This window comes from Candidatus Thiodiazotropha sp. AKAK3 (assembly GCF_058244645.1).
On sequence record NZ_JBSYOQ010000070.1, the window covers coordinates 1 to 57,671 of the forward strand.

Annotated in this window: 50 protein-coding genes and 1 pseudogene; 16 read left to right on the forward strand and 35 right to left on the reverse strand. The window is 48.5% G+C overall.

The window, feature by feature from the left end; translation table 11 throughout:
• The 15 genes and pseudogenes from AC4IE7_RS18270 to pyrH form a co-directional block, all read right to left on the reverse strand.
• Positions 1–371 (reverse strand): annotated as a pseudogene (locus AC4IE7_RS18270) (alpha-amylase family glycosyl hydrolase); the annotation flags it as partial.
• Positions 372–637: 266 nt separating this feature from the next.
• The gene (gene rnhB / locus AC4IE7_RS18275; RefSeq protein WP_490778303.1) at positions 638–1,228 is read right to left on the reverse strand and encodes a ribonuclease HII; all 591 of its coding nucleotides are present in this window, start codon (positions 1,226–1,228) and stop codon (positions 638–640) included.
• A 35-nt stretch (positions 1,229–1,263) separates the two neighbouring features.
• The gene (locus AC4IE7_RS18280) at positions 1,264–2,889 is read right to left on the reverse strand and encodes an acyl-CoA ligase (AMP-forming), exosortase A system-associated (RefSeq protein ID WP_490778304.1); all 1,626 of its coding nucleotides are present in this window, start codon (positions 2,887–2,889) and stop codon (positions 1,264–1,266) included.
• A gap of 104 nt (positions 2,890–2,993) precedes the next feature.
• Positions 2,994–4,163 (reverse strand): lipid-A-disaccharide synthase, encoded by a 1,170-nt coding sequence (lpxB, locus tag AC4IE7_RS18285; RefSeq protein ID WP_490778305.1) that lies wholly within the window; start codon positions 4,161–4,163, stop codon positions 2,994–2,996.
• Positions 4,164–4,198: 35 nt separating this feature from the next.
• A complete protein-coding gene (gene lpxA, locus AC4IE7_RS18290; protein ID WP_490778306.1) occupies positions 4,199–4,993 on the reverse strand; it encodes an acyl-ACP--UDP-N-acetylglucosamine O-acyltransferase in 795 nt (264 codons plus the stop codon).
• The gene (fabZ, locus tag AC4IE7_RS18295; protein WP_490778372.1) at positions 4,966–5,406 is read right to left on the reverse strand and encodes a 3-hydroxyacyl-ACP dehydratase FabZ; all 441 of its coding nucleotides are present in this window, start codon (positions 5,404–5,406) and stop codon (positions 4,966–4,968) included. Before fabZ ends, lpxA begins: the two co-directional genes overlap by 28 nt.
• Before the next feature lie 34 nt (positions 5,407–5,440).
• Complete coding sequence (gene lpxD / locus AC4IE7_RS18300) at positions 5,441–6,478, reverse strand: UDP-3-O-(3-hydroxymyristoyl)glucosamine N-acyltransferase (protein ID WP_490778307.1); 1,038 nt, start codon at positions 6,476–6,478, stop codon at positions 5,441–5,443.
• Between the two features lie 16 nt (positions 6,479–6,494).
• Positions 6,495–7,010, reverse strand: a complete 516-nt coding sequence (locus AC4IE7_RS18305) for an OmpH/Skp family outer membrane protein (protein ID WP_490778308.1) — start codon at positions 7,008–7,010, stop codon at positions 6,495–6,497.
• 22 nt (positions 7,011–7,032) lie between these two features.
• Positions 7,033–9,324, reverse strand: coding sequence for an outer membrane protein assembly factor BamA (gene bamA / locus AC4IE7_RS18310; protein WP_490778309.1), 2,292 nt, complete (start codon positions 9,322–9,324; stop codon positions 7,033–7,035).
• Positions 9,325–9,472: 148 nt separating this feature from the next.
• Complete coding sequence (gene rseP / locus AC4IE7_RS18315) at positions 9,473–10,843, reverse strand: RIP metalloprotease RseP (protein ID WP_490778310.1); 1,371 nt, start codon at positions 10,841–10,843, stop codon at positions 9,473–9,475.
• 9 nt (positions 10,844–10,852) lie between these two features.
• A complete protein-coding gene (gene ispC / locus AC4IE7_RS18320) occupies positions 10,853–12,049 on the reverse strand; it encodes a 1-deoxy-D-xylulose-5-phosphate reductoisomerase (protein WP_490778373.1) in 1,197 nt (398 codons plus the stop codon).
• On the reverse strand, positions 12,049–12,867 hold the full coding sequence (locus tag AC4IE7_RS18325; protein WP_490778311.1) for a phosphatidate cytidylyltransferase: 819 nt from the start codon (positions 12,865–12,867) through the stop codon (positions 12,049–12,051). The genes ispC and AC4IE7_RS18325 overlap by 1 nt, the downstream gene beginning before the upstream one ends.
• A 10-nt stretch (positions 12,868–12,877) precedes the next feature.
• On the reverse strand, positions 12,878–13,651 hold the full coding sequence (gene uppS, locus AC4IE7_RS18330; protein WP_490778312.1) for an undecaprenyl pyrophosphate synthase: 774 nt from the start codon (positions 13,649–13,651) through the stop codon (positions 12,878–12,880).
• 10 nt (positions 13,652–13,661) lie between these two features.
• Positions 13,662–14,219: a ribosome recycling factor gene (frr, locus tag AC4IE7_RS18335; protein ID WP_490778313.1), complete on the reverse strand. Its 558-nt coding sequence runs from the start codon at positions 14,217–14,219 to the stop codon at positions 13,662–13,664.
• 2 nt (positions 14,220–14,221) lie between these two features.
• The gene (gene pyrH, locus AC4IE7_RS18340; protein WP_490778314.1) at positions 14,222–14,944 is read right to left on the reverse strand and encodes a UMP kinase; all 723 of its coding nucleotides are present in this window, start codon (positions 14,942–14,944) and stop codon (positions 14,222–14,224) included.
• An 81-nt stretch (positions 14,945–15,025) separates the two neighbouring features.
• Here pyrH and AC4IE7_RS18345 point away from each other — a divergent pair, with 81 nt between their 5' ends.
• Positions 15,026–15,193: a hypothetical protein gene (locus tag AC4IE7_RS18345; protein ID WP_490778315.1), complete on the forward strand. Its 168-nt coding sequence runs from the start codon at positions 15,026–15,028 to the stop codon at positions 15,191–15,193.
• Here the strand turns inward: AC4IE7_RS18345 and tsf are convergent.
• On the reverse strand, positions 15,190–16,077 hold the full coding sequence (gene tsf / locus AC4IE7_RS18350; RefSeq protein WP_490778316.1) for a translation elongation factor Ts: 888 nt from the start codon (positions 16,075–16,077) through the stop codon (positions 15,190–15,192). The two genes, AC4IE7_RS18345 and tsf, sit on opposite strands and share 4 nt — an antisense overlap.
• 88 nt (positions 16,078–16,165) lie before the next feature.
• A complete protein-coding gene (rpsB, locus tag AC4IE7_RS18355) occupies positions 16,166–16,900 on the reverse strand; it encodes a 30S ribosomal protein S2 (protein ID WP_490778374.1) in 735 nt (244 codons plus the stop codon).
• 306 nt (positions 16,901–17,206) lie between these two features.
• Between rpsB and map the strand changes: the two genes are divergently transcribed.
• The 3 genes from map to AC4IE7_RS18370 all read left to right on the forward strand — a co-directional run bounded on the left by map (position 17,207) and on the right by AC4IE7_RS18370 (position 21,463).
• Entirely contained in the window at positions 17,207–17,983 is a 777-nt protein-coding gene (map, locus tag AC4IE7_RS18360) for a type I methionyl aminopeptidase (protein ID WP_490778317.1), read from the forward strand.
• 53 nt (positions 17,984–18,036) lie between these two features.
• On the forward strand, positions 18,037–20,688 hold the full coding sequence (gene glnD, locus AC4IE7_RS18365) for a [protein-PII] uridylyltransferase (RefSeq protein ID WP_490778318.1): 2,652 nt from the start codon (positions 18,037–18,039) through the stop codon (positions 20,686–20,688).
• Positions 20,689–21,070: 382 nt separating this feature from the next.
• Entirely contained in the window at positions 21,071–21,463 is a 393-nt protein-coding gene (locus AC4IE7_RS18370) for a hypothetical protein (RefSeq protein WP_490778319.1), read from the forward strand.
• 34 nt (positions 21,464–21,497) lie between these two features.
• Here the strand turns inward: AC4IE7_RS18370 and AC4IE7_RS18375 are convergent, their stop codons facing one another.
• Entirely contained in the window at positions 21,498–22,349 is an 852-nt protein-coding gene (locus tag AC4IE7_RS18375; RefSeq protein WP_490778320.1) for a hypothetical protein, read from the reverse strand.
• Between the two features lie 549 nt (positions 22,350–22,898).
• On the opposite strand from AC4IE7_RS18375, the gene cysZ reads away from it, so the two are divergent.
• A complete protein-coding gene (gene cysZ, locus AC4IE7_RS18380) occupies positions 22,899–23,639 on the forward strand; it encodes a sulfate transporter CysZ (RefSeq protein WP_490778321.1) in 741 nt (246 codons plus the stop codon).
• A 28-nt stretch (positions 23,640–23,667) separates the two neighbouring features.
• Here cysZ and AC4IE7_RS18385 read toward each other — a convergent pair whose 3' ends face one another.
• Both AC4IE7_RS18385 and AC4IE7_RS18390 read right to left on the reverse strand, forming a co-directional pair.
• Positions 23,668–24,825 (reverse strand): pyridoxal phosphate-dependent aminotransferase, encoded by a 1,158-nt coding sequence (locus AC4IE7_RS18385; protein ID WP_490778322.1) that lies wholly within the window; start codon positions 24,823–24,825, stop codon positions 23,668–23,670.
• On the reverse strand, positions 24,822–25,595 hold the full coding sequence (locus tag AC4IE7_RS18390) for an HAD family hydrolase (protein WP_490778323.1): 774 nt from the start codon (positions 25,593–25,595) through the stop codon (positions 24,822–24,824). The genes AC4IE7_RS18385 and AC4IE7_RS18390 overlap by 4 nt, the downstream gene beginning before the upstream one ends.
• Positions 25,596–25,901: 306 nt before the next feature.
• Here AC4IE7_RS18390 and dksA point away from each other — a divergent pair, with 306 nt between their 5' ends.
• Both dksA and gluQRS read left to right on the forward strand, forming a co-directional pair.
• Positions 25,902–26,342 carry an RNA polymerase-binding protein DksA gene (dksA, locus tag AC4IE7_RS18395; RefSeq protein ID WP_490778324.1) on the forward strand — a complete coding sequence of 147 codons (441 nt, stop codon included), beginning with the start codon at positions 25,902–25,904 and terminating at the stop codon, positions 26,340–26,342.
• A gap of 178 nt (positions 26,343–26,520) precedes the next feature.
• Positions 26,521–27,405, forward strand: coding sequence for a tRNA glutamyl-Q(34) synthetase GluQRS (gene gluQRS, locus AC4IE7_RS18400; RefSeq protein WP_490778325.1), 885 nt, complete (start codon positions 26,521–26,523; stop codon positions 27,403–27,405).
• Positions 27,406–27,460: 55 nt separating this feature from the next.
• Here gluQRS and yjgA read toward each other — a convergent pair whose 3' ends face one another.
• Positions 27,461–28,021, reverse strand: a complete 561-nt coding sequence (gene yjgA / locus AC4IE7_RS18405) for a ribosome biogenesis factor YjgA (RefSeq protein ID WP_490778375.1) — start codon at positions 28,019–28,021, stop codon at positions 27,461–27,463.
• Positions 27,952–29,685, reverse strand: coding sequence for a single-stranded-DNA-specific exonuclease RecJ (recJ, locus tag AC4IE7_RS18410; protein ID WP_490778326.1), 1,734 nt, complete (start codon positions 29,683–29,685; stop codon positions 27,952–27,954). The genes yjgA and recJ overlap by 70 nt, the downstream gene beginning before the upstream one ends.
• Before the next feature lie 280 nt (positions 29,686–29,965).
• Between recJ and AC4IE7_RS18415 the strand changes: the two genes are divergently transcribed.
• Complete coding sequence (locus tag AC4IE7_RS18415) at positions 29,966–31,717, forward strand: BatD family protein (protein WP_490778327.1); 1,752 nt, start codon at positions 29,966–29,968, stop codon at positions 31,715–31,717.
• A gap of 44 nt (positions 31,718–31,761) precedes the next feature.
• Here the strand turns inward: AC4IE7_RS18415 and AC4IE7_RS18420 are convergent, their stop codons facing one another.
• Both AC4IE7_RS18420 and AC4IE7_RS18425 read right to left on the reverse strand, forming a co-directional pair.
• Positions 31,762–32,094, reverse strand: a complete 333-nt coding sequence (locus AC4IE7_RS18420) for an SET domain-containing protein (protein ID WP_490778328.1) — start codon at positions 32,092–32,094, stop codon at positions 31,762–31,764.
• Positions 32,066–32,326, reverse strand: coding sequence for a hypothetical protein (locus AC4IE7_RS18425; RefSeq protein WP_490778329.1), 261 nt, complete (start codon positions 32,324–32,326; stop codon positions 32,066–32,068). The genes AC4IE7_RS18420 and AC4IE7_RS18425 overlap by 29 nt, the downstream gene beginning before the upstream one ends.
• 144 nt (positions 32,327–32,470) lie before the next feature.
• On the opposite strand from AC4IE7_RS18425, the gene AC4IE7_RS18430 reads away from it, so the two are divergent.
• Complete coding sequence (locus tag AC4IE7_RS18430) at positions 32,471–33,100, forward strand: thiol:disulfide interchange protein DsbA/DsbL (protein WP_490778330.1); 630 nt, start codon at positions 32,471–32,473, stop codon at positions 33,098–33,100.
• 735 nt (positions 33,101–33,835) lie between these two features.
• Here the strand turns inward: AC4IE7_RS18430 and AC4IE7_RS18435 are convergent.
• The 4 genes from AC4IE7_RS18435 to AC4IE7_RS18450 form a co-directional block, all read right to left on the reverse strand.
• On the reverse strand, positions 33,836–36,430 hold the full coding sequence (locus AC4IE7_RS18435) for an autotransporter domain-containing protein (protein ID WP_490778331.1): 2,595 nt from the start codon (positions 36,428–36,430) through the stop codon (positions 33,836–33,838).
• Between the two features lie 254 nt (positions 36,431–36,684).
• On the reverse strand, positions 36,685–38,136 hold the full coding sequence (locus AC4IE7_RS18440) for a protein adenylyltransferase SelO (RefSeq protein ID WP_490778332.1): 1,452 nt from the start codon (positions 38,134–38,136) through the stop codon (positions 36,685–36,687).
• Between the two features lie 149 nt (positions 38,137–38,285).
• Positions 38,286–38,948, reverse strand: a complete 663-nt coding sequence (locus AC4IE7_RS18445) for a glutathione S-transferase family protein (RefSeq protein ID WP_490778333.1) — start codon at positions 38,946–38,948, stop codon at positions 38,286–38,288.
• Positions 38,945–39,067, reverse strand: coding sequence for a hypothetical protein (locus AC4IE7_RS18450; protein ID WP_490778334.1), 123 nt, complete (start codon positions 39,065–39,067; stop codon positions 38,945–38,947). The genes AC4IE7_RS18445 and AC4IE7_RS18450 overlap by 4 nt, the downstream gene beginning before the upstream one ends.
• A 669-nt stretch (positions 39,068–39,736) precedes the next feature.
• Between AC4IE7_RS18450 and AC4IE7_RS18455 the strand changes: the two genes are divergently transcribed.
• Positions 39,737–41,572 (forward strand): cyclic-di-GMP receptor FimW-related protein, encoded by a 1,836-nt coding sequence (locus AC4IE7_RS18455; RefSeq protein WP_490778335.1) that lies wholly within the window; start codon positions 39,737–39,739, stop codon positions 41,570–41,572.
• A gap of 50 nt (positions 41,573–41,622) precedes the next feature.
• Here the strand turns inward: AC4IE7_RS18455 and AC4IE7_RS18460 are convergent, their stop codons facing one another.
• Together AC4IE7_RS18460 and AC4IE7_RS18465 are read right to left on the reverse strand one after the other, a co-directional pair.
• On the reverse strand, positions 41,623–42,057 hold the full coding sequence (locus AC4IE7_RS18460; RefSeq protein ID WP_490778336.1) for a tetratricopeptide repeat protein: 435 nt from the start codon (positions 42,055–42,057) through the stop codon (positions 41,623–41,625).
• Positions 42,058–42,249: 192 nt separating this feature from the next.
• Positions 42,250–42,696 (reverse strand): PaaI family thioesterase, encoded by a 447-nt coding sequence (locus AC4IE7_RS18465; protein WP_490778337.1) that lies wholly within the window; start codon positions 42,694–42,696, stop codon positions 42,250–42,252.
• A gap of 141 nt (positions 42,697–42,837) precedes the next feature.
• On the opposite strand from AC4IE7_RS18465, the gene glcF reads away from it, so the two are divergent.
• Together glcF and AC4IE7_RS18475 are read left to right on the forward strand one after the other, a co-directional pair.
• Complete coding sequence (gene glcF, locus AC4IE7_RS18470; protein WP_490778338.1) at positions 42,838–44,094, forward strand: glycolate oxidase subunit GlcF; 1,257 nt, start codon at positions 42,838–42,840, stop codon at positions 44,092–44,094.
• A gap of 307 nt (positions 44,095–44,401) precedes the next feature.
• Entirely contained in the window at positions 44,402–46,372 is a 1,971-nt protein-coding gene (locus AC4IE7_RS18475) for a transglycosylase SLT domain-containing protein (protein ID WP_490778339.1), read from the forward strand.
• On the opposite strand, the gene AC4IE7_RS18480 is transcribed toward AC4IE7_RS18475, so the two are convergent.
• Complete coding sequence (locus tag AC4IE7_RS18480; RefSeq protein ID WP_490778340.1) at positions 46,361–48,793, reverse strand: nucleotidyl cyclase domain-containing protein; 2,433 nt, start codon at positions 48,791–48,793, stop codon at positions 46,361–46,363. The genes AC4IE7_RS18475 and AC4IE7_RS18480 overlap by 12 nt on opposite strands.
• A gap of 677 nt (positions 48,794–49,470) precedes the next feature.
• Positions 49,471–49,920, reverse strand: a complete 450-nt coding sequence (locus AC4IE7_RS18485) for an Rsd/AlgQ family anti-sigma factor (protein WP_490778341.1) — start codon at positions 49,918–49,920, stop codon at positions 49,471–49,473.
• Between the two features lie 627 nt (positions 49,921–50,547).
• Here AC4IE7_RS18485 and AC4IE7_RS18490 point away from each other — a divergent pair.
• The 4 genes from AC4IE7_RS18490 (at position 50,548) to AC4IE7_RS18505 (ending at position 53,635) form a co-directional block, all read left to right on the forward strand.
• The gene (locus AC4IE7_RS18490; protein WP_490778342.1) at positions 50,548–51,054 is read left to right on the forward strand and encodes a hypothetical protein; all 507 of its coding nucleotides are present in this window, start codon (positions 50,548–50,550) and stop codon (positions 51,052–51,054) included.
• Positions 51,055–51,419: 365 nt separating this feature from the next.
• Entirely contained in the window at positions 51,420–52,385 is a 966-nt protein-coding gene (locus AC4IE7_RS18495) for a complex I NDUFA9 subunit family protein (protein ID WP_490778343.1), read from the forward strand.
• A gap of 311 nt (positions 52,386–52,696) precedes the next feature.
• On the forward strand, positions 52,697–53,101 hold the full coding sequence (locus AC4IE7_RS18500; protein ID WP_490778344.1) for a thioredoxin family protein: 405 nt from the start codon (positions 52,697–52,699) through the stop codon (positions 53,099–53,101).
• Between the two features lie 45 nt (positions 53,102–53,146).
• The gene (locus tag AC4IE7_RS18505; protein ID WP_490778345.1) at positions 53,147–53,635 is read left to right on the forward strand and encodes a thioredoxin family protein; all 489 of its coding nucleotides are present in this window, start codon (positions 53,147–53,149) and stop codon (positions 53,633–53,635) included.
• 274 nt (positions 53,636–53,909) lie between these two features.
• On the opposite strand, the gene AC4IE7_RS18510 is transcribed toward AC4IE7_RS18505, so the two are convergent.
• The 3 genes from AC4IE7_RS18510 to AC4IE7_RS18520 form a co-directional block, all read right to left on the reverse strand.
• On the reverse strand, positions 53,910–54,548 hold the full coding sequence (locus AC4IE7_RS18510; protein ID WP_490778346.1) for a hypothetical protein: 639 nt from the start codon (positions 54,546–54,548) through the stop codon (positions 53,910–53,912).
• Positions 54,545–55,093: a sigma-70 family RNA polymerase sigma factor gene (locus AC4IE7_RS18515; RefSeq protein WP_490778347.1), complete on the reverse strand. Its 549-nt coding sequence runs from the start codon at positions 55,091–55,093 to the stop codon at positions 54,545–54,547. Before AC4IE7_RS18515 ends, AC4IE7_RS18510 begins: the two co-directional genes overlap by 4 nt.
• 163 nt (positions 55,094–55,256) lie before the next feature.
• Complete coding sequence (locus AC4IE7_RS18520) at positions 55,257–56,990, reverse strand: vWA domain-containing protein (RefSeq protein ID WP_490778348.1); 1,734 nt, start codon at positions 56,988–56,990, stop codon at positions 55,257–55,259.
• Positions 56,991–57,671: the final 681 nt, after the last annotated feature.

Sequence of the window (57,671 nt, forward strand, 5' to 3'; positions counted from 1 at the left end):
TCTGCAACCACATCCAATTCAGCTTTGGTCAGCTTTACCCCATTCAGGTAGCGGTCAACGATTGGGCTTGGCTTGTAAAGCTTGGTCCACCGGGATATGACTTCGTCATCACACCAGTTCAAAGCTGATTCTCGGTCGACCTTCAAGACAGTGTGAGTGTGGTTATGCATTACTGCATAGGCGCAGATAGAGATTGAGAACACTCCATCGAGCTGCTTGAGCTTTTCTACGATCCACTCTCTACGGTGTTCGTAGCTACGGCCGGTTAACTCATCCTCTCCGCACAGGAAGGCGCGACGTACACAGCGGGATATGCAGTGGTAATAGGGGGTTTCATCAAGACAGATCTGTTGCTTGCGCGATATCGTCATCGCCTGCTCCTTGGCTTATATACATTCCATGTACTCCCATGACTTTAACGCACTTGAATGCTCTTTTCAAATGGTGGCTGTCCCTATACCCCGGTCTCAAATGGTGGCTGTCCCTATACCCCGGAGTCGAATCGAGAACGGATTGGCCTGCTAGAGATATGCACTTGTGCTGTTTCGAGGTGACTCACGCTAGGGAAGCTTTCGACTCCGACCCCTCCCGCTTAAGATAACGGCAAGGCAGCAGAGGCCTCAAGATCTTGACTTGTTCAGCCCAACAGACGCTTTACCGGCCCAAAAGAGCGGCGGTGAATCGGTGTTACCCCATGATCATCAAGACCAGCCAGATGTTGCTTGGTTGGGTAGCCTTTGTGCTTTGCCAATCCATAACCTGGATATTGTGCATCCAACTCTACCATCTCCCTGTCCCTGGCAACTTTGGCGATGATCGAGGCAGCACTGATCTCTGCAACACTACTGTCGCCTCCGATAACGGCCTCTGCAGGACACGCTAAGATGGGTAGATGTTTACCATCAACTAGTGCCTGATGTGGTACAACTGATAAACCTTCTACAGCCCGTTTCATTGCCAACAGACTCGCTTGTAGAATATTGATCTTATCTATCTCTTCTACCTCGGCACGCCCCAGGGACCAACAGTAGGCCTCTTCTCGAATTACAATATCGAGTGCTTCCCGTCGTTTTTCGCTCAGCTTTTTTGAGTCTGCAAGGCCCTGAATTGGCCTGTCAGGATGCAATATAACCGCAGCTGCAACCACTGGTCCGGCTAATGGCCCCCTGCCTACTTCATCAACACCTGCCACCAACTGAATTATCTGTTTGCTCTGTTTTGAACTCATGATTTACTTTGATTATCACTCATAGTCAGACAAGATTATTGGTTGGCATCCGGCTGCCAACTCTCTCTCTTCAGAATATCCTCAGAGAGGGTAGCCACAAGCTCCTTGGCCAATAATTTACGATCAATTTTTCCATTTGGATTGGTAGGAACAGTCGAGCGGAATATCACCAGGCTGGGAATCATATAGCTGGTTAATCTCTTTTTACAGGCATTTATCAACTCATCCTCAGAAACTTTTATCCCTTTGTGTGGCACCACGATCAAGGCAATGGAGTGTCCGAGTTTGGGATGTGGAAGCCCCAAGGCCACAACCTCATTCACCAGCCCGGTTGCATGAAAAATCGCTTCAATCTCATTCGGACTGACACGATATCCCGAGGTTTTAATCTGATCATCCTCTCGGCCGATAAAATAGAGATAACCTTCACTATCTTGCTTGACGATATCCCCAGACCAAACCGCCAACTCCCGATCAGCAGAGTCATCTCTCCCATTGGGAACAGGCCTAAATCGTTGAGCTGCTTCATCTTGATCGTTCCAATATCCGAGGGATACCAATGGGCCGCGATGAACCAACTCTCCTGGCTCATCTGTACCACAGGGAGTGCCATCAGGTTTCAACACCATCACTTCAGCATTTGGAATCGCAATACCCATTGAAGTCGGACGAGCCGCCACCTGATCGGGAGGCAGGTAGGTTGAACGAAAGGCCTCGGTCAGTCCATACATCAGATAGATATCTGTATCAGGAAGGTTTCGTTGCAACTGCTCAGTGGTCTCTACAGGTACAACACCACCTGAGCTGGTGACATATCTTAGATACTTAGCAATCTCTGGAGGCCAGCTCTGCTCTACCAGAGAATTCCAAAGTGGGGGGACTGCAGCAAGGCCGGTAATCTTCTCTTTTACCAAGGTGTTCAACACTTCCATTGGTAGTAGATAGTTAATCAATACTGCAGTAGCACCAACCAGAAAGGCGGTGGTCAGTTGGCTGACGCCGTAGTCGAAACTGAGGGGAAGTACGACCAAAATCCGGTCAGAAGCGCAATTGTTCAGGTATTGCGCAACACTCTTCGCCCCTGTCACCATGTTTTGGTGGCTGAGAACTACCCCCTTGGGCTGTCCGGTACTACCAGAGGTATAAAGAAGTGCTGCTATATCAGATTCATTGATTCGAGGCAGTGCGTTGAGCTGCCCCAATTGCAGAAAAGTATGCCAGGAATAGAGTCTCTGCACATCTGTGCTACTCCTTCGACTCTTGCAATCATCGATCAACACCAAATTACTGAGTTGAACCGGCTTTCCAAGATCGCCGTTCAATGCTCTATATTTGCCGCAAGTGGTTATCAATAATTTTGCATCACAATCCTGCAGTATATGAGCCACCTGATGGGGTTTCAGTACCGGGTTGACTGGTACAAAAATCGCCCCGGCGGCTACTGTGCCAAAAATCGAAACCACATTCTCAAGACATTTTGGCAGGTAGATTGCCACCCGATCTGATTTTTCGATGCCGATAGTCATCAGGGAGCTGGCAAACAGCTCGACCTCTCTGGCCAATTCACTATAAATGTGTGAGCACTCTTTGTATTGAAGGGCGCACTGATCCGGCGAGCGATTGGCAGACTCGAATATCAGTTCATGTAGTAGCGCAGCCATTGAATAAAGTATGTTTCCTTACATTCTATATTTTAAAATACTCATCTTGCATCAGAGCAAAAAAAATGGAGCCTGTCTAATTGCATAGGTATTTGAAATTTTTTTCATTGTCCAGACTCAATCAGTTGAAGGATCATTTCAGCGGCTCTTGAGGCAGCATCCTGTTTCAGATGCTGATGGATCTTATGGTAACTCAGTGCGATATCTTCTCGCTGCTGAGGGTCATTAAGCAGATCAATCAAAGCTTGCCCCATGGTCTCAGCCTGGCACGCCTCCTGAAGAAATTCTGGTGCCAGCATACGTTCACTCAACAGATTAGCGATCGCCACATAAGGCGTCTTCAGAAGCTTGAATCGCCGTATCAACCAAGCTGTTAGTGGCGACACACGATAAGCTACAACCATCGGTTTTTTTAACAGTAGAGTCTCGAGTGTAGCAGTACCAGACGCTGTCAACACAACATCTGCCGCGCCAATCGCCTCTCTGGGCTGACCATCCAATAGTTTTACAGAGATCTCAGAAGATTGTCCCTTTATCGCATCGCTGAATGCCTGTTTAATCTTCTGGTTAACCATGGGAGCAACAAACTGTAGCTCTGGCTGCTGCCGTTTTAACCAAACAGCAGTTTCAACAAATGGCAAAGCCAGTCGGCTTACTTCACTCATGCGACTGCCAGGCAGAAGCGCAATTACCGGTTTCGTGGCATCTAATCCCAGTTGCTCTCTCACTTCACCAGGGTTCCTGGGCTGTAGTGGTATCTGATCTGCCAGTGGATGCCCCACATAGGCTGCAGGTACTTGATGCTGTTTTAAAAAATCCACTTCGAAATCGAAGATACAGAGCATAAGATCAACCGCTTGACGTAACTTTTTGACCCGCCCCTGGCGCCAGGCCCAGACTGTTGGGCTGACCCAGTGGGCGGTGGTAACGCCAGCCCTCTTAAGCTGAGTTTCCAGCGCCAGATTGAAATCGGGGGCATCAATACCCAGTACCAGATCAGGTGGATGCTTGAGAAAGTGATCCACCAATTGGCGTCTGGTTTTTAACAATCCTGGCAGATGACCCAGCACTTCAACCAATCCCATTACCGGGTCCATGGTTGCCAGAGAGCGACAACCTGCCGCTTCCATCAACGGCCCAGTCATCCCTTCAAAAACCATCTCAGGGGATTTTTCCTGCAGTGCCTCGATCAATGCTGCAGCCAGCTGATCACCTGACACCTCATTAACAATGATGCCAATTCGTTTGCTATGTTGTGATCTATTTGGCTGCATCAGAGAGTGCTCTGAATACTTGTTGTGAAAAGGTGTTATCGCAGGATGCCACGACCACTATGGGAAAGAAATTCCGACAGAATTCGCAATTCCGGAGTATCTGAGGCCAACTTTTCAACCTCTTCCCGCGCCGCTTCCAGGCGCTGTCCCGAGTGATAGATAATTTTGTAAGCCCGCTTAATCTGCTTTATTGCCTCCGGACTGAACCCTCTCCGACTCAACCCTTCACGATTGATCCCATGAGGTTTGGTGGGCTGTCCTGCGGCCATGAAATAGGGCGGAAGATCCATATTGATCGCAGACCCCATGCCGGAAAAGCTGTGAGCACCGATGCGGCAAAATTGATGAACTTTGGTGAATCCGCCGAGAATAGCATAGTCACCAATCTCCACATGCCCACCCAGTGAGGCGGCATTGGCGAGTATGACGTTGTCACCCAATATGCAATCGTGTGCAACATGAATATAGGCCATCAAAAGATTATCGTTGCCGATGCGGGTAATGCTCTGATCCTGAACGGTACCCCGATGAAGCGTCGCAAACTCTCTCACCACATTGCGGTCACCAATCTCCAGAAGAGTCGGTTCACCAGCATATTTTTTATCCTGAGGATCTTCTCCAACTGACGCAAACTGATAGATACGGTTATCTTTACCGATTCGGGTCGGCCCGTTGACTACCACATGAGGACCAATCACCGTTCCAGCGGCAATGCTCACATCCGCACCGATAATTGAAAAAGGTCCGACACTGACCCCCTCTTGCAATTCCGCTTTCGGATCAATAACTGCGCGTGAATCGATCAGCTGCCTATCTCCCTGGCAGTACACATGATCTCTGCAGTGGCTACGGTTCTGCCATCCACAGTAGCTGAGCAGGTAAAGAAACCAATACCCCGTTTCAACTTATTCCGAAAAACATCAATGATCAGTTGATCGCCTGGTTCGACCTGCTGTTTAAAACGTGCCTTATCAATACCGACAAACAGGTAGATGGTGGTCTCATTGACGGTTTCAGGATTAGACTCCATGGCCAAAAGACCTGTTGCCTGAGCCATCGCCTCTACAATCAGCACACCCGGCATAACCGGTTGAATCGGAAAGTGTCCATTAAAAAACGGCTCGTTATAGGTAACATTCTTAAGCGCACGCAATCGGGTATCTTTTTCATATTCCATGACCCGGTCTATGAGCAGAAAAGGATAACGGTGCGGCAGCAGGCTCAGCACCTTGTTGATGTCCATAGCGATCAAACTACCCTCCCATGACTCATGCTTCTCATTTGAATGACTCTCCGGTGAGTGTCTTCACCGCTTTTTTTAGAAATTTCAGATCTTTGGCCATCTCATCGAGATGCCTGAGTCTGGCAATCATCTTACGCCATGCGCCATTTTCCATGGCAGGCAGATTGCCACTGTAATAGCCTGGCTCGGTGAATGAGCGCGATACCAGGGCCGCCCCGGAAAAATGCACATTATCACCTATCGTCAAATGCCCTGCCAGACCGGTTTGGCCGCCGACAGTACAGTAGCTACCTACTTTCGTTGAACCAGCAATTCCGGAACAGCCGGCCATTGCTGTATGTTCACCGACCTCGACGTTGTGCGCGATCATTACCATATTATCCAGCTTGACCCCATCATGCAGAATCGTATCTTCCAGTGCGCCCCGGTCAACTGTGGTATTGGCACCAATCTCCACCTCATCACCAATCCACACCCGTCCCAGTTGCGGCACTTTGATCCATCTACCCTGATCGTTTGCCAAACCAAACCCATCCGCACCAAGTACGGCACCGGGATGTATCAAACAGCGAGCACCTATGCGGGTCCGGTGACAGAGGGTTACCCGAGCGACTAGCCGGGTCTGTTGGCCAATCTCACAATCGGACTCGATCACACTGCCTGGCCCGATGACAACATCTGCCCCAATGCGGACTCTCTCACCAATAACAGAACAAGCGCCAATTGTAGCGCTACCATCAATCTGCGCCGATTCCGCCACAACCGCCGATTCTGCTATACCTGTTTTGGTTTCCGCGACAGGAAAAAGTATGGTTGCTGCCCGAGCATAGGCCAGATATGGATTATCAGTAATCAGCGATGCCGCTGGACAGTCCATCGCCGCATCTTCAGACAGAATCACTGCTGAGGCACCCGTCTCATTGAGGTAGCGACGGTATGCCTTATTGCTGAGAAAACTCAACTGGCCTGAGCTTGCACTCTGCAGGGTAGCAACGCCATCTATTCGCAGATCCGGGTCTCCGCGAAGCTCGGCCCCGATCGCTTCAGCGATATCTCCAAGTCGATTCGACAAGTCTACTAACCCAAACCTATTCAGCTGTTCTGTTGCGGAGCTTTTCTAACACCTTCTCAGATATATCGATCTTTTTACTGAAATAGACCACACCATCTGAGACGATCAAGTCGATATTTTCACTCTTACCCACTTCCTGAATCACCTCACGAACCTGCTGACGGAGCTTTTTGAACTCCTCATTCTGGCGTAGATTCAGATCCTCACGAAATTCGGTCTGTGCATTTTTTAACTTTCGGCTACGGCTGAGAATATCCCGCTCCAAGCGCTTCACCTCTGATTCGCTCATTACCGAACCATCTCGCTGTAGCTTCTCTTCCAGTTGTTTAAGTTGCTTTTGCGATGCCAGAAGGTCTTTCTCCCTGCGGGAAAATTCTGTCTGCAACCGCTCTCTAGCCGTCTTATACTGTGGTGATTCTTCAAAAACTTTTGTGGCATTTACAAATGCGATGCGATACTCCTCGGCGTAGGCACTGCTCGAAGCAGACACAACCAGTATCAAAGCAACTAGAAATATTCGTAATGAGTTCACCCATCAACTCCCTAATTAATTTTTAGAATCCGCTACCAATTCTGAATTGCAGCGATTTAGTCTTATCACCCTCTTCCTCTTTTAGCGGATAGCCCAAGCTGAAAGAGAGTGCACCTACCGGAGAAAACCAGGATAACATTAGACCGGTAGAAGCTCTAAATCCATCCCACTTAATCTCTTCGTTATTCGCCAGATCAAATACATTGCCGACATCAACAAACATACCGGCACGCACTGTATCCTTGAAATCGTCACCAAAGACGGGAAACAGTAACTCCATCTGACCCACGATTCTAGCATTTGCTCCCAGTGCGTCATCCTGGGAATCTTTGGGACCGAGGGTATTCTCTTCAAAAGACCTGACTGACCCTATGCCACCAGCGTAGAAGTTACGAAAAAACGGTAACTCGTCGTTATTTCCGTAACCATCACCGTAACCCAGTTCACCGTTCAACTTTAAGGTCAGGCTGCTAGTCAGCGGAAAATAGTGCGCATTACGGTAACTCAAACGATAGTACTGCAGATCACTGCCCGGCGTGTTCAATTCCGCAGAGAAGATCTGGCGCCCGCCCCGATTGGGGAAAATCGCTCGATCACGGGTATCACGAATCCAGCTGCCGACCAGTTCAAAATCGGAGAATTTCTCGCCATTCTCCTCGAGAAATGATTTGATCTCATCAGAAGGAGACGACCCTTCGAAGAACTTCGTACGCTCATAGGCAAGACTGAACTTCAATCGATCATATTCGGTTACCGGTATTCCGAAATTGATTCCCAAACGCCCGACATCAGTAGAGTAGCTGGATATATTGAGCTCAGAGTAGTCGGTCTCCCGATAACTCATCTCATACCCCTGACTGACGCCATCAATGGTGTAGTAGGGATCAGTATAGACAACAGTCACCTTCTTGGTGGCATCACTGGTATCGAAGCCGGCACTGACCCGCTTTCCTGTACCAAGAAAATTATTCTGGCTGATACTGGCGTTGAACAGCACCCCCTGGGTCTCAGAGTAACCAACACCGGCGCTGAGACTGCCTGATGCCGCTTCAGTGACACTCAGATCGACATCCACCAGGTCTGTGGTCCCTGGCACTGCGGGGGTTTCCATATTAACTTCGTTAAAGAAACCTAACCGTTGCAAACGCTCTCGTGAGAGGCGTGTCTTTTCACCTGAGAACCAGGCCGATTCCATCTGACGCATCTCACGTCGCAACACCTCATCTCTGGTGGTGGAATTTCCGACAATATTGATGTAGCGCACGTAGACCCTTTTTCCAGGATCGACAAAGTAGGTGATGGCAACCTTTCGGTTCTCCCTGTCGATGTCGGGAATGCTGTTTACATTGGCAAACGCATAACCGGCATCCGAATATTTTTTATTCAACCGCTCAGCACTGGCGGTCACTCGTTTGCGGGAGAAAACCCCTCCCCGTCGCAGACGGATCAAAGGAAAGAGCTCCTCCTCATCCAGCTCAAGATCCCCGGCCAGCTTGATGTCGCTGAGGGTAAAAACATCTCCTTCATTGAGCGCTATGGTGATGTAGATATCCCTCTTATCAGGGGTTATGGAGACCTGGGTCGACTCAATCTTAAAATCGATATATCCCCGATCGAGGTAGAAGGAGCGCAAGGTCTCCAAATCACCAGACAAAGCCTGCTTGGAGTACTTATCCTTACTCGAGAAGATGGCATACCAGGCGGGAATCCCCAGTTCGAGTTCATCGAGCAGATCATCATCTTCGTAGGCCTTATTGCCAATGATGTTGATACTCTTGATACGTGCCGTCAAACCTTCAGAGATCTCGATATCCACCCCTACCCGATTGCGCTCAAGTGGTGTGACCGTGGATTTGATCTTCACACCGTACTTTCCGCGGGCAAAATATTGGCGATTGAGCTCCTGCTCTACCTGTTCTAACAGGGATCTCTTGAAGACCCGCCCCTCAGCCAAACCGATATCCTTAAGGCCCATCAACAGCCGATCATTATCCAGATCCTTGTTGCCACTGATATTTATCTCTGCGATAGCCGGCCGTTCGTGGACGAATACAATTAACACCTCACCTTCACGTTCCAGGCGTATCTCTTGAAAGAAACCGGTTTTGTGAAGCGCACGGATAATCCGGGCAGTATTTCCCGCATTTACCTCATCACCGGTTTTAACCGGCAGATAGTTGAATACCGTACCTGCAGAGATACGTTGCAAGCCTTCGACTCGAATATCTTCTACGATAAAAGCAGAAACGAGCTGAGGAAAGAGAGCACCGCCTAGCAGCAACAGAGTGGTTAAAATCCGCAAAGAAAATAGCATTATGTTTTGATACAACAGAGTTTGTTCATTATTAAACTGCTTTTTTGCAGAATCCCCCGAAACATCAGCAATTATTCGAAAGGGCGTAAGTATAAGTTATCTTATTAGTTCAGGATACAGACCTATCCTTTTGATTCATCTGCCAGGACTACCCAAAAAACCGGTTGAAATCCACATAGAAGGCAAGACTCATAACCCCAAGCAGGATGAGCAGCCCAATCTTCTGTCCCTGCTCCATGAATCTGTCGGACAATGGCTTGCCCTGAATCGCTTCAATGAGGAAATAGAAGAGATGCCCGCCATCCAATACAGGGATGGGTAACAGATTCAATACTCCCAGACTGATACTCACCACAGCAAGAAACTTCATGAAGTAGACGATACCATAACTTGCTGATTTACCTGCAGAATCAGCAATCGATAACGGCCCACTCAGGTTTTTTACCGAGACCTCGCCGATGACCATTTTACCCAGCATTCTGAGCATCAACACTGAAAGATCCCAGCTTTTTTGCAGCGCATGCCCCATGGAATCCACAGGTCCGTAGCGCACGATAGCCCGATAATCATCCCAGAGGCTGTCTGGGAACTTCTGCGCACCCGCGCCTATTCTGCCATAGGGTTCACCCCCATCAGGTGCTACAGTTTTCGGGGTCACTTCAAGAAAACGTCTATCACCATCTCGATCGACCACCAGCCGCATCGTCTGATTTGGCCTCTCCCTGACATATTCGACCCAGGCTACCCAATCGCTGATCATCTGATCATCGACCTGAACGATCAGATCACCAGGCTTAAGCCCTGCAGCTTCAGCAGGTTCATCAGCAACCACTTCACCTATAATCGGAGGAATTTCTGGCCGATCCGGGGTCAAACCCAAATTGGTCAACAAGCCCCCATCCTCTGCCAGTTCAGACAGATTGTCACTGGGCAGTTGTATCAGCCGTTCATCCTGATGCTGATTCAACAATCGGATGTTGAGTGCATCCTGATCGAGTGACTGGGATAACATCACATACAGCACATTCTCCCAGGTCGGGGTGGGTTCTCCGCCGATCGAAAGAATCTGATCGCCAACCACAAACCCGCTTTGCTCTGCAATAGAACCCGCTTCAACCTTTCCAATCAATGGCTTAAGGCCTGTATCCCCGGTTACGAATATCAACCAGAAAGCCAGAATGGCAAAGATAAAATTGAACAGCGGCCCTGCCACAACAATCGCACTACGCACACCGAGTGACTGCCTGTTGAATGCTTGGTCTTGCATTGATTCAGGGACCGGCGCCTCCCTCTCATCGAGCATTTTCACATATCCACCAAGAGGAATCGCTGCTACGACATACTCAGTACCATCCACTGGGCTGACCTTTTTCCAAAGAGGCCGACCAAACCCGATGGAGAAACGCAGCACCTTCACCCCCAGTTTGCGAGCCACCCAAAAATGGCCGAACTCATGCACAGCAATCAAAATTGCCAGCGCAAGAATAAATGAGACGATGGTGAAGAGTAGTGAATTCATAATGTCTATTCAGCCGATACCGCAGCTTGAGACCCTATTTTGTACAACTTGTTCCGCGGTAACCCGCGCCTTACGATCCGCATCAAGCAGGCTATCCAGATCCTTTACCTGTTCTACTGGTTGCAACTGAAGTGTCTCCTCTACAACCTCTGCGATTGCCGTAAAGCCCAAGCGCTCATTTAAAAAGGCATCGACCGCAATCTCATTTGCAGCGTTCAAAACAGCGCAGGCAGTACCGCCACTATCGATTGCCTGATAGGCCAAACCTAGACAGGGAAACCGGTCTAGATCAGGCTCTTCAAAGTCGAGGCGGCCAATTTGAAAGAGATCGAGACTGGACACTCCGGATTCAACCCTCTCTGGCCAGGCGAGGGCGTGGGCGATGGGGGTACGCATATCGGGCTGGCCTAGCTGGGCAAGCACCGAACCATCGATATATTCGACCATCGAGTGGATTACACTTTGTGGGTGTAAAACAACTTTTATCTTATCCGTCTTGGCCCTGAACAACCAGTGGGCCTCGATCACTTCAAGCCCTTTATTCATCATCGTGGCTGAATCTACAGAAATCTTCCTGCCCATATCCCAATTTGGATGAGCACAGGCCTGAGCGGGTGTCACATCATGCAACAGATCAAGAGGTGTAGTACGAAAAGGCCCACCAGATGCGGTAAGCAGTATACGTTTGATGCCGGATTGTGTCAGGTTACCCTGATAGTCATCAGGCATACATTGGAAGAGAGCATTGTGTTCACTGTCTATAGGGAGGATCTGGGCATTATGGCTCTTCACTTCCTGCATAAACAGATCACCAGCAACCACCAGGGCTTCCTTATTGGCAAGCAGCAAACGTTTACCGGCTCTAACTGCAGCCAATGCTGGCAACAATCCTGCTGCGCCGACAATTGCGGCCATAACCCAGTTTGCCTGAGGCATGGCAGCCGCAATCTCCAATCCCCTCACGCCGGATAGAACTTCGGTTGTCAGGCCTCGCTCATTCAAGGCTTTTGCCAATTGATTGGCTGACTGCTGATCCGCCATTACTGCGATTTCAGGACGAAACTGCTCACATTGACCTAGCAGCCCCTGCACATCACTGTTGGCGGTCAAAGCGACTACCCTATATTTATCCGGGTGTCGGGCAACTACATCCAGAGTACTGATACCGATCGATCCGGTCGAACCAAGGATGGTTAAACCTTTCATCATGCTTCCCCAAGCAGGATCAGGCCGAACAGGAATAGAGGTGCTGCGGCAGTCAGGCTGTCTATTCGATCCAGCATACCACCATGTCCCGGCAGCAGTGTGCCACTGTCCTTCATACCACTCTGTCGTTTGAGCACGCTTTCAAACAGATCCCCAACCACCGAAGATAGCATCGTAATCAGACAGAGCATCAGTAGCAGGGGTGCGGTGACCCAGCCAGCATCCAACAACCATATCAGGATGAAACCGAATAAAAACGCACTCGCCAAAGCCCCATATACACCTTCCCTCGTCTTTCCGGGACTGACTTCCGGGGCCAATTTGTTGCGCCCCCAACGATGTCCTGCAAAATAGGCCCCAACATCTGCACCCCAGATCATCATCAATACAAACAACAGCAAACCGGGGCCATAGTCGGGAATTCGATGCATTGTTATCAAGGCGATCCAGGACGGGAGCAGTACGATAACCCCTTCCGCGGCCTTGATCAGTCTGTTGCTGGAGGGTTCCTGATCAGCCTTATAGCGAACAATACGCAATAGTATAAAACACCACCACAGCACAGCACCTGCCATGATAATGGGTATCCAGGATGCAGGTAGATAGAGATAGCAGCAGAGCATGAGTGAAAGCATCAACAGAGTGTAGGCTATCTGTTGCGGCAGCTGTTTCATCCCACTCAACCTGGCCCACTCCCGACTGCCTACCCCAACCACAACAGCCAGGAACAGTGCAACGTAAACCGTAGGTAAAAACAACACTGCCGAAATCACCAGTGGTGCCAGAATCAATGCGGTGATAACACGCTGTTTCAGCATAGCAGGGAACTCAAGAGGCTTCAGCAGTCTGTCCCTGAACCTGCTCTCCTGTACGGCCAAATCGTCTCTGACGGCCTGCAAAATCTTGAATTGCTGCTTCCAGGGCCTGAATATCGAAATCGGGCCAAAGCAGATCGGTGAAGTAGAGTTCGGTGTAGGCGCATTGCCATAGCAGGAAGTTGCTGATGCGTTTTTCGCCACCGGTACGGATAAAGAGATCTGGTTCAGGTACTCCTGCAAAAGAGAGGTGTTGCTCAAGCGAATGCTCATCAACATCATCTGCAGCCATCTCTCCAGACTCAACCTGTTGAGCCAGATGCCTGGCTGCCTGAGCTATATCCCAACGCCCACCGTAATTGGCCGCAACTTGCAGCAGCAATCCTTGATTGGATTCGGTTTTTTGTTCTGCCTCGGCTATTTGATTCTGGAGTTTTTCAGAAAATGCACTGCGATCGCCAATCACCTTCAGCCGAACCTTATTTCGGTCGAGTCTTTTGACCTCTTTCTTCAGCGAGCGGATGAAGAGGTCCATAATCAGATTGACCTCTTTCCGAGGCCGCCGCCAGTTTTCACTGCTGAATGCGAACAGGGTGAGTACCGGGATCTGACGCACAACACATGCCTCAACCACACGACGTACTGCTTCCACACCAGCAGGATGACCAGCATAGCGAGGAAGCCCGCGTTTTTTTGCCCACCGGCCATTGCCATCCATGATAATCGCCAGGTGCCGAGGTAGTTCAGCGACGACAGTTTGAGGGTCCATTGTCATGCCGTTTGTCATAAGGATCTCATTAAATCTCCATCAAATCCTTCTCCTTCTCCTCCAGCAACTCATCAACCTTTTTAATGTGCTTGTCTGTCAGATTCTGAATTAACTCCTGGCCACGATGCTCCTCATCCTCGGAGATCATCTTCTCCTTCACCAGGTCCTTCAAATCGTGGTTGCCATCGCGGCGAATATTGCGAATAGCAACTTTGGCATTCTCTGCTTCGTGACGGACAACACGTATCAGGTCTTTACGACGCTCTTCAGTAAGGGGAGGCATTGGAACGCGCAAAACAGATCCTGCACTCATTGGATTGAGTCCCAAATCTGATGTCATAATCGCCTTCTCTACCGCTTGCACCATATTCTTTTCCCAGGGCACAACCGTCAGCGTACGCGCGTCCTCTACGTTGATATTAGCCACTTGGCTGATCGGAACATCCGATCCATAGTAGTCGACCCGCACGTGATCCAGCAAACTGGGGTGTGCTCGGCCTGTACGTACCTTAGCCAACTCGTGGACCAGAGAATCAACACTCTTTCCCATGCGGGTTGCTGCATCACTTTTAATATCATCAATCATTTTCAGTCGCCTTTTTCCACCAGGGAGCCAATCGCCTCACCATGCATCAAACGCATGAGAGCACCGGAATCGTTTATATTCATAATACGAAGGGGCATGCCATTGTCCCGACACAAAACAATTGCAGTCGCATCCATAACCTGTAGATTTTCAGCCAGGGCACGATCGTAGGTCAAACGCGGGTAGAAGCTGGCCTGTGGATCTTTTACAGGGTCAGCAGAGTAGACACCATTAACTTTGGTTGCCTTGATCAATAGCTCTGCTTTGATCTCCACAGCTCTCAGGCTGGCCGCCGAATCGGTAGTGAAATAGGGGTTTCCTGTGCCTGCAGCCAGTATTGCAACTCGACCACTCTCCAAGCTATGCCGAGCGCCCCTTGCAGTAAAAGTCTCGCACACATCAGGCATACTCAAGGCGGAAAAAACATCAGACTTAACGCCAATTCGCGTCAGCATGTCCTGCATGGCCAGTGAGTTCATTACTGTTGCCAGCATGCCCATCTGGTCGCCTCTGACCCGATCGAAACCACCTTGAGCCAGACCTGCACCGCGAAAGATGTTACCACCACCGATGACTATGCCCATTTCGACACCGGCATCAATCAGGTCCTTGATCTCTTCAGCGACACGTTGAAGAACCTCTGGATCGATACCAAAGTCTCCGCCACCCATAAGGGCTTCGCCACTGAGTTTTAGCAGTATGCGCTGACAAATTAGAGAACTCATCTTAATCCCTTTCCCGGCTATACCGCTTTGGATGGTTGAAAAGGTCTGCAGATCGGAATCATAACCGATTCAGATTCCCAGATGCCGGTAAAACCGCCACCTCATATCACAAAACCGATAATCCGCCTGATGGCAAATAATCTGCTGACAGCAGACGCTGCATCTGCCAGCGATAACAATCTCATGCTGTACAGGATCCCGCAACAGGCGCGGGATCCGTTCAGTCAACTACTGATGCAGGTATTTTAAGACATCTTGGCTTGAGCCATGACCTCTTCAGCAAAATTTTCCTGCTTCTTCTCGATTCCTTCACCAACTTCAAAGCGCTTGTACTGCACAATCTGTGCACCTTTGCTCTTCAGCAGTTTTTCAACACTGGTATCCGGATCCTTCACAAATGCCTGACCCAACAGGGTATTTTCAGAAAGGTACTTACGCATGCGACCATCGACCATTTTGGTGACAATCTCATCCGGCTTTCCACTCTCTTTTGCCTGGGCAGTTACGATCTCACGCTCTTTATCGAGCAGATCCTGAGGCATCTGCTCAGCTGAGAGACAGATTGGATTGGTTGCAGCAATGTGCATTGCCAGATCACGACCCAGCTCTTCATCACCGCCTTCAAGTTCGAGAACCACACCGATCCGCACACCGTGACGATAGTTGACCAGGGTACCTGAGGAGGCCTGAAAGCGGGCAAAACGCCGCACATTCATGTTTTCACCCAGTTTAGAAATCAGTGCTTCTCGAGCCTGATTGACTGTGGTCTCTTCACCTTCATGCAGAGGTTGCTCCATCAGTGAGGCAACGTCATCCGAGCCTCCTGCCAGAACACGTTCAGCAACAGCCTCAGCAAAGGAAGTGAAATTGTCATCCTTGCCGACAAAATCAGTTTCACAATTGACTTCAACCATCGCCCCTTGGGTCTTGTCGTCGTTAAAGCTCAAGACGATGATACCTTCAGCAGCAATCCTGCCTGCCTTTTTGGCAGCTTTCGCCTGACCGGATTTGCGCATCTGTTCGATGGCTGCATCCACGTCACCGTTGGACTCAACCAACGCCTTCTTACACTCCATCATACCTGCGCCAGTACGATCGCGCAGTTCCTTCACCAGAGAGGCTGTAATCGCCATAATACGCCTACCTTAAATATAAGTAATGAAATATGTCTGAATGGGATTTTGACCGGATTCCGAAGAATCCAGTCATTGTTTGGATAGCTTAAGCCTGATCCGGCGCCACCTCGACAAATTCCTCATTGCTGTCCGATCCGACGCTATTAGCAGCACTGGCACGACCTTCGAGGATCGCGGCAGAAGCACCCTGCACATACAGTTGAACGGCACGGATGGCATCGTCATTGCCAGGAATCACATAGTCGATATCATCTGGATCATTATTGGTATCTACCACACCAATCACAGGAATACCCAGCTTGCGCGCTTCGGCCACAGCATTTTTCTCGTGACCGACGTCAATAATATAGAGTGCGTCAGGCAGGCCATTCATGTTTTTGATGCCGCCCAGGCTACGCTCCAGTTTTTCCAGCTCGCGGCTGAGACCCAGAGCCTCTTTCTTATTGAAACGGTGATCGACACTACCGTCTTCAAACATGGCCTCAAGCTCTTTAAGACGCTTGATAGACTGCTTGATGGTTTTGAAGTTGGTCAGCATGCCACCCAGCCAACGATGGTTGACGAAAGGCATACCACAACGCTCTGCCTCTTCGCGCACTACGTTTTGAGCAGCACGCTTGGTGCCAACAAAAAGGACTTTTCCGCCATTTGCGGAGAGAGATCCAATGAAATTCATCGCATCTTTGAACAGAGGCATAGTCTTTTCAAGATTTACAATGTGAATCTTGTTGCGATGTCCAAAGATGTAAGAACCCATTTTAGGGTTCCAATAACGGGTCTGATGCCCAAAATGTACGCCTGCCTCAAGCATCTGGCGCATTGATACTTCACTCATGAGTGACTCCTAATTGTATTGGGTTGAACCTCCACATACCCCATAATCCAACCTCATGATGCTGTTTTATAAGCAAATTATTGCTATAAACAGGATCATCCAAGGCACCCAGGACCACGTGTCGGTATGTGTGTGTTTTTACCCGCGAGAATAACCCTAGGGCTTCCGCGGACTTGGAATGCTGAACCGTTTGCGATTCAGCGGGGCGTTTTATACCATAACCTGCTTGACGCGACAATCTTGCCGCACTCCCCTTCACCCTTAACCTCCCGGACTATCAAGCGATTTCACATGGGCGTCACAATTAAAACAGCGGAAGAGATAGATAAGATGCGGCAGGCTGGAAAACTGGCCGCTGAAGTTCTGGATATCATTGCACCCCATATCCAACCTGGTGTGACAACACTGGAGCTGGATCAAATTTGCCATGAACATATCGTGAATGCACAGCGGGCTATCCCGGCACCATTGAACTACCGGGGCTTTCCCAAATCGATCTGCACTTCAGTAAACCAGGTTGTCTGTCACGGCATTCCCAATGAAAAGAGGCTAAAAAAGGGGGATATCGTGAATATCGATATTACTGTCATCAAAGATGGCTACCACGGGGATACAAGCAAAATGTTCACTGTCGGACAGCCCACAGTACTCGCGAAGCGTCTGATTGAAGTCACCCAGGACGCCCTATGGCTGGGTATCAACAAGGTAAAACCCGGATGTCGACTTGGAGATATCGGCAGTGTCATTCAGGAATTTGTTGAAAATCACCACTATACGGTAGTGCGGGAATATTGTGGTCATGGTATCGGCAAAGCATTTCATGAAGACCCTCAGGTACTCCACTATGGCCAGGCTGGAACCGGCCTGGAACTCCTGCCCGGCATGTGTTTCACCATTGAGCCGATGGTCAATGCCGGTAAGCAACAGGTCAAACTCAAACCGGATGGCTGGACTGTCATCACAAAAGACCGTAGCCTCTCAGCACAATTCGAACATACGATTCTGGTTACTGATGACGGCTTTGAAGTACTGACTCTTCGGGAAGAAGAGCGTGGCCGGTGCGCTTAATTGACCCACAACTCAATCAGTGACTGTCGCCCTGCCACAGACCAACGCCTAATATGATCGACTATCCAGCCCTGAAAGAGGCATTCACTCACGACGTTTCACCCATTCAGCCCTGCAAGGACTATCTAAAGCGGTATGCGGAGGATGTCGATGAACGCTTTTCTACCGGTCAGACGCCGACAAGTGAACTGGTTGCGGAGCGGGCCCTTCTCGTTGATGAGATACTGAAACGGGCCTGGGAACGCTTTTTTCCTGACCAGACCACAGCAACCCTGATTGCCGTAGGTGGATATGGACGTGGTGAACTACATCCTGCATCCGATATCGATATTATGGTTTTGCTGGAACGTGAGAGTCAGTTCGAAGCGTTTGAAGATCATTTACAGCAATTCCTCACCCTGCTGTGGGATATCGGCCTTGAAATTGGTCAGAGCGTAAGAACCATCAAAGATACGGTACGGCAGGCTGAGCAGGATATTACAGTCATTACCAATCTCATTGAGGCCCGCTTTTTAACTGGCTCCAAACCACTTTTCAAAACAATGCTGCAGGCGATCGGCCCTGACAAGATATGGAACAGCCACGACTTTTTCGAAGCAAAATGGGATGAGCAGAATAGACGCCATGCCAAACAGGGTTGCAGCCTGAGTAATCTGGAGCCGAATATCAAGGAGAGTCCCGGGGGATTGCGTGATATTCAAATGATCGGCTGGGTTGCCAAGCGCCACTTCCAAATCAAGGACCTGCATGATCTGGTTAACTACAAATTTCTGACCGAGGCGGAATACCAGACCCTGATAGAAGGTCAGAATCATCTATGGCGTGTGCGATTTGCCTTACACCTTCTAACAGGACGTTGCGATGACCGACTACTGTTCGATCATCAGCGAACTCTGGCCTCTTACCTCGGTTACGACGCGGATCACGCCAACCTGGCTGTCGAGTTTTTCATGCGTGACTACTATCGCACGGTTATGGAACTCAGCCGACTCAACGAGATGCTACTGCAACATTTCCAAGAGAGCATACTGCTGAAAGACAATCTCGGTGAACCCGTTGAACTCAATCACCGCTTCCAACAGCGTAGTCAATTCCTCGAAGTATCACATGAGGGGATATTCAAGCGTTACCCCACTGCCCTGCTTGAACTCTTTCTGGTCATCCAGGAGAACCCGGAACTTAAAGGGGTCAGAGCCAGCACCATACGATTGATTCGAAGCCATACCTACCTGATTGATGAGGCATTCCGGCAGGATATACGGGCCCAGAGTCTGTTCATGGAGATTCTTCGCCAACCGGCAGGGCTGACAAGGGCACTGCGTCGAATGAATATCTATGGCGTCCTGGCGGCCTATATCCCCAAGTTTGAGGATATCGTCGGGCGGATGCAGTACGACCTTTTCCATGTCTATACAGTTGATGAACACACATTGATGGTGGTTCGAAATATTCGCCGGTTGAGTGTAGCTAAATATGCAGAAGAGTATCCATTCTGTACTCATTTAGCCAATACCCTGCCAAAAGAGGAACTTATCTATCTGGCCGCCCTCTTCCACGACATCGCCAAAGGGCGCGGCGGCAACCATTCAGAACTGGGCGCAGAGGATGCCTACGACTTTTGTCGTCTACACCATTTGAGTGAATACGACAGCCAGCTGGTCAGCTGGCTGGTACGTCACCACCTGGTGATGTCGATGACTGCACAACGCAAAGACATCACAGATCCCAAAGTAGTACAGGAATTTGCAGCACTGGTTGGTGATCTGAACCGCCTGACCTACCTCTATTTGCTCACCTTCGCTGATAGCCGTGCAACTAACCCAGGGGCCTGGAACTCATGGAAGGACTCTCTACTGCGTGACCTGTTCAACGCTACCCGTCGTGCACTGATCCGAGGATTGGAGAATCCGCTCGTTCAAGATGATTTGATTCGGGAGAAGCAGCTGGCCGCCCTGCACCAGTTGCTAAACCAACAGATCGACGAGCCAGCAATTCGACAGCTCTGGTCCACTTTTACCCACGAGTACTTTCTCACCCACTCCCCGAATGCAATTCAGCGCCACACAAAGTCTATTCTGCAGACACCCCCGGATCAGTTTCCATTGATTCAGATGCGCCAGACTGAGAAAAGAGGGGGCACTGAAGTACTCTATTATGGCCCCGACCGGGACAATCTTTTCGCAGTCACCACGACGCTACTCGATCAACTCTCCCTATCGATAGTCAACGCTCGTGTTATGAGCACTTTGAATGGTCACTCCCTCAACTCATACCTGGTTCTGGAAGATGACGGCTCACCTGTGGAATTCGGCCTGCGTAGTGACGAAATCGTCAGCACCCTGACCGAGGGCCTGATCCAGGAGGGCGACCAACCACTCACTGTAAGTCGTCGTATTCCCAGGCAAAACAAGCATTTCGACAACTCAACTGATATTTTCTTCACCCAGGAACCCACCCTGGAACGCACCATCATGCGCCTGGTCACCCTGGATCGACCAGGTCTGCTCTCTGACGTTGGACAGGCCTTCGAAAAATGTAAAATCCGCTTACAGCATGCCAAAATCACCACCCTGGGTGCCCGAGTGGAAGATATCTTCTTTATCACTGATCGCCAAAATAAGCCCCTTTGGGCCAACTCCAAGCTTGAGTGCCTGAAGAACGCCGTTATGGACCGGATGCCCGAGTCTGTTGATAATCCAGAGTAGTGTGCCGAGCGGAAAACATAGTTTTCTGGTTATCCAGGCATTCTTAGAATTTTCTTGGATATGAAATCAGATGAACTATTTCCCGCCCTGGGAATCAATGGCTCTGAATCTGAGATTTTGTAAGTCGCTCTACCTATTGTAATTATTTCACAATACAAAAACTCTGCAGAGAGACCCTGTGATTACGGAATGAGGACTACTTCAGGAATATCAATGAATTGTCACATTTCAAAATAGTATTATGCTTTATAATAGGCAATTAGGTTTTAGATACCTCATTCTTAAATTCAAACGTTATTGTGCAAATTACCGTGCCAATACCATTCAGTATCGTATGATCACCAAAATGGATTCTGGCAACAGAAAGCAACGGTAGGAAACCATGAAAAAATCAGCTCTTTTTACAATCGTTACCCTCACTTATGCGCTGACCTCCTGTGGCGGCGGAGGTGGCGGTGACAACACAACGACTGATAACAACAATAACAATCCTCCCCAGGATGAACCCACCGTACAGCAACTGAACTGGGTTGCACCCTCCACCCGCACAGATGGCAGTGTTCTCGATCTCAGTGAATTGGGGGGATTCAAGCTCTATGCTGGCACCCAAGAGAATATCCTGGAGTTGATTGCTGACATTCAGGATAGCGATGCAACCAGTTACGATCTTTCAAGTTTTGCGGCCGGTGATTACTATTTTGGTATCGTAGCTTACGATTCAGATGGACTGCAGAGCCCGGTATCTGACCGGATAGTCAAAACCATTACAGAATAAAAAAACCCTGATCTCTCGATCAGGGTTTTTTTGGTTACTCAAGGATTGTCGGAGGGCTTGGCGGGTTTCCCGCTATGAAGCCTTCAGGTGGTCCAATGTAATTATCATCGATAACCAGCTTATCAATTATGAAGTAGTTATCTGGATGCGCTGCCGATGCAGTGTTGAAGTAACCACCAAGAACGTCAATGTAGTTGAACGTGCCACCTGGGCCAGCCATCTGTTGCTGCACATACAAGCCATTCAGAGCACCATCCTGTGTTGTAATGTAGAGCCTGATAACACCAGTACGGGAATTGGCTGAAAACTCAACGCTGACCCACTCTTCTGATCGTGCGTAAGGCGCTGCACCAATCCTGTACGAATCTGTGCCATCGGGCCAGAAATCGCCACCCTCATATTGACAAACCGTGTTGTCACAAGCGCCCCAGGTTCGATAGGTGCCGTCATCATAGACCCGGCCACCGATCATCGGTCTTTCACGATAGTCATTTCGGTTAAATATGATGACCTTGGTGTGAGTCAGCCCAGCTGAGTTGAATCTGGATCCGTGACGGATTAGAAACCTTACATTGAGCTGCTCTGTATCCATGCCCTGGAACTGTCCCAGGCCGTTATAGCCCTGATCAACAGTTATGGGAAAGAACTTTGCAGCGCCGCCGCCATCCCATCCACCGTTAGACATCCACTCATGCCGGGCACCATTGGTCACCCAAACGAGATCCTGATAATTGTTGGCCTCAAAATCCTCGCTGAAAGGAAACGAGGAGATTCTACGCTCAGCAGAACTGCTTAGTGGCAGCAGAATAAAAAACAGGGCGAGCAAGGCGATGACTGCATAGCGTTTATGCAGAGTTGGTAAACGTTTACTGGTGTTATTTGACATTTTCAGCCTCAGGCAAGATACAAATCCAATTCGTAAGGAAGTTTAAATTCCCGCCATGAAAAATTTGTTGAACATACTCACAAGTTACAATTCAGTCTATGCGAACTGTGAACTGAATCAAGTATAGATGGAATAGTTAACTGACGCCAAACCACTATTGCTTCATTTTCAGTGAGATAGATATCCATATACAAACCGATCATGGTAAAATACTCCACAATCAGGTGAACCACAGTCCTAAAGGGCAACTCATTGAAGATTCCGGTCATTTTCAACCCTACAGCAGTTGCAAACAATCGATTTAATCAATAACCACACAGCTAAGAGAGCAGTTGCCTGATCACATTGACTACATTGTCACTCACAAAATGTGTCGGCAAGGGGCGCTTAAAATGGAATCATAATTGTGAAAAACTGTGGTGTTAATGTGTACACACTTCACAATTTCCAGCAATTAAAATTTCCAGTGTAGTTTAGAGCCAATAGGCAAGAGTGAATGCCAAGGCTTCAGCTCAAACAGTAATATGAAACAATCCAAGGAAATCGTTGATGTCTAACAATCCAGTCTCTGGCGCCAGTTACCTGCTAAGAGGCGTTGGCCTTTTGTCTAAACCGGGCATCAGGCCGTTTGTACTGATTCCACTGTTGATAAACGTCTTGGTGTTTAGTCTGCTGATCTGGCTTGGTATCGATCAATTCGAGCAATTGATGAATCGTTTTCTTCCTGATGATGAAAGTTGGCTGGCCTGGCTTCGCTGGTTGCTTTGGCCGCTCTTCGCCATCGCCATTGTACTGATGGTTTTTTACACCTTTACTGTTATTGCCAATCTGATTGCGGCACCATTCAACGGCCTGCTTGCGGAGAAAGTCGAACTCTATTTGGGCGGAGAGCTACCCAATCAGACCAGTGGCGCAAAGCAGTTGATGAGGGAGGTTTTACCCTCCATTCTGTCTGAATTGCGCAAGCTGTCTTACTTTTTACTACGGGCCATACCGCTACTGATTCTGTTTCTTATCCCGGTAATCAATGTCGCTGCACCCTTCCTCTGGCTGCTCTTCAGCGCCTGGTTTCTTGCACTTGAATATGGGGACTATCCGATGGCCAATCATAATCTCTCATTCAAACAGCAACATAAGCGGTTGAAGCACGCTCGTATGAGTTCACTTGCATTTGGTGGCGGTCTGACATTGATGATGATGGTACCGCTATTGAATTTCGTCGCCATGCCAGCTGCGGTGGCTGGTGCGACACTATTCTGGCGGGAACAACTGCAGAAGATAGCAGATTGATATCTGTTACCCGGACTGGCCATTACCCTTACGCCAGAAATTGACGTATTCGGTCAACCCCTTCCTTCAGTTGATCCATACCGGTGGTATAAGCAAAGCGCAGGTGGGATTCAGGCTTGTTGAAACCGAAATCGAGGCCAGGGGTAACCGCCACACCAGCCTCTTCCAGGAGCTGTAGCGCAAATTTCTGGCTATCATCGGTGATATCTTTACAACCGGCATAGAGATAGAAAGCACCCTGAGGCGTCACAGGCAGGGTAAAACCCAGATCCCGCAAGGCTGGCAACAGATAATCACGGCGCGCCTGAAATGCCTGACGACGCTGTTCAAGGATATCCATAACCTGAGGGGTAAAGGCACTCAAAGCAGCAATTTGAGAGAGTGTCGGCGCTGAGAGAAACATATTTTGCGCCAGACGATCCAGAGGATCGATCAATGACTCCGGCGCGATTAACCAACCCAAGCGCCAACCGGTCATACAGAAGTACTTCGAAAAGCTGCTGATTACACAGAGATCATCACCAAAGCGCAGCGCTGTTCCCGCTGCAGATCCGTAAGTCAGCCCCAGGTAGATCTCATCAACCAAGAGTATGCCACCCAGTTCGCTCACTTTGTCATGCAGACGCTGCATCTCCGAATCTGAGAGAAGGGTGCCGGTTGGATTTGATGGAGAGGCGATCAGAACCGCTTTGGTATCTTCACGCCAAGCCTTTTCAACCAGATCTGCGGTGAGTTGATACTCGGTCTCAGCACCTACTGGTATACCGATCGGCAGCCCATCGACCATGGTTACAAAATGGCGATTGCAGGGATAACCAGGATCAGCCATGAGCACTGAATCACCAGGGTTGATCAGTACACTCATCAACAGCTGCAATGCCCCTGAAGATCCCGGGGTTATGACCACCCGGCCGGGATCAACTTCGACCTGATATTGTTGAAGATAGAAATGGGCAATCTCCTGGCGCAATTCCGGTAGGCCAGTAGCCGGAGTATAGTGGATCCTCCCCTCCACCAGGGCTGCCTGCCCTGCGGCAGACACCGGCCCAGGGGTATTGTAATCGGGCTCTCCAATCTCCATGTGAATAATCGAACGACCCTGGGCCTCCATTTTACGTGCCCTGGCCAACAGATCCATCACATAGAATGGCGCGATTTGCGCCATACGTGTTGCGATCTCTGTCATTTCAATGAACTGTGATGGAGTGCTTTCAACATCGCTACATCGGTATATTGAAAATCCAATGCAGCCCCTTCAAGCAGCTTAAATGGTTGATCTGGCTCTCCCAGGTGATCGATGACCAGACTGGCGCCTGTAAAATCATCCTCTGCCGTGTAGCCATTGGTTGTCACCAGGATAGCCCTGATAGAGGCGCGACTGGCTGACTGGACGCCATTATGGGAATCCTCCAGGGCCAGACAGGACTCAGGCGCCAGACTCATCTGCTGCATCGCCCAGGTATAGATATCTGGCGCCGGCTTCTTGGCAGGCACAATATCCCCGGCAGCGATCACTTCAAACCATGACTCAGCATCTGCATCGAGACTGTGCTGTAGCAGAGCACTGACATTGGCCGGTGTGGTAGTTGTGGCAATAGCCAGGCGTAATCCCTGCTGTCTCGATTCATTCAGCAACCGTTTCACCCCCTGACGCATGGGAATCGCGCCCTCAGAGAGCATCCTGGTGTAGTGCTCTGTTTTGGAAGCATGCAGGCCAGCTATAAACCCGTCGAGATCGGAGGGTGCTTTGAATTCAGTGTTGTAGTGCTGCAAATAGTAGCGGATACGCTCCTTACCGCCGGTTACAGCAAGTAGTGCACCATACAACTCGACAGACCACACCCAATCCAACCCGGCATCTATGAATGCCTGATTGAATGCGACTCTATGCCCATCCCTCTCTGTGTCAGCAAGGGTTCCATCCACATCAAATATCAGTGCCTCTAATTTCGACATTATCAAACCTACTGCAAATTCAAATGCTCCCAGTGTCTCATATAAACGGCAAATTTCAGAGTAGGTAAAGATGGCCAGCCGAACTTCAGGGAATAATATTCTCAACACAACCTTTATTTTTTCGAAATATTAGCCAACCTTAGTAGGTAGGGGTTAGAGTTTAAAATAATACATCACAAAGCTTCCGAGAAGATGTAGCGTTGGCGTTTTAACCTATTACCAGATGAACCATCCGGATAAAGCTGATGTTGTTTCGTTCTTTCCTTTCTGGTATAGATATGCGCCTTCACATGAGAGGTACCATGAATGGCCCAGAAGAAAGCCACAGCTAAAGGGGCTGGATCCTTCGGCATCGAGCCTTATGAACCCGTTGAGGGTGAAGAGTATATGTGCGAGGCGCACGAAAACCATTTCCGCGCCATACTCGCTGCTTGGAAAGCCAATTTAATGCAAGAGGTCGACCGAACGGTTCACCATATGCAGGATGAGGCTGCCAATTTTCCAGATCCCAACGACCGTGCTACTCAAGAGTCTGAGTTCAGCCTGGAGCTACGCACACGTGACCGTGAGCGGAAATTGATCAAGAAAATCGATGAAGCCCTTGAGCAGATAGACAACAAAGAGTATGGATTTTGCGAGTCCTGCGGAATTGAGATTGGCATACGCCGTCTGGAGGCACGTCCGACGGCCACCCTATGCATCGACTGTAAGACACTCGACGAGATTCGTGAAAAGCAGATGGGTTGATCCTGTCTCTTTTCGTTGAGCAAAAAACCGGCATAAGCCGGTTTTTTGCTTTCTGAATCCCAGGAAATAGATCACATTTGAGTTGAACATGGATTTTCCACAAATTCATGTAGCGTCAGTGATTTCACCCAATGGGGATTATGACTGTGAATAGTACTTTTTTGCAGAGATAAGAGGAATGACAACTCCCGCTTACCGAGGTCGATTTGCCCCTTCGCCCACAGGAAGCCTCCACTTTGGCTCTCTGGTTGCTGCAGTCGGCAGCTTTCTGGATGCACGACACCAGAACGGTGATTGGCTGGTAAGAATCGAGGATCTCGACCGTACAAGGGAAGTTCCCGGGGCCGCTTCCGCTATCTTGAGCAGCTTGGAGGATTTCGGCTTCTATTGGGATGATGAGGTTATCTATCAAAGTCATCGCACAGACAACTATGCTGAGATCGTCGACAGGTTATTGTCGTTAGGACTCGCTTACCCCTGCAGCTGTTCCCGAAAATCAATTCAGGCAGAGGCAGAGATCGGCGCAGAAGGCCCCATCTATCCCGGCACGTGCCGCTCAGGCGCTGTCGACAGGGAGAGACAAAACAGCATCCGCGTACTGACCCAAGAGATGGAGATAACCATTCATGACAGGGTGCGAGGATCCTATACACAGAACCTTGCGCAAGAGATCGGGGATTTCGTGATCCGACGGGCTGACGGCTTTCACGCCTACCAGCTCGCAGTGGTGGTCGATGACGCGATGCAAAAGATCACTCATGTGGTGCGTGGCGCAGACCTGCTCAGCTCAACCCCCAGACAGCACTACCTGCAGCGTTTGCTCGGCTTCAACATACCAGACTACATGCACCTTCCCCTGGTGCTTGATCGCTCTGGCCGAAAACTCAGCAAGCAGGATCAAGATACGCCTGTTGATCCTAAACGTCCCATGGATTCGCTTCTGTTGGCACTTGAATTTTTGCAGCAGCCTATCCCGCCGGAACGACCAACAACTGTGGATGAACTCTGGCAATGGTCGATTGCCAGGTGGCGTTGCGACACCATTTCAGCAAAGGCAGGTTGATTGACCAGGGTATGAAATCGTTTACTTTCAGCCGCAGTGATCTTGATCCAGCTGACTAAATACCAGACACTTCCCGGAGATACTTGAACAGCTTCCTGTAGGCTTGAGGGGGAGCGCCCCGTTCCTGTTCACGCTTTACCGCATGGATCAGATGACGAAGATGTTGTCGGTCAGCGTTTTGGTACTCTGCCAGAAATTCACCAAACACCTCACTATCACCCTCGATTAGCCGATCCCGCCAGCGTTCCAGATTGTGGAAACGGGCAACCGATGAGTGGTGTTTTTGATCCAGTTCGTCAATAACCTGCTGAATTGACGTCAGATCTTCATGCTGCAGTAGTTTACCCAGGCGTCGGTAGTGTCTGCGCATGGCGTTATGAGATTTTATCCGTTTCGCCTCTTCCAGTGCAGAGAGCATATCCTCACTCAAGGTCATTCTTGCCAGATAGGAAGTGGATAGGCCAGTCAGACGCTCACCCAACTTCTGCAGCGCCTGCATTTCCCGCTTTATTTCGCTCTTGCTGGGCCCCTCATCCCAATCCTCTTCTATGTTGTCGTCTCGAGTTTTGATTCTATCTTCTCCACAATCAGTTGCGCGGTCCTTTGACCACGAAATTCATTCACATCCAACTTATACGCCAGAAAAACCTGGGCTGTTTTTTCCGGCAGAGGTGGTTGATTGAATGCGATGGCATCGATTAACCACTCATCTGAATCATCTCCCAGCACCATTTTCAGGTGGGAATCACCAACCACTCTCTGTTGCTTCAAGGCAAACTGCCCCTCAAAGAGCGGCTCGGGGAACCCCTGTCCCCAGGGGCCAGCCTCGCGAAGCGTTTCGGCCAGGCTCAGGTTCAACTCCTGTTGCTTAAGTTCACCATCGGTCAGTACTACCCCATCAAGCAAGTCAGGATCCAGCTGTTCAGCAAGGGTAGCTTCAAAGGCCTCTTTAAATTCACTGAATAACGCTCCATCCAGGCTAAGCCCTGCTGCCATAGCGTGTCCACCGAAACGCTTGATCATACCGGGATGAAGCGTGTCGATGCGTTCAAGCAGATCTCGCATATGCAGACCCGATATGGAACGCCCGGAGCCTTTCAGTATACCTTCACCACCCTCTGCAAAAGCAATGACTGGACGATGATACTGCTCCTTTATTCGTGAAGCGAGAATACCGATGACACCCTGATGCCAACTCTTATCGTAGAGACAGAGTCCATTCGATAAAACACCATCGATCAAGGGCAATTCGCTGTTGAGGATTTTGTCGGCCTGCTGTTTCATCTCATGCTCAATAGCCCGCCTGGCGTGATTGAGCTGATCCAGCTCACGAGCTAAAGGCAGAGCCTCATCATAGGAAACACTCAACAGGCATTCGATACCCAACCCCATATCGTCCAGCCGACCTGCGGCATTCAGCCTTGGACCGACGGCAAAGCCTATGTCAGACGCCACCACGTTTTGATAAGACCGTTTCGCTACTGCCAGCATTGCCAGGATACCTGGCCTGCATCTGCCGGCCCTGATTCGCCTTAAACCCTGCCACACCAGGATACGGTTGTTTTGATCGAGGGGCACCAGGTCACTGACTGTACCCAGGGCTACAAGATCAAGCCAGTCAGCAGGTTGGGGGATGGGTAAATCGCGCTGCTGGAACCACTCTATCGATTTCAGATGGTTAAAGAGTGCCGTCATGACATAAAAGATCACACCGACCCCAGCCAGATTCCCACTGGGGAAGGAATCATCAGCTTGATTGGGATTGACGATAACCGCAGCGGCAGGCAGGTCCTGGCCAGGAAGATGGTGATCGGTGATCAGCACAGGTATACCCAGTGCACTCGCCCGTTCGACACCGGCATGACTGGAGATGCCATTATCAACAGTCACGATCAAATCGGGTGAACTTTGAGCTGCCAGATCAACGATTTCCGGAGTCAATCCGTAGCCGAATTCAAACCTGTTTGGCACCAGGTAAGATACGGCTCTACAACCAAAGGCACGTAAAGCGAGTACCGACAACGCTGTGCTGGTCGCCCCATCGGCATCATAATCACCGATGATCATTATCGACCGACCTGACTCTATAGACTCAAACAGCAGCTGAGCAGCTGCTTCCACCCCCTTCAACTGGCTCACCGGCAGAAGCTGCGACAATGTCAGTTCAAGCTCTTCCTGCCGGGAAATGCCCCTGGCACCATATATCCGCTGCAACACAGGATGAACTTCCGCTGAAAACTGATGATTTAAATTGGGATTGCCGCGCGGTCTGATTTTCACAAAGGCTTCAAACTAGGTTCAATGTAGTATAAAAAAATCCAAGGGTAGCTGTCCGCATATAGCTATGACAAATAGACCCCAGCGTATATCTTGAAGAGAGGATTCAGATCAAAAAAATCTGTAAAATCCCACGGAAACTTATGCTTGCCACCCCCCTCTAAAGGGGTGACTAAAAAAACCTCCCCCAGCGAGACATGGTCGTGTTTGCGCGGGGAGATGGAAATCTATTTTCGTGGTGCCATTCGGTGCTGTGGAAGCAAATTAAGATCATACCAGGACTATGCCAGAGTTTAGAAAAACCGACACCCTGTTTCTGAGGAGCTTATTACTACTCTTCCTAAGCCTCTTCACCTCTCACTTGCTTGCGGATGTTGAGGCGATTCTCTCCCAGCAGACTACGGGCCTGGATCAGCCGGTTCAGCTGACACTGCAGATCAAAGGAGATCAGGAGTTAAATCCTGACCTCTCTCTGCTGGAGAAGGATTTTGAGATTCTAAGCCGATCCAGTCAGCAGAGTATTTCGGTAATCAACGGTCAAATGTCTGCGAAACGATCTCTCAGACTCTCTCTGCTGCCCAAACGTGCCGGAACACTATCAATACCCGCGATCCCTATCGGCAATGAAACCACTCTGCCCCTGACCCTGCAGGTAACTGAACAACCTCAGGAGACCTCCCACAACAGGGAGAAGCTGGCGCGCATTGAATTGAGCCTCAACAAGGAGTCTGCCTACCTCGAAGAGGAGATACTTCTCACCCTGAAACTCTACCAGGCACCAGGGGTTAGAGGAGAGAGTCTGGAACCTCCCGAAGCATCCTTTGACGATACACAGATGAACCTGATCCATGAGGATCGCTATGCCAGTCAGAAAGATGGTATCGAGTATCGGGTTTTAGAGCGGGTCTATGCACTGTTTGCCCGTCAATCAGGAAAACTGACCCTGAGTGGAGCGAAATTCCGTGGCCAATCTGGCGGAAACATCGACCCATTCCTCTCACTTTTCAGCAACTCATTCCCATCACAAAAACAGAGCGGCCAATTCATCCGTAGCGAATCAAACAGTCTCTCTCTTGAGATCCTACCGATTCCCGACTCTTTTGCCGGTGATCGCTGGTTGCCTGCCAAAAACCTGCAAATAGTCGAACGTGGCATCGATGAAAACGAATTGGTGATCGCCGGCAAACCAATTACCCGACATGTGATGATTGTTGCCGATGGTATGTTGTCGAACCAATTACCGACGCTGGAGCAGACCGTGCCTGCAGGTCTCAAGCTCTATCCGGAAAGCCCCCATCTGAATGACAAAGCAAGCCGCTCAGGAATCAGCAGCACCATGCAGCAAAGCCTTACCCTGATAGCGACTGATGCGGGGAGTTACACACTTCCCGCCATGGAGATCCCCTGGTGGAACACTGAAACCAGAGAGCAGGAGGTCGCCCGGCTTCCCGCCAGGGAGATCAGTTTCATGCCCAACCCATCGGTTGCTGCCAACACACAAAACCATAACTTAGTGACTGAGAGTACGGCCGAAGAGAATCCCCCTCCGCAGACACCGGCTGATCCTGCGAAAGTAGAGCCTGAGTTTCCCTGGCTAGTGACACTGCTTGGGCTGGCCTGGTTGCTAACTATGCTTGCCTGGTGGATAAGCAGTCGAAGTAAAAAAGCTGTCGAGACCAGAGTCAAAGCCGAACCTGTAAAGACAGATCGACGCCAGGATGAACTGAAAGAGGTAGTAATACGATTGACCAGTGCATATCAGGAGCAGGATACCGTCAGCGCTCGTAGCGCCTGGTTGGCCTGGGCCCAACTCACCTGGCCTGACAATCCACCCAACAATCTGACCCGACTCGCGAAACGCTGTAATCTGCAAATCGCCTCGGCGGTAGACGCCCTTGAGCGCGCCCTATACAGCCCAACCCTGGAATCAGGCTGGTCGGACTACCCGGTGGCACAACTCATCGAGGAGAGCAGCTCAGAAAGCCCCAGGCGCTCAACCAATGAGGAGAGCATGCTGGTTCCCCTCAACCCATAACCCTAAAAAATCAGTTGACCGCTGATATCGGCAGTATTGAGGTGTTACTCCTCCTCCCAGCCACCATAATCAAAGGTAATCTCATCATCGGGTTCAATATCACTTAAGGCAAAAAGATCAAAACCATCAAATTCGGCATTACCCTCATCCTGATGGTTCAGGTAGCGAAGTAGATTCCTGCCGCTGCGTCCGATCGGCTTTTTCTCATCTTCGAAGACCCAAAGTACATAGGTACCATCCCGCTTCGCGGTCGGCCCTTCGTAGGTTCCAATGTAATCTCCCTTGGGGATCGAGACCTTGGCAAACAGCCCGGTACCATGTATATCAGAGGGAGCCTTGTAGACAATATTACCTAGTCTTATTTTCTTGTTCGCCATGCTTTAAACCACTTGATTTGATGTCTGAAGGGTACTCAACCGGACAGCTGTCTCCATAGACAGCCATAATGGCACGCAATTCTTTGAGAACCTTCTGCCTGGACAGGTCGTCCAATGCCTCCAATTCAGGTAAGATCACCCCTTGTTCCAACAATTGAATGTCTTCACGGACTGATCTGCAACCCTTCTGGCACAGTATCTCGACATATTGATCTATCTGTTTATTTCCCATGAATCACAACCTGCACAGGATATTTCAACCTGGATTTAACCAATTCGTCATACCGTACCGGGAACCATACTGCTATTCAAATTTCTAACGGAATTCAATAGGATTTAACCCTACACAACGTGACAACATACTGAAGGACAGATTATGCCCTTAATAAATAGACTAATAATACTACTACTGCTTGTGACCGCACACTCTGCTTTTGCCGCAGATTGGGGCGAGGGATGGGATCCTGTCGACCCGCCTGTGGCTACATCCACCCCCGAAGGTAAGGTGGAAGTCCTTGAATTCTTTTGGTATGGCTGCCCCCACTGCTACCACATGGAACCCGATTTGGATGAGTGGCTCAAGAACAAACCAGAAAATGTCGAGTTTCTTCGTGTTCCCGCACCACTCAACAGTCGCTGGACCCCCCACGCACAATTCTACTATACCGCTGAAATTCTCGGTTTGATTGACAAGCTGCATACACCACTATTCTCCGCCATTCACGATAAGAAGCGGAAAATCTTCGACAAAAATGCACTCATCGACTTCGCTGTTGAGCAGGGCGTGGATAAAGAGAAGTTTACTGAAGCCTGGAATTCGTTCGGCGTCTACGTCAAGGTACAGAATGCCAAGAAGCTTGGTCAACGATATCAGCTCGATGGCGTGCCAGCCGTGGCTATCAACGGCAAGTATCTTACCAGCGGAAGCCGGGCTGGCACCTACAGCAAAATGTTTGAGATCGTCAGCCAGTTGGTCGCTGAAGAGAACGGCAAGAAAACACCTTGACCCTCGGCTCTGCAAATTACTACTTTGCAGGCCAGGGTTTGAACGTAAGCTGGATTATCACTACTCCCTGCTTAAAGGGAGTCTTGGATAAACAGGTTTTGCACCCTGAATAGACATCATGCATTGGATCTACACAAAGCGAGTATCGCGGGCGGGGCATGGCCCCACCCTTGCTCTCAAAGAGATTCAATAACCTGAAGTAGCATCCAGCGGTAGGGTGGGGCCATGCCCTACCATTGCCCTCAAAGAGATCCAATAACCTGAAGTGTCATCTAGCGGTAGGGTGGGGCCATGCCCCACCAGGTAAGGTGAAAAACAGAATAAAGCTGGCTCTCCAGTCATTCAAGTTCTATCCCATCCACCCACTTGAGCGAGCCTCTATCGCTATTTGGTGGGGCATGGCCCCACCCTACCTTGATCATAAAGTTTGTCTATTTCATCCTCTTGAAGCAGAGGAAGCCCTTGGGATAGTAGTGAAAACAATTGACATATCACTCCACGGTAAAACAAAACCGTAGGGTGGGGCCATGCCCCACCATTGCCCTCAAAGAGATCCAATAACCTGAAGTGTCATCTAGCGGTAGGGTGGGGCCATGCCCCACCAAAAGGTATTCGATTCCCACCAATAGCAGGGCATCAGTGTTGATCTTGATTCAATCGTCAGCGGCCGCTAAATAACACTCTCATCCTTGAACCTAAAAAATCAGGAACCTGCTATTAGAATGGAGCGGCCCACTAGAAGTGATAGGAGACCCCGAAGTTAACAACCGGCCAGTACCTGAAATCATCCAGATCATCACTGTTGATCCGGTTCTCTTCTACGGCAATTTCTGATTCCAGTTGCGCCTTTAACACCGGATTGGAGTCTGCCAATGCACTATCCGCTTCGATCGACACAGTCGGGTTATCGGTAAACAATATACCGAAATCAACACTGAAACTGAATTTCGAACCGGGTTTCACCGCATTACCCCAGCCTATACCTACGTAGGGTGCAAAATTACGACTGTAATCCACCTCAGCTTTCAGAGTACCCACCTGGTCAGGTGAAAAGGTGGTGTTACCAATTTCCACCGCCTCGGTAGGCGTCGCTGTGGCTGTGATATCAGGCTGCAGTGAAAAGAGTCCACCGCTCACTCTGAAACCGTTCTCCATCGGGTGCCAATCCAGCAGTGCGCCAATGGAAAACATGTCCAGATCAATGTCGTATTCAATGTCGTCCAGCTTCTCTTCCGTATCGTAAGGCATGGTCGCCATGACGGTACGGAAATTCAGGCTTTCGTTTCTCACCGGCACAGTCAATGCCAGACCGACCCCGGTTGTTCCCATGAACAGACCTGCGGCTACGCTTTGATTCTCACGACTTTGAAGCAGATGTATATCTTCTGATGGTCCACCAAACTCCATGCGTGCACCAAGTTGCCAGGTATCCAGATTAATATCGTCCCTGGCCAGCATTGTGCTGTAGCGGAAAAATCCGGTCACCCCATTCTTGAATACGCCGGTAACAGATATACCGGTATTAACATAGCTGTCGTCAGGATCTTCATTGGTGAGTGTGAAGGTTCCGGCTTCCGGCACCAAGGCGAACTCAGCTTCGATTTCCGGCGCTTCGTTTTTGAAGTCTTTTACCAGCTCTAGCTCGAATTGTGGAACCAGAACACCAAAGCTGAAGCTGATCGCATTACTGGCACGAACACCAAGACGCCCGCTCAACACATCAGTTGAGGTCTTATAGATATTCATATCCAGGCCGGCATCGTTTCTTTCCCGATAGGCATCCACAGTGCTTGAACGATATTCAAGGTTTGTATAAGTATCGAGTGTCCAAGCCTGATGAACGTAGCTGTATCCCGTGCCGATCACCGCGCTCAGGTGATCAGCATCGGTATCCCCCTTCGCTTTGGTGGTAACCGCACCGATATCGATGGATCGGCTGGTATCAATGGAGGACTCTCCATACCCCAGTAACCAGTCCACATACCAGTTACGGGCGGGATAGTAGTTGCCGTAGAGCGATAGATTCCAGCCATCAACATCAAGCCCGGTATCACCACCGTCCTCTCTGGTCTCAGAGGTGGTGTAACCCAAAGCACTACCCATAACCAGATCCTTGTTAAAGCGGTAGTCCAGCCCCGCCAGCAACTCCTGGTTGTCAATATCGAAACTGTTCTCTCTGTTACGAGACTCCCCCTCGCCAATGTTAAGGGTACCGGTAATAAAACCACCCAGTCTTGCCGGCCCCTCAGAATCACCTGCGTTGCCGCCTCTCTGAACGTCAGTTAGTAACTGCCCCAAATTGAGGTGTTTATCATTCAGGATAGCCCTCAGCCCAACTAAACTGACACCAGGCACACCCGAGCGAATCTCCTGAAGACGGGCGCCAACATTTTTGATCTGATTTGCAGCCACCCCCTTCATTGAGCTGGCTTGGGCACCAACCTGTCGCAGCAGCACCATTTCCAATGCACTATCAAGCTCTGAACCACTGAGTGATGACAAAGCGGTACAAGTTGCCGCCAGGGCCTCATCTGTCTGCGATACAATACCTGCCGAGTTGGCGTCGCAGGCCACCTGCATCACACTGGCCAGGCTGCTCTGGGCCTCGTCGATTCCAGCGTTGGCTATTGGATCGAGTGAAGCATCCAGTTGAATCGAGACGGTCGCAGCTGTGCTGACTGCGCCGCTATCACCCACCAGGCGATAGTCGAAACTGACTGAAGTAGTCCCATCGATATCTGCTGGTGGTGTGTAGAGATAGAGGCCGGTGATATCTGTTGTAGAGAGTGCCCCTTGATTTGGTTGAGTAAGGATTTCAACACTATAGCCGCTGCTTGGATGGATATCGTTCTCTGAGGGGAATAGATTGATTGCACTACCACCGGTTATATAGTGATCATTTACCGCCTCCAGAGTGGAAGTAGTTGAAACAATATTCAGCACTACCGGTGTTTCACTGCTGATGCCTCTAATATCCTGCACCCGATACGTGAAGGTAACACTGCCGGAATATCCGTTAGTGGGAAAAACATTGATTGAAAAAGCATCGTCCGGATCAATCTGCACCGAACCAGCATTCGGATCGGAGAGATTACTGATCGATACGATACTGATGGCGTTGATCGCTTCCTGTGAAGCGATTTCCAGACGATCATTGACCGTTACCACAATAGTCTCAGAACTGTCACTGGAATCAATGGTGTAGATGTCAGGCACACCTGTTGCGGCTTTTGCACCAGGCATGATAAATGTTGCCCCTGTAAACAGGGCAGCAGTCAATACAGAAAAACGTAGCTTTTTCTCAAAGGGATAGAGAGATTGTTCTTTCATGAGGAAACCGCCTTAAGGTAATTTTGGACTACCGCATGCATGTCGTAATAGTGCTCAGGAAATTCAGATCAAGGAGCACATGATCAATTCATGAAATGAGTCAAGAGACTCCTCAAGCCATCAAGGTAGTAATTATTATTTATATTGATTGGCTTTTTAGAGGCAGTTTTACAGCATAGCGCTGATTGTGACAATCACTATACTGAATCTGAATGGATGCAAGTTGGGGTTAGCAAAACTTCAGTAGCAGACATTCAGGTACCGCAAAAGGTTCGATAGCCCAGATCCTCATCTGCTGAAGATTTCTGGTAGGAGCGGGTCTTTTCAGTCAGCTGATAGGGTGAAAGCAAGACATCAAGAAAGTCTTCAGCAGCGCTGGCGTCACCTTGCTGGGTACAGGATTGAATAACCTGCTCCATATGTCGATTTCTGGGGATGACAACCGGGTTGGCCCCCTTCATAACCACTTCAGGATCGATATCTACGGGCTGTTGCTGCAGGCGTGCACGCCAATCGTCATACCAGTCAGTCAGTTCACCCTGTAGCGCCCGTTCCACTACCGGGGAAGTGAAAGAAAGGGTCAATCTATGAAAGCTGTCGGTGTAATCGAGACGCCCACTTTTCAGCTTATCCAAGAGGCTGGATATCAGTAGTTGATCTGAGGAACTGGTCTGACTGATGCCAATTTTTCTGGCCATCATCTGATGATAACGATCCTTGAATAGCGCTGAAAAGGTCTCCAGGCAAGCACCAGCCTTATCGATTGCATTTTTTTCATCATTATCGATCAACGGCAATAGTGATTCAGCAAATCGCGCCATATTCCACTGTGCTATCGAGGGTTGATTAGCAAAAGCATATCGTCCCTGTCTGTCAATCGAGCTGAAAACCGTATTCGGGTCATAAGTGCCCATCATGGCGCAAGGACCATAATCGATGGTTTCACCGGATATTGCTGTGTTATCAGTATTCATAACACCATGAATAAATCCCACCCGCATCCATTCAACCACAAGATCTATCTGGCGCTTCATGACCTTCTCGAGGAGTAATAGGAATCGCTCCTCGCCATGCTCCTGTAGTTCAGGATAGTGACGAAGGATTGCGTAATCACACAGCTGCTCGAGGGCCTGGAGGTTTTGTCTGGCTGCAAAATATTCGAAGCTGCCAACACGCAGGTGACTCGCTGCAATACGGGTAAGCACTGCACCTTTTTGAGCTGTTTCACGAAAAACAATTTCACCGGTAGTGGTCACAGCTAAACTACGGGTTGTAGGAATTCCCAGTGCATGTATGGCTTCACCCATAACGAACTCTCGGATAGCAGGCCCTAACGCATAACGACCATCACCGCTTCTTGAAAATGGCGTTGGACCAGAACCTTTGAGCTGAACATCTCGCCGCTCACCTGACTGATCAACTATCTCTCCTAGCAGATGCGCTCTGCCATCTCCCAGCTGAGGAACAAAGTTTCCGAATTGGTGGCCTGCATAGGCAAGTGCCACTGGTTCTGAACCTGGTAGAAGCGTGTTACCGGATAGTGCATCAATCAGCTCTTCAGAGGGTAGTTCCCCGGTTTCACCCAGCTGCAACTCTTCAGCCAGCCGACTGTTCCATAGAAAAAGTTTAGGATCTTTTACCGGCTCTGGCGGAACACTTTTAAAAAAAGCAGTGCCAAGCGTTGTATAGCTGTTAGAGAATTCCATAGTATAAATTTAACATAGGGTTAGCGCTCAACATCCATACAGGATAAATGGGATAGCGATGCAATAGCTGCCTTATGATGTGCCCTTTTCGCCTTATCCGAACCTTCATGCCATTTCACACAATCGATCCATGATTAATCGAAAGCGTCTTACCCGGACTGCATCAGCAACCAGCTCTTTTTTTCAACAAGAAAGGCTCCATAGCGATCTGCAAAATCATCAACAACCGAGGCTTGAACTGAGGGTCGGTTGAGCAGTCTTGCAGCCCATTGTGATACGGAAGCAGGCATCTGCACCTCCCCTTCCTGGTGAAATTCCTTGTGGTAGTGGAGGCGCATAAAAAGCGGTGCAATTGCTGCATCAACCAGACTAAAAACACCCTCTTCACCAAACAATCCAGACTCTAGTGGTTCAGCCAAACGCTCTATATCCCTCTCGAGTGAAGCCTTTTTCTCAATGAAAGTCTCACGGTCAGTCGCCATTGCCATGCCATACATGCCCATCAACAGAGTCGAGCCATACTCAATCCATGACTTGTGCTGCGCCCGTTTCAGAATATCGGCAGGGTGAAACCTTGGAGGAAAACGTTCATCAAGAAAGTCCAGGATCACAGATGACTCGAACAATACAGCGTCATCTACCAGCAGTAACGGGACTTTTCCAGTGGGTGAAAGTCGTAAAAACCACTCAGGTGGCTGATCCAGATCTATATATTCCAACTCAAACACGACCTGCTTCTCGCGTAGAAGGATAACCGACCGCTGAACAAACGGGCACAACGCAAAGCTTACCAGTTTTATTTTTAAACTCATTTACCTGAATCCTGTAGTGTTATTAACCCGGCAACTGAATAGGTCGTCTTCAGGGCTTTAAGCGTGCCCTTGATCAAGGCACGGAAGCAGCCCACTATGGCTGAAAGATGTTGATCCATAAGCTTTTCAGAGACTCCTTGGACCATCACACCATACTATTGGCCCGGCGACCAAATCGATGACTTTCTGCAGCAGAATAGGTCTCTGACTGACTCGCTCCAGACTCCATTCTGGGTAAGGGTAAACACTGAGGTGAATCTATGAGTATTATCAGCAGCTAAAGCTAAAGAGATCAACACAAGGGACAGAATAAAGATCACTGTTTAATTTCGGGAATTTAAGGATCTGTTGCAATCCTTAAATACAGGGCTTATATTTGTAAAAGATCGAACCCTATTACACAATTAATTATATAGATATCAATTAGTTACACCAAATCACCAAGGAAGCAGTCACAATATGGAATGTGTTTTACGCAAAAAATACAAGGTTATTTACAAACGTTCACAAAATCTGTATTTTTTGACAAGATGAATTAATGGATTTCTGGCTCATGGATGACCAAGGTATACGCAGATACCATCCCGCAGGCACACTCCCACGGAGATCTCAACACGTTAAACCAGTGCATATCACTGCTGTGTACGCGTATTGGATAGATTCCGATGTCCAACTGGATTGAGGGCTCGCATAACCTTGCGATTGCGCCAAATCAGTGAATCAATTGGAAAATGTGGCTAGTCTAATCTTATATATAGAGTAACAGTTAATTCGGCGGCGCAATAAATATGGCTACACCCAATCCAATCGGCTTAAGAATACCAGAGCAGTCATCCCCGTCTGGAGAGCCTTTTTACCTGAGTGACAAAAAAGTCACAGCCTGGGCCAAAGAGTTGCCTATGGCCAATGTTGGTGAAACTTCACGCCAGATATTTCAAACATTGCGCGCCTTCAACCGAACATCCCTTCCAGCAAAACAGAGACTGCTGAGCATTGAAGGTTTCCGTGAACCACTGGATTATGTGGCCACTAATCTCAATAAACACTATCTGGGCACGCGTTTTCCTCTTAGCGAAAAATCACACAAAATCGCTAATCTGAACAGAGAACTCCACAGTGGAATGGCGACCGCCTACAAGGCAGTTATTGTCGACCTCCTGACCAATCAGCAAGGAGGAATTGACCGAGCACTTCTCGCTCAGGCCATACACCGCTGTATTACCTATTTAGCTAAAGTCATACTGCTCTCGGTAATTGTCTATGACCCTTACCCCAAACGTACCTGGCATGAGTTGCATGTCTTACACCGACTGGCCAAGCGGTATGATATAGGTTCAAATTCAGTCAGTGACCCGATGGAATCATCGAATAATCAGACCACAATTGACCAGAATTACACACGCTGTCTGCTTTTCTCTCTCGCCTCTCCCTATAAGATGAGACAGAAGGAGAATCTAAAGATCTTCGATACTCTGGTGAACTGGAGCCGCTATACCACGCTCTACGGTTTTGATGAGGCACCTGAAGAGAGCTCGATCACCATTCGGCAGGATACTGATCTGGCACCCAGCCATGAGGGCAGAGCCCATGACGCAGAAACGAAATACCTGCTGATTCTGGAGGCCTCTCAACTTCTGCTGCTGATGCGAGAGCATTTCACCGAATCAGAAGATGCCAAGCAATCCCTCCAGGGTATCAGCGACCTGGACAAAGTGGTTGTACGGCAGCTCATCATGCTCTGGTCAAAAGCCCAGAAACGCGCCTTTGTACGCACAAAACTCAATTTTGAGCTTCGTATTGCTGTTGGCCTGCGTTCTGTCCATGAATTGATCAACCTGGGCGATACAAGCTCCTCTCTAAGTGAGGAAGAAGAGGAGAATGAAGCTACCTGGATTGATGCACAATTTGCCCATGGTAATGAGATGCATGTTGAGTCGAGGTTTTCCCTGCAACCTATGGATATCGCCTCATACAACCCACGCCGAGGCAATTTTGAGGAGTTTGGGCCCAACACCACAGATATTGGCGAAATAAATAGTGAACCAAAGGTTGAGATCTGGCAAGACGACAAAGATCAGCAAGTGAATAGCGCCACGTGTCTGTTCACCACGATTAATGAGAGTGCTGGCGGCTACTGCCTGGATTGGCGTGGACGTGACATTCCCAAGATTCAGGTCGGCGAGTTGATTGGGGTTCAATCGGCCATGTCAGCAGCCCAGTTCGGCGTTGGTATGGTGCGCTGGATGCGCAGCGGTGAATCGAACTCAATGCTGGTCGGCATACAGATGATTGCGCCAAATGCGATGGCGGTATCAGCAAAAATCACAGATCAAAAATCGACTCAGATGGAAAAGTGTCTGCTATTGCCCGAGGTTGGTACTTCTGGTCAACCCACCAGTTTAATTTCCCCCTCTTACCCATTTAGCGTAGGCAAGACACTATTGATAAATGATGGTGAAAATACCCAGGAAATCAAACTCACCCGACTACTGGAGTCGAGTGGTTCCATTTCTCAATTTCAATTTGTTCATCTGGATGAGAATGCCTCTGCTACCAACAAAGACGATCAGGACGATTTAGATGATGATTCAGATTTTGAGAGTCTCTGGTCCACATTGATCTGATCATACTAACGCGACTCAGAAGAGTCTAAAAGCTGCTGTCGAAGAGGCTATTAGAATCCGGCCAACTTATACCAGCGTTTAGCCTCTTCAGGGTCTTTTTCCACTCCCCTCCCCTCTTCATATAACATTGCCAGTGTAGTTTGAGAACCGGCCAAACCCTGTTCGGCAGCCTTCTTGAACCATTCAACCGCCTTTGTCAGGTTTTGTTCAACACACTCACCTTCCAGGTACATAAATCCAAGCCCATGTTGTGCCATACCATGGCCAGCCTCAGCGGCTGACTTCATATATTTGTATGCCATAAGCTCGTTTTTTGAGATTCCCAGACCACCTTGAGACATAATGGCCATTCGATACTGGGCTTCGACACTTCCATCTTCAGCCAAGGGGGAGAGCAGAGTGGCGGCGCGTGAAAAATTCTTACCTTCAAAAGCCGCTATTGCACTACTTAACTCAAAATTCATTTCACCGCTTGAATCTGTCATATCACTCTCTCAGTTTATTACTCTACTGGGGCCTGTTAAACCTAAAAAAATCAGTTGACCGCTCCATTCTATTAGCAGATTACTGATTTTAAAGAAAATAGCTTCGATGGTTGTATCACCTTTCCTGGCATAGTTACAGAAACTGTTTTAAAGCCGCCATGGCGTGATGCCAGGCAGATACTCTCCACAGAGTCACACCATTTTGTTATTACTTTCATTTCCGGGGCGAATCGCTACTGTATTGTCCACCCATGCGGCCAAATCATTACTCGCATCATAGATGCCAAATTCAAAAGCTGGCGTAGCTCTCCCTCTCTTTTGCAGTTGATAGACAACATCTGCAGCAGTTTTTTCGGGAAAATTAAAGCGGAGCTCCAAATCACTCATGCCAGGCTTGCGAAAATCAACATTGAGTGTGCGAGTCCAAACCGTAAAATCCGGAAAGCGATTGTGGCAGGCTAAAGCGGCTACCGGATCAGCAAGTGCCGCAATACTGCCTCCGAACATACTCCCCCCAGGGTTCATATTGTGCCGATTGAGTGGCAGCAGCAATCGTACCAGGCTCCAATCATCAGTTATCTCCAGCAGCTCAACACCCATACTTTTAAATGGAGGAAAGAGCTCTAATCTATTCGTCACACTTGTCTCTTGGGGGGCTTCAGACATACTCAGCCTCACGCTTTGACCTTATACCATCCCAAGTCATGGCAACTCCCTTCAGGTTCTTAGGGAATATCTTGGTTTTCCTTTGAATAGACTTCACAATAGACACTCTAAATTATGCAGACTCAACTAACTTCCGACATTCTAGCATCTGAAAGCGGCCGCGAAGCGGAAGCTATTCTGCGCAACTGTGTACACTGTGGATTTTGCACTGCGACCTGTCCAACCTATCAGTTACTCGGCAATGAGCTGGACGGACCTAGGGGCAGAATATATCAAGTTAAACAGTTACTTGAAGGTGCAGCGCCAACCGCGGCAGTACAACAGCATCTGGATCGGTGTTTGTTGTGTCGAGCCTGTGAAACAACCTGCCCTTCCGGTGTTGACTATGGCCGATTACTTGAAATCGGCCGTCAGCATCTGCATGATCACCAATCCCGTACGCTAACAGACAAGTCTCTACGCTGGCTATTACGCAAGACACTTCCGAATCGCAGCCTGTTCGCCTCTCTGCTAGGTCTGGGGAGGATCTTCAAGCCATTTTTACCCGCTGCCATTGGCCGAGCTATTCCACAAAAAGAGCAGCTCAGTGAAAACGACTGGCCCTCGCAAGAGCATCCCAGAAAGATGCTGATTCTGGATGGCTGTGTTCAACCCTCACTGGCACCTGGTATCAACCTAGCGACAGCGCAAGTTTTGGATCGTCTCGGCATTTCGCTGATTCGCACACCCCAGGCAGGTTGCTGCGGCGCTGTTGAACACCATCTTGACGACCACACGGCTTCACGCCAAGCTGCCAGACGAAACATCGACCTGTGGCTGCCACTGCTGCAACAGCAGGCTGAACTACTGATTATTACTGCCAGCGGTTGTGCGCAGATGGTCAAAACCTATGATCAACTGCTTGCTGACGACCCAGACTATGCCGCCAAGGCGAGAGAGCTTGTTAGTCGTTGCAAGGATATCGCTGAGGTTATTAATCAGGAGGACATTAAGCCATTGATTTGTGAAATGGAACGACATCCCCGGATTGCATTTCATTCATCATGCACACTACAACATGGCCAAAAATTGAGTGGTGTAGTTGAGTCGCTACTGAGCAACATCGGATACACCCTGACGGCAGTAGAAGAGCCTCATCTTTGCTGTGGCTCAGCAGGCACCTATTCAATCCTGCAGCCCCAACTCTCAGCTCAACTGGGAGCACGCAAAACTGAGGCCCTGCTGAAGGGGGAACCTGAGTTAATCGCCACCGCCAATATCGGTTGTCTCAGCCACATAGCCAAAATGACACCTACCGACATTCCGGTCGTGCATTGGATTGAATTGTTAACTCCTGATCGCATCAAAACCCTATCATCATCGAAAACCTAGTTTGGTGTAACGTATAAACTGACCAACTAAAGGCGATCTCAATTCGGCCGATAACCCCCCTGTGACGCGAAGATCTTATTTACTTCCATAAATGCGGAAGTTTTTACAATTTAAGTATTACCAACTGCTACTATTTCTGCTTATACTCGCGTACAACCATGTAGTATGAATGAGTGTTTGCCTGACAGGCTTTACGCCTTAAAACCTAATAATAACTACAACAGCAAGGTTGCAAGCACCAATGGGAAACCCAAGCTGCTGAAAGCGAGGTAACTTCCTTCATCTAAACAAACAGTGGATGACATAAATGACCTTGAAGCCTGTTTTTACCAAAACACTGCTAATCGGCTTTTTACTCAGCTTCGCCACCCTCGGTAGAGGGGCTACTGAGACCATCTCAGATGAACAGCGCTTAGAATCCCAGCGTAAGGATTTCCTGGCTGCTGAAAGGGCTCTTGTAAATAAGGATTTTCTGGCTTATCAGCAGTTACGGGAGCAGTTGTCAGATTATCCACTTTTGGTTTATCTGGATTACCAGGAGACCCTGACCAGCATCGAACAGCAATCGGTGCAAAGTATCAGTAATCGATTAAAACGCCTTGAAGGCACACCACTGCAAAAACGATTGGAGAGTCAGTGGCTCGGTTTTCTGGCAAAACACAAACTATGGAAAACTTATCTGCAATTCTCATCAGAAGGCGGCAGCATCAGACAACAATGCCAGCGACTGCATGCCATGATTAAAACCGGCCAATCTGCAAAGGCCTATCCTAAAGTCCCTGAAATTTGGTTAAGTGGCAGATCACGCCCCAAGGTCTGTGATCCCGTATTTAAAAGCTGGATAGCAGCCGGACATCTTTCTGAACAGTTGGTATGGCAGAGAATAAACCTGGCCATGTCACAACGCCAGATTAAACTTGCCAGCTATCTGAAACGCCATCTTAGTCAAGATCAGCAGAAGATCGCTGCGCTTTGGTTAAAACTCTACAAACGTCCTCAGAAGGTTGAACAGCTGGCAAAAATTGACCATCCCTATGTGGATGAAATGGTAATTCAGGCGATCAGAAAGCTGGCCTGGCGTGACATAGAGGCAGCATTCAATGCTTGGGAAAATTTTCATGCTCTTGATATATTTTCCAAGAAGCAGCAACAAAAGGCGGTTTACGCACTCGCAGGTGGATTAGCAAGAGAGCCCGACAAAAAACTGAGTCAGTTATTAAATAAATTATTGCCTGAGCATCTCAAACTTGACAGCGGGCTTTCAGAAAGGGAACTACAGACTGCTCTGCAAGTAAAGGATTGGGGCTGGGTACTGCAAGTTACAGAGACTCTACCCGCTGATAAAAAACAGTTGGGTCAGTGGCAATACTGGCGAGCACGGGCTTTGATAAAACTCGACCGTGTGGATGAGGCAAAACCAATACTATCGAACCTCGCACAAGAGCGCAGTTACTATGGCTTCATGGCTGCCAATCAACTTGGTATTCCGCCCAAACTAGATCATATTGCTTTACAAACTGATCAAGTACTAACAGATCAGGTGGCTCTCAAACCAGGGTTACAGAGGGCGCGCGAACTGCATGTTTTAAACCGACTGTTGCCTGCACGTCGCGAATGGAATCTGGCTCTGTACAAGGCCAAACCTGGTGAACTGAAGGCAGCAGCACGTCTTGCACAACTCTGGAACTGGCCCTCACAGAGTATTATCACCCTGGCAAAACTACGCCAGTGGAACGACCTGGAATTACGCTTCCCTCTGGCTCATCATAAAACCATTACCGGACAGGCTCAGGGACACGGTATAGACCGGGCATGGGTATATGCCATTCTTCGTCAGGAGAGCGCATTCATCAGCGATGCCAAATCTTCAGCAGGGGCGAGAGGGTTAATGCAATTGATGCCAAAAACCGCCAAACAGGTTGCCAGGGAACTAAAGCATTCACCTCTACATCTGGATGACCTGTTTCAGCCAGATGTTAATATCAGACTTGGAACCGGTTATCTGAATAAAATCTATCGACAATTACAGGAGAACCCTGTCTTGGCAACAGCGGCCTATAATGCAGGGCCATCACGGGTGAAAAGCTGGTTACCCGACCAACCTCAGGCCACTGATATCTGGATCGAGACTATTCCCTTTCACGAAACCCGAGAGTATCTGAAGCGGGTACTCTCCTATACAGTGATCTACAACTATCGCCTCGGCGTCCCATCTAGGGTTGTACCGAAAAAGTGGTTAGCGCCGATAGAGGCGAGGCATACATTTTCAGGTGTCTGATTCCAGACTGAGTGGTAATTCATCTCTCTCCTGAAAATCATCCTGAGCTTGTGGACGCTTGGCATTGAGCCTGTTTTTCACCTTGCCAACCAACTCAGGGTCAGTCACAACTTCGTAGAAGCACTCTTCTGACTGCTCTACACGTTGAGTCTGGTCATCTCTCTTCCAGGTTTTTATGATGGCCTCTCTAATCACAAGCCAGTGCGCGCTACCTCTCCGATCGACAAAGCGACCGACATGGTAATTATCTGTGTAACCAGAGTGGCTACTCACCTTCAGCTTATGCAGCACCATTTCAGATTTGAGTTTTTTAAAGGCAGGCTGAGCAAGCTCGATGCCATTCACATTGAATCGCAAACGACGAGCCCCTTTTGACTCATCTCCACTGTCATCAGTAAACACCTCAACACGATGCCTCAGGCTCTTACGCCAGCTTGTATCATGACGCAACTCAGATGAGCATGATGAAAGCCTGTCAGCCTCATTGATTGCTGGAGAGATCATGATTTTGCGTTGCTCATCGTATAGATAAGCTGGTGAATCATCACTAAAAGAGATCCCCAACCCCAACTCCAGTTTTGGTAGATTATGGGCTCTGTTCTGACTATTCTGAGCTTCCATGACTAGTAGAATTTTCCGCGCCAATCCACAGGCGTTGGCAACGGTCATCGCCTGAGTCGTCATAGCTCCTGTTTCCAAAACTGTGAGAATAAGCGCATCACCTTCGACAAACACCTTCTTCGCGCCAAAACGATCAAGTAGTTTGGTGATCGGTCCAAAAAAATTCATACTGAAATGGGTAGCTGGATTAAGTCGCTTCTCCACAAGCTGGCGTGTGATTTCAGTAGAGCCTCTGACATCCGCTTTCAGAACCACATGAGCCTTGATCTTTTTCTCTTGTACATCTGTATCTTGACTGAGTCTAAACTCATATAGACTGCCGTTATCCCGTGATAGCTGTATACTTTCGCCATCCTGTAAAATCTTCAAACGATTCATCTGCTGGTAGGTATAGTAAGCCAGCTTCAGATCACGACGAAAAGATAAAAAATCCTTGAGATAGCGAATCGCATAACCTTGCTGTTTGGCGGCAGGCATACGGCGCACATAGCCATGTACCACATCAAGTGCTTTGATTACCGCAACCCCCTTATCTTCAGTTGTTGCGAGTTTCTTGGACAGGGCTCTCTTTGGCAATACATCTATCAGATAGTGATAGATATCCCGACTGGAAACCTGACCACTTAACTGCCGGTAGAGTCTGGGTGTACGATATGCGGCGATTGCTCGATGGGTAATCCCCGATCGATCAAAGTGTTTGAGCAGATTCGTCTGCAACCGCTGCTGTATTTTGTCATATTCAGGGTTTTTCCAAAGACTCTTTCGCTGCTTATCTTGGCTACGAGTAAACCAACCACCTTTAGCATCAGCTGGCCTCTGTAGAAGTAGATCCACATTTCTCGGATCGTCCAGCCAGCTGACAAACATTTCTTTAAACTCTTGCTCCGAAAGATTCCGCTCCAATAATCTCTGTCCTTCAAGAAACTCTGAAAAGCCACTGTGAAGTTCACGCTGAGTTATCTGAAACTGAGTAGTCTCGCTCGCTGATGCTCTATTTTTCTCAGTAGTTTCACGCTGCTTGGCCCACTCAGGAAGGAATTCAGCATAGACCTCGGTGACAAAATGGTTGGTCAGATCGAAGATATTATCTCCCTCACGATCCACACAGATTAGTGGATAGTGATTTATGAAATACTCTTCACTGGTCAGGTCAGGCAGGTGTAATAAGGGGTTGAATAAAATTCGTTTGGAGACTACCCAGGAGCTGCCCACCACAGATTTGCGCATCTTGCGCAACTCTTTTGATTCCAGGCGCTGTACAATTTTAAAAAGTCGGCACAAGGTGCGATAACGAATTCCCGGCTCAAGGCGTGCCAAGGCTACAATACGCTCATGCATCTCCATGGATTTACCACTATGCATACCCGTGGTTGACTCTGCATCCTGCTGTAACTTACTGCGCAGCTTGGCTAAACTGGCCATAGGTGCATTAAGCATTAGCTTCAGTAGAACCAAATGCAGCATTTGCAGAAGCTCTTTAACTGCCGCGTTAGCGTGTATCTGCTCAAGGGCACCTTGCACGATGCTACGATAGTTCGATTTAAAGGCCTCGATATCACTGCCTGAAGTGGGTTGAGCTAAGTTTGCCCAACCATGTTTAGCCAGGTCCTCCTGAACAATACGCTCCACCACAGATAATAGGGAAGCACGGAATTGATGACTGATCGCCACATCGATATGGCGATTATCAATCCCGATCTGAAACTGCTCCAGGCTCACCCGCCAAGATGGACATCGACGAAGCGGCGCCAGGAACTCTCCGACATCCGTTTGAGTTGCCAATATTGCTCTATTCCCCATTTCGTTTTCTATCACTGACCTGTCTAGTACTCATCCTAATCTTTCAAAATAAGGATAGCTAAGAAACCGCTGAATCAAAACACCGCATCATAATTAAAACTCTTATGAAACTCAGCTAGTTACACCATTTGAGTCTAGATGATGGCAGTCAAGAATTAAACATTACTAAGTGAGATTCATTCACATCCGAATAAAAATGTGATCGAAGTTTGTTTTTTGTACATCGATCAATTAAACCGCTCACCCTAAACCCCGAAAGCACTAACAGTCATTGATTTAGGGCCTGCCAACAAGTCATGCCCCCTTATCAAGAGAACCATAGTGCCAAATCCAGCAACACCTGATCGTAGTTAACCACTGATATCTGTCGTAAGGGAATAGTGTGCCACATCAATTAATGGTATTTATGCTCACACACTGGGTGACCCCATTAACGCCACATGATTTTGTGAAAAATCTCTCTGGCTCTTAGCGTAAATTCGGTAACTTTCAGAAACAGCGCGAGTGTTGATTAAGGGCAGTGACACTGACTTTTGAGCTGAAATCAAGAGTGAGATAAACGGGTAGGACGAAACAATAAAGCAGAGGCCACGCCATGCATATTCTGACACCCATTTTGGATTGGCATGAAATCTTCGCTCATCATCGAATAATCGATAACGCAGGTAAGATGAAATTTAGCGATCAAGCATTGTTGCAAGCAGTTGATCTTCCAGTTCTATTCTTACTGCTAACTCTTCACCCAGTTGAGACAGATCTTCAGCCAAATGATCCAACTGAAGCTCATGGTCAGATAGATCATAGCGATCATTGAAGTTAACTGCGACTTCACTTGCCTTGACGAATTCAGGATATATATCCTCAGCGACCTTTAGCACACCACTACGTCTTTCATTTCCATTGCTCACATAGCCAAAAACCTCAAAATGGCCAAAAGCAGTGTAGTCAATCAAAACCTGACAAAATGTCTGCAACTGCTGATCGAGTGAACTCGAGCGATGATAGGGCTCAAGACCAGCGACCTCACAAAACAGAACCAACACCTCTTGTCTCTCTTTCAAGAGTTTGTCAATCAAATCTCGAGTGACTGTTCTACGCTCTTCAACTACTCCCCCTTGAGAACTCATCAAGACCCTCCGTAACGGTACTTATATATTTTCATTTAATCCGTGCTGCACAACAAACTGAAAACCATGCTTTCAGCAGCGGTTGACTAATGCGGATTAGGAATACAGAACCACACATTAGTCTGTGTCGCCAATTGTATAGCAAATGCCGATAATATCACGCATTTTTATCTATTAGGGATATATTGCCAAGATTAACCCGATGAGCAAATAGTTTACTCTCAGCCGCCGTGAGCCCCTATTTAGGGTAATTAAATTGTCAGGGGCATCTAGTGGGCCATATTGATTGCTATTATTAGACTTGCGCCATAGTATGATGCGCGGGGGGGATATCACCCCTGAAAAGGTACTATTCACCTCTCACTAATTCGTGTTGATATCAGCCACAATGGAGAAGCTTGAGATATTCAATACCAATAAATAGTTTACGCCAGTGACTTGTACCTTAAAGCAATATTTACAAAATCGGGAGAGTGTCGTTTTCCTCCCGCATCAAGGTAGGACCATATAATGCCTGCATTCAAACTCCCTACTCATCATTACTCTATCTGGCTGTTGATCGTACTATCAGTGGTGATCCCATTGTGTTCAGCAGATACATCTCCAGCCCGGATCATGAGCAGAGCGATGCTGAGTATGATGGATACTATGGGTAACCTGGCCCATCAGTACAAACGTGGAGATGACTGGAGCTACAACAATTGGAATCGTTCTCGCAGCTACCGACCACCGACAATTCCCGCTTACCCGGAAGGCTACTATTCTGAGCAGCGCCCTCCCCTTTATGACCCCGAACCCTATTATCAGGATCCAATGCAATCTGAAGTTGACGGTATCTGGTTAGGCCGCGGTGGTGAAATTGTGCTGGTGATGTATGGTTATTTCCGTATATATGCTGACGCTGAAACCTACCAGGATGGGCGTTACCATATTGATGGTGATTTGTTGCTGATGCAGGATCCTGAATCCGGGTTAACTCAAAAGTATCAGTTTGTATTGGAGAGCGGCCGAATGATTATGCGGGACAAACATGGAAACTATTTGCTGTTTAAACAACTCCCAATTCCTGTTCCACCCTACGCACTCATTCCTCAAACTGAGCCTGTACAACAGCCTGAAACCGATTCAGAATAGTTTTCAATACTCGCTTCCTGTAAATGTTTATCTCAAACTATTGCCATATTCTTCAATCCGGTTAATATTTTGCTTGCAACTATATGGCGCTGTCTATTGCCAAAGGAAACTGTTCCCGTGCGAGTGGAAAGTGTTGGCGCAAACATCAATTTGGATATCGTAAACACTTCTTCGGGCTTCGCATTAGCGTGTTTGATACTGGCCTCTCTTCCCAAGTCCAATCATTGGTTTGTGTGAGATACCACATTGATTCGAAATTTCAGCTGCAATTAAATCCATACTTAGTGATCCGTAATGAATGAATGGCGACAATCTGATATACACAAAACCCTAAAATCATGGCATGGTCAGACGACAGGGAAAAGATGATGAACAGGATTTGCATACTTGGCGGAACCGGCTTTGTTGGCCAATGGCTAGTTGCGACTTTGAGCAAACGGGGATACCCATGCAGACTGCTATGCCGACACCCACATCGCCATGCAGGACTAAAGGTTCACCCCAACATCGAACTGGTCAAGGCTTCACAATTCGACTCCCCCACCCTGCAAAAGCACTTCTCTGGATGTCAGACCATTATTAACCTGATTGGCGTGCTCAACGAATCGAGTAAACTGACTTTCAGGAGTATTCATATCGATCTGGTTGACCATGTCGTGGAAGCAGCCATCAAGAGCGGAGCCACCCGGCTACTACACATGAGCGCCTTACATGCTGATGCAGGAAAGGGATCGAGCGAATATCTACGCAGTAAGGGGGAGGGAGAAAACAGGGCCCACACCCACGGCAGTTCTGCCCTGAAGGTTACCAGCTTCCGGCCTTCAGTGATTTTTGGGCCAGATGACTCATTTTTCAATAGATTCGCAGCCTTACTGAGGCTTTCACCTTGGATTTTTCCTCTGGCCTCACCTCATAGCCGTTTCGCTCCGGTCTATGTTGGCGATGTAGCTGAAGCTTTCACGCGCACAATTGAAAATCCTGATACCACGGGCGCCCACTACGACCTGTGCGGCCCTGAAGTCTATACACTGAAAGAGCTGGTCGAGTATACCGCCAACCAGTTAGGTCTCCGCCGCATAGTCCTGCCACTGAATCCAACGCTTTCACAATTACAAGCAATCGTACTTGGAAAATTGCCAGGCAAACCCTTCACGATGGACAACTATCAATCCTTGCAGACCGACAGTATCTGTAGCAGGAATGGACTCATCGAGTTGGGTGTAGCGCCACAATCCATCCAAAGCCAGGTACCCTGCTATTTAGCCAAGCAGGGATATCGCAGCCGTTTCAACCGCTATCGCCAGGTTATTAAACCTAAAAAAATCAGTTGACCGCTCCATTCTAATAGCAGGTTCCTGATTTTGTAGAAAATAGCTTCGATGCACATGGTCACCTGTTGGGTGAATCACGCTACAGCATGCATTTTGCTCGATAACCTTAGCAAAATGCTTGATGACAAGCCTGGCTCCTACCTGAAAAGCAAAACCAGTCACTTTTACATAGCCATCAAAATATAGACCGAATAATTGCAATATTAGAAAAACTATATATACTGCTCTTTCAAATCATCGACTAGCAGTAATTACTGATGATCAAGCAGTACATATTTTTAACAATCCTACTAATCAGCAGCAGTTTGTCTGTGGCTGATCCCATACTCGCGACCACTAACCTGTCGGATATCTCTACGACAGCGCAAAAAAACCATACGCCAATCGTGGTGGTTTTTGAGTCTGAGACCTGTGGTTACTGTAGACGATTGAAGCAGGAGATCCTGCAGCCCCTCTCAAAGACAATCTCCCTGCAGCCTCCCGTGGTGATGGAGTTCGATATCTTTTCCGGTGGAAAAATCACTGATTTCAATGGCGACAAGATACGCAGTCGTCAATTCAAAGAGAGATATCATATCTTTGCAGTACCGACGCTGTTAATTCTCGACCATGAAGGAAATCCTCTGGCTGACCCGATTGTTGGTTATAATTCCCGAGAAGAGTATCAGGCGCTTCTTCGCTCATCACTTGATGCATCCTACGATGCGCTGAATTAAACCTGAACTCCATAGGTTAAAAATAACCCCTGAACGAGACAGCCAATGTCGCCTCAAGCTTTAGCGTCCCTGCTAGTAGCCGGACTTATAAATCTACTGCTTGTCTGCTCAGTCAATGCGGATCAAAACAGATTTCCTGTCGCCGATGACCTCTACAAACTTGGCGCGGAAGCTGAAAAAAGAGAACTGCCGATCCTGCTGCTGATATCCCAATACCATTGCGAATATTGCGAGCGGATGAAGCGTGAAGTTCTGCAGCCCATGCAAACCAACAAAGATTTTCAGAACCGGGTTCTGGTCGGGGAGTTGATGATCGATGCCGGTGAGAAGGTGGTCGATTTCCAGGGCAAGCAGGTTGAATCAGCTGCATTCTCTCAGCGATATGGGGTATTCGTAACCCCTACCCTACTCTTCCTGGACAATCAGGGTAGGGAGGCCGCAGAGCGTATTCTCGGTATCAACACCCTCGACTACCTGGTCTTCTATATCGAGGATGCGATTGAAAAGGCCACAAAAAAGAGCTTTGGGAAGTAATCTACCTGAAAAGATCTGATTATTTTCGGCTTCACTTCTCCGCGTGAGCATAGATAAGTCTGCTCGCTAATCCTGTAGATCTCCAATACCAGTTCCTGAACGATTACTGTTTGATCTCCGAATCAATAGAAGTGCAATGCTTGGTGCGGCCCTGCCGCACCATAAGGGCATAGATTCTCCAGAAATCCTCTAATTTGTCTCGTGAAAGTGAAACTCGCTCCAGGCATCACAACTCAACAATGAACCATACTCTGTTGACAATATCGGCCCTTTCTCAATTTTCAATCAGCCATAGTTTCAGTGAATCAGGTAATGGATACTCAGGAAATCTGAGACGGAACTGTTCAAGCTGTTGTTTTGCTGCCTGAAGCTGATTTGACTCAATCAACAACTCAATCTGATTCAACCAGGCCACAGGAGTAAGTTCGGCACCCGTTTCGCCGAACGCTTGCAATTCAGCCTCTGGCTTCTCATTTGAAGCTGTATCGAGTGAACGCGTCATCTTGGGGGTTAAAGCCTGGCGCCTGATGGTGGATGATGAATCGGCACCGGTTGCGCTCTCCTCGATAGAGTAAGGCAGGGCGGGTGCGCTCGCAGGAGCTGCCGGCACAGGTGCTTTTTTCAAATAGATATCCGCTTCAGGATAGCTATCCTGTTTTAGTATGGTTGGCGTTTTTAACTGCTGTGATGGTTCATATGGCAACTCTATCAAAGGCAATGACAATCCCACGCCCAACAGAACCAATGCTGCGGATGAGAGCGGAACAATCCAGCGATTGCGGCGCTTGGATGCAACCTTTCGAGCCTCACTCAAAATTGCTTGATCCAGCGCTTCAGAAGGTTGCTCTTTTCTGCTAGCCCGATAAAGTGTTGTGAGCTGAGAATCATCTGGCAATTTCTGTGATCTGTTCACAAACACTCCTCCAACAGATTTCGTAATTGCTTTAAGGCATAACGAAATCGGCTTTTGACTGTCTCTCTTCCAACGTCGATCATTGAAGCGATCTGCACCAGACTCAATCCGGCCTCCTCTTTCAAGAGAAAAACCTCACGCTGTTCGGCAGGCAGATCGGTCAGGTGCTGCTTCAAGCGGTCACTGCAATCCTCATCTACCATTTTATCCTCGAGTGTCTTGCCGGGATTTGCGACTTCCGCTAGCGCCTGATCATCTTTCACCAGGGTCAAATGGTGTCGGCGGTGACGATCGATAAGAAGATTGCGTGCTATACGAAAAATATAGGCCTTGAAAGCACCTTCCTGAAAGGGTTTGGTTGCAGTAATAATGCGTGACCAGAGATCCTGATAAATCTCTTCAGCATCACCCCGCTCAGAACAGCTGCGTAGTAAAAACAGATATACCGTTTGACGATAACGCTGATAAAGCACCTCAAATGCACCATTATCGCCATTGCGAAAATGACGAAACAGCGCTTCATCACTCTGCTCTGAGCTACTCATGCATCGATATCCTCAAAACAAATAGATCTTATACAACTCAAAGTTTATACCTGCCGATCATTTCCATACCGCAATTTTTAACCGCTTGCCCCACTATCCCCTCACCCGATCCAGAGTGAGGAAATAATAAGACACGTCAGCGGAGTGTAGAGATATTTATGATCTAGTTAGTATTCAGTGACAATGGAGAAGCTTCTAAGCTACCAGCCAGTCTGACCAGACGTATAAATTCACCCCGATAACCAAAACGATCCCCCCCTCGAGCTGCATTTGCAAGCTCTACTGCATCTTCATAGTCAAAAGACTCAGTATAGCGACCTCCCCTGAGCAGCTGAGAAAAACCAGCCACCGCAGCACTGAAGCGATAATCATCGCTGGTATTATCCAGACTCTGTTCCAATCCAGAGATCATAATCGGTTGCTCTATCAGATGTGACCGCTCTTGATCAGGTTGTTTATAACGCAATCTTAAAAAGGCAAGTTCCTCAGACGGAGGATTACCGCTGCTGGGGCTACCATAACGCAGAGGTGACAAACGCTGCCCCTCACTCTCAGTCAAGGCTATCTCATACAGTGCAGTTACCGTATGACCCGCGCCGATATCTCCGGCATCAACCTTGTCATTATTGAAATCCTCCCTCGACAATAAGCGGTTCTCATAGCCGATCAACCGGTACTCAGCAACCCTGTCCGGGTTCCACTCGATCTCAATTTTCACATCCTTGGCGATAGTCTCGAGGGTGGCACTCAACTCCTCAACCAGGACTTTTCGTGCTTCATTTATATTATCTATATAGGCGTAGTTGCCATTCCCCTTATCGGCCAACTGCTCCATCAGATGGTCATTATAGTTCCCCTGACCGAAGCCCATCGTAGTCAATGAGATACCTCGCTGGCGCTGAGCTTCAATCAGCTCAATCAAGCGTCTGTGATCGACCGTTCCCACATTGAAGTCACCATCAGTAGCTAAGATAACCCGGTTAATACCCTCTGCGATACGCCCCTGTTCTGCCATCTCGTAGGCGAGCTTGATTCCCGCTGAACCATGGGTCGAACCACCTGCATCAAGCTGTTCCAGTGCGCTGATGATCTTTCCCTGTTGATCACCGGCCGTAGGCTCCAATACCACCCCCGAAGCGCCGGCATAGACAACCAGTGAGACCCGATCATTTTTGTTCAGCTGCTTAAGCAGTAATCTAAACGCAGATTTAAGCAACGGCAGTTTACTCTGATCACTCATTGATCCTGAGACATCGATTAAGAAGACCAGATTAGCAGCCGGACGTTCAGCTGCCGACATCGAGATCCCCTGGATACCCACATGTACCAGCCTCGTTTTAGTGTTCCAGGGCGTAGGGCCCAATTCAGTGGTTAGAGAGAATGGGTGTGTATTCGGTGCTGGATTTGGGTATTGATAGTTGAAGTAGTTGATCAACTCTTCAGCTCGAACAAGATCCTTGGGCGGCATTTGACCCTGACTGAGAAACCGCCGTACTAGGGCGTAAGCCCCACTATCCACATCGACACTAAAAGTAGAGACGGGTGACTGAGCCACTGAGTGGACGCCATTTTCCGTCAGCTCACCATACCTTTCCCGATCGATCCCTGCTGAAGGTTGCCGAATTGCGCCTCTAGCAAACATATTTTGATGTTCCTTTGCTTTTGAAGCCGCTGGATAGGTTATCGATGACTGAGCATCCGCTTCAGCTGAATAGAGGATTCGTTGTTGTTGAGGTGATGGCCTCTGCACCACCCTCCGTTTCTGAATTTCAGCCTCCAGTAGAACACCAGAATCTGTTTGGGACTGTTTATGTGCCTCTTGCGAAGACCCGCAGGCAGCCAATCCCCCTGTCAGGATGATCACAGAGAGTGTGATTATCTGTTTATGTAACTTCATTACCTTCTCCCGATTGGTCTGATTTTCACAGCAGACGCTGATGAAAAATTGTTAGTGTCATTAGGGAAAACGCAGATGGCATGGAAGTGGGGTTAAATGGGTTGAAATTAATAACAAACTCGAACAGTACGCCTTTTGAATTCCCGGTTCGACAAGAGCGAGAAGCGCAGGAAAAACAGAATATCAAAAGGCGCACTGTCCAGGTTTAAGGTAGGGTGGGGCCACGCCCCACCAATAGCCATGCTAAAACGTAGGGTGCGATCCTACCGCACATTTTTGGATTATGTATCAGAATCCATTTTCCTCCTTTCCACGCAGAGAGACTGTGAAAGCATTCATCCTCTTTCCCACGCTGGATCGTGGGAAAGAGTAAAAGTGATGTTCAAGGCTAGAAACGCGATCCAGATGCTCTTCTAATATTCTACGAACTGGGACGGTTCTATATCTATGATGCCTAAGTCGACCCTTAGAGCCCTGGTTACGTTTTTTCAGTAACCGGAACAACAATGGCGCGCTCTTCTTTGTCTGCTGCTTCTACAAAACACTCACGCCACTAGATGGTTGGATATAGATGTTGACCATCTTGGCTAAAATGTGTCACATGGAAGTTAAAACTGAATGATTGGTTTTATTACTTGAGTCTCCGACAGTATTAAAATATCTTGGTAGTCTGGATGTGTG

Coding starts and splice junctions, on each gene's coding strand:
- rnhB (WP_490778303.1), bottom strand. CDS start 1,228: ATGAGTTCAAAACAGAGCAAACAGATAATTCAGTTGGTGGCAGGTGTT.
- AC4IE7_RS18280 (WP_490778304.1), bottom strand. CDS start 2,889: ATGGCTGCGCTACTACATGAACTGATATTCGAGTCTGCCAATCGCTCG.
- lpxB (WP_490778305.1), bottom strand. CDS start 4,163: ATGCAGCCAAATAGATCACAACATAGCAAACGAATTGGCATCATTGTT.
- fabZ (WP_490778372.1), bottom strand. CDS start 5,406: ATGGACATCAACAAGGTGCTGAGCCTGCTGCCGCACCGTTATCCTTTT.
- bamA (WP_490778309.1), bottom strand. CDS start 9,324: ATGCTATTTTCTTTGCGGATTTTAACCACTCTGTTGCTGCTAGGCGGT.
- rseP (WP_490778310.1), bottom strand. CDS start 10,843: ATGAATTCACTACTCTTCACCATCGTCTCATTTATTCTTGCGCTGGCA.
- ispC (WP_490778373.1), bottom strand. CDS start 12,049: ATGAAAGGTTTAACCATCCTTGGTTCGACCGGATCGATCGGTATCAGT.
- AC4IE7_RS18325 (WP_490778311.1), bottom strand. CDS start 12,867: ATGCTGAAACAGCGTGTTATCACCGCATTGATTCTGGCACCACTGGTG.
- uppS (WP_490778312.1), bottom strand. CDS start 13,651: ATGACAAACGGCATGACAATGGACCCTCAAACTGTCGTCGCTGAACTA.
- frr (WP_490778313.1), bottom strand. CDS start 14,219: ATGATTGATGATATTAAAAGTGATGCAGCAACCCGCATGGGAAAGAGT.
- pyrH (WP_490778314.1), bottom strand. CDS start 14,944: ATGAGTTCTCTAATTTGTCAGCGCATACTGCTAAAACTCAGTGGCGAA.
- AC4IE7_RS18345 (WP_490778315.1), top strand. CDS start 15,026: ATGCCGGTAAAACCGCCACCTCATATCACAAAACCGATAATCCGCCTG.
- tsf (WP_490778316.1), bottom strand. CDS start 16,077: ATGGCGATTACAGCCTCTCTGGTGAAGGAACTGCGCGATCGTACTGGC.
- rpsB (WP_490778374.1), bottom strand. CDS start 16,900: ATGCGCCAGATGCTTGAGGCAGGCGTACATTTTGGGCATCAGACCCGT.
- map (WP_490778317.1), top strand. CDS start 17,207: ATGGGCGTCACAATTAAAACAGCGGAAGAGATAGATAAGATGCGGCAG.
- glnD (WP_490778318.1), top strand. CDS start 18,037: ATGATCGACTATCCAGCCCTGAAAGAGGCATTCACTCACGACGTTTCA.
- AC4IE7_RS18370 (WP_490778319.1), top strand. CDS start 21,071: ATGAAAAAATCAGCTCTTTTTACAATCGTTACCCTCACTTATGCGCTG.
- AC4IE7_RS18375 (WP_490778320.1), bottom strand. CDS start 22,349: ATGTCAAATAACACCAGTAAACGTTTACCAACTCTGCATAAACGCTAT.
- cysZ (WP_490778321.1), top strand. CDS start 22,899: ATGTCTAACAATCCAGTCTCTGGCGCCAGTTACCTGCTAAGAGGCGTT.
- AC4IE7_RS18385 (WP_490778322.1), bottom strand. CDS start 24,825: ATGACAGAGATCGCAACACGTATGGCGCAAATCGCGCCATTCTATGTG.
- AC4IE7_RS18390 (WP_490778323.1), bottom strand. CDS start 25,595: ATGTCGAAATTAGAGGCACTGATATTTGATGTGGATGGAACCCTTGCT.
- dksA (WP_490778324.1), top strand. CDS start 25,902: ATGGCCCAGAAGAAAGCCACAGCTAAAGGGGCTGGATCCTTCGGCATC.
- gluQRS (WP_490778325.1), top strand. CDS start 26,521: ATGACAACTCCCGCTTACCGAGGTCGATTTGCCCCTTCGCCCACAGGA.
- AC4IE7_RS18415 (WP_490778327.1), top strand. CDS start 29,966: ATGCCAGAGTTTAGAAAAACCGACACCCTGTTTCTGAGGAGCTTATTA.
- AC4IE7_RS18420 (WP_490778328.1), bottom strand. CDS start 32,094: ATGGCGAACAAGAAAATAAGACTAGGTAATATTGTCTACAAGGCTCCC.
- AC4IE7_RS18425 (WP_490778329.1), bottom strand. CDS start 32,326: ATGGGAAATAAACAGATAGATCAATATGTCGAGATACTGTGCCAGAAG.
- AC4IE7_RS18430 (WP_490778330.1), top strand. CDS start 32,471: ATGCCCTTAATAAATAGACTAATAATACTACTACTGCTTGTGACCGCA.
- AC4IE7_RS18435 (WP_490778331.1), bottom strand. CDS start 36,430: ATGAAAGAACAATCTCTCTATCCCTTTGAGAAAAAGCTACGTTTTTCT.
- AC4IE7_RS18440 (WP_490778332.1), bottom strand. CDS start 38,136: ATGGAATTCTCTAACAGCTATACAACGCTTGGCACTGCTTTTTTTAAA.
- AC4IE7_RS18445 (WP_490778333.1), bottom strand. CDS start 38,948: ATGAGTTTAAAAATAAAACTGGTAAGCTTTGCGTTGTGCCCGTTTGTT.
- AC4IE7_RS18450 (WP_490778334.1), bottom strand. CDS start 39,067: ATGGATCAACATCTTTCAGCCATAGTGGGCTGCTTCCGTGCCTTGATC.
- AC4IE7_RS18455 (WP_490778335.1), top strand. CDS start 39,737: ATGGCTACACCCAATCCAATCGGCTTAAGAATACCAGAGCAGTCATCC.
- AC4IE7_RS18460 (WP_490778336.1), bottom strand. CDS start 42,057: ATGACAGATTCAAGCGGTGAAATGAATTTTGAGTTAAGTAGTGCAATA.
- glcF (WP_490778338.1), top strand. CDS start 42,838: ATGCAGACTCAACTAACTTCCGACATTCTAGCATCTGAAAGCGGCCGC.
- AC4IE7_RS18475 (WP_490778339.1), top strand. CDS start 44,402: ATGACCTTGAAGCCTGTTTTTACCAAAACACTGCTAATCGGCTTTTTA.
- AC4IE7_RS18480 (WP_490778340.1), bottom strand. CDS start 48,793: ATGGGGAATAGAGCAATATTGGCAACTCAAACGGATGTCGGAGAGTTC.
- AC4IE7_RS18485 (WP_490778341.1), bottom strand. CDS start 49,920: ATGAGTTCTCAAGGGGGAGTAGTTGAAGAGCGTAGAACAGTCACTCGA.
- AC4IE7_RS18490 (WP_490778342.1), top strand. CDS start 50,548: ATGCTGAGTATGATGGATACTATGGGTAACCTGGCCCATCAGTACAAA.
- AC4IE7_RS18495 (WP_490778343.1), top strand. CDS start 51,420: ATGATGAACAGGATTTGCATACTTGGCGGAACCGGCTTTGTTGGCCAA.
- AC4IE7_RS18505 (WP_490778345.1), top strand. CDS start 53,147: ATGTCGCCTCAAGCTTTAGCGTCCCTGCTAGTAGCCGGACTTATAAAT.
- AC4IE7_RS18515 (WP_490778347.1), bottom strand. CDS start 55,093: ATGAGTAGCTCAGAGCAGAGTGATGAAGCGCTGTTTCGTCATTTTCGC.
- AC4IE7_RS18520 (WP_490778348.1), bottom strand. CDS start 56,990: ATGAAGTTACATAAACAGATAATCACACTCTCTGTGATCATCCTGACA.